General features: G+C 63.6%; 41 protein-coding genes, 1 tRNA gene and 2 pseudogenes (2 of these 44 only partly in view). 27 read left to right on the forward strand and 17 right to left on the reverse strand.

Annotated features, from left to right (window positions below; genetic code table 11):
* Both HMPREF2743_RS09150 and HMPREF2743_RS09155 read left to right on the forward strand, forming a co-directional pair.
* Nucleotides 1-1581: the 3' portion of an ABC transporter ATP-binding protein gene (locus HMPREF2743_RS09150; protein ID WP_070744246.1), read on the forward strand. 198 nt of this gene lie to the left of the window's left edge; 1581 of the gene's 1779 nt are visible here — the last part of the coding sequence; the start codon falls outside the window, past its left edge; its stop codon occupies nucleotides 1579-1581.
* Nucleotides 1578-3311 (forward strand): ABC transporter ATP-binding protein, encoded by a 1734-nt coding sequence (locus tag HMPREF2743_RS09155; RefSeq protein ID WP_005329286.1) that lies wholly within the window; start codon nucleotides 1578-1580, stop codon nucleotides 3309-3311. The genes HMPREF2743_RS09150 and HMPREF2743_RS09155 overlap by 4 nt, the downstream gene beginning before the upstream one ends.
* 17 nt (nucleotides 3312-3328) lie before the next feature.
* Here HMPREF2743_RS09155 and HMPREF2743_RS12785 read toward each other — a convergent pair whose 3' ends face one another.
* Complete coding sequence (locus tag HMPREF2743_RS12785; protein WP_168167320.1) at nucleotides 3329-3496, reverse strand: hypothetical protein; 168 nt, start codon at nucleotides 3494-3496, stop codon at nucleotides 3329-3331.
* Nucleotides 3497-3505: 9 nt separating this feature from the next.
* Complete coding sequence (locus HMPREF2743_RS12790) at nucleotides 3506-3676, reverse strand: hypothetical protein (protein WP_168167321.1); 171 nt, start codon at nucleotides 3674-3676, stop codon at nucleotides 3506-3508.
* A 331-nt stretch (nucleotides 3677-4007) separates the two neighbouring features.
* Here HMPREF2743_RS12790 and HMPREF2743_RS09160 point away from each other — a divergent pair, with 331 nt between their 5' ends.
* The 13 genes and pseudogenes from HMPREF2743_RS09160 to HMPREF2743_RS09220 all read left to right on the forward strand — a co-directional run bounded on the left by HMPREF2743_RS09160 (nucleotide 4008) and on the right by HMPREF2743_RS09220 (nucleotide 23762).
* The gene (locus HMPREF2743_RS09160; protein WP_141761409.1) at nucleotides 4008-4316 is read left to right on the forward strand and encodes a hypothetical protein; all 309 of its coding nucleotides are present in this window, start codon (nucleotides 4008-4010) and stop codon (nucleotides 4314-4316) included.
* A gap of 521 nt (nucleotides 4317-4837) precedes the next feature.
* A pseudogene (locus tag HMPREF2743_RS09165) lies at nucleotides 4838-4993 on the forward strand (protein tyrosine phosphatase); the annotation flags it as partial.
* A gap of 94 nt (nucleotides 4994-5087) precedes the next feature.
* On the forward strand, nucleotides 5088-7049 hold the full coding sequence (locus HMPREF2743_RS09170) for a glycosyltransferase (RefSeq protein ID WP_070744242.1): 1962 nt from the start codon (nucleotides 5088-5090) through the stop codon (nucleotides 7047-7049).
* Nucleotides 7039-7566: a phosphatase PAP2 family protein gene (locus HMPREF2743_RS09175; RefSeq protein ID WP_070525908.1), complete on the forward strand. Its 528-nt coding sequence runs from the start codon at nucleotides 7039-7041 to the stop codon at nucleotides 7564-7566. The genes HMPREF2743_RS09170 and HMPREF2743_RS09175 overlap by 11 nt, the downstream gene beginning before the upstream one ends.
* Nucleotides 7563-8570 (forward strand): decaprenyl-phosphate phosphoribosyltransferase, encoded by a 1008-nt coding sequence (locus HMPREF2743_RS09180; protein ID WP_070525906.1) that lies wholly within the window; start codon nucleotides 7563-7565, stop codon nucleotides 8568-8570. Before HMPREF2743_RS09175 ends, HMPREF2743_RS09180 begins: the two co-directional genes overlap by 4 nt.
* 11 nt (nucleotides 8571-8581) lie before the next feature.
* Nucleotides 8582-10327 (forward strand): arabinofuranosyltransferase AftB family protein, encoded by a 1746-nt coding sequence (locus HMPREF2743_RS09185; RefSeq protein WP_070818636.1) that lies wholly within the window; start codon nucleotides 8582-8584, stop codon nucleotides 10325-10327.
* Nucleotides 10328-10471: 144 nt separating this feature from the next.
* Complete coding sequence (locus HMPREF2743_RS09190) at nucleotides 10472-11503, forward strand: alpha/beta hydrolase (RefSeq protein ID WP_070517730.1); 1032 nt, start codon at nucleotides 10472-10474, stop codon at nucleotides 11501-11503.
* Nucleotides 11504-11805: 302 nt separating this feature from the next.
* The gene (locus tag HMPREF2743_RS09195) at nucleotides 11806-13719 is read left to right on the forward strand and encodes an alpha/beta hydrolase-fold protein (protein WP_371326359.1); all 1914 of its coding nucleotides are present in this window, start codon (nucleotides 11806-11808) and stop codon (nucleotides 13717-13719) included.
* Between the two features lie 9 nt (nucleotides 13720-13728).
* Complete coding sequence (locus tag HMPREF2743_RS09200; RefSeq protein ID WP_070744236.1) at nucleotides 13729-14235, forward strand: hypothetical protein; 507 nt, start codon at nucleotides 13729-13731, stop codon at nucleotides 14233-14235.
* Between the two features lie 54 nt (nucleotides 14236-14289).
* Nucleotides 14290-15222 carry a cutinase family protein gene (locus tag HMPREF2743_RS09205; RefSeq protein WP_046647591.1) on the forward strand — a complete coding sequence of 311 codons (933 nt, stop codon included), beginning with the start codon at nucleotides 14290-14292 and terminating at the stop codon, nucleotides 15220-15222.
* A 137-nt stretch (nucleotides 15223-15359) separates the two neighbouring features.
* The gene (locus HMPREF2743_RS09210) at nucleotides 15360-17219 is read left to right on the forward strand and encodes a FadD32-like long-chain-fatty-acid--AMP ligase (protein ID WP_070818637.1); all 1860 of its coding nucleotides are present in this window, start codon (nucleotides 15360-15362) and stop codon (nucleotides 17217-17219) included.
* A 217-nt stretch (nucleotides 17220-17436) separates the two neighbouring features.
* The gene (locus HMPREF2743_RS09215; protein ID WP_070818638.1) at nucleotides 17437-22218 is read left to right on the forward strand and encodes a type I polyketide synthase; all 4782 of its coding nucleotides are present in this window, start codon (nucleotides 17437-17439) and stop codon (nucleotides 22216-22218) included.
* Nucleotides 22215-23762, forward strand: a complete 1548-nt coding sequence (locus HMPREF2743_RS09220) for an acyl-CoA carboxylase subunit beta (protein WP_070818639.1) — start codon at nucleotides 22215-22217, stop codon at nucleotides 23760-23762. The genes HMPREF2743_RS09215 and HMPREF2743_RS09220 overlap by 4 nt, the downstream gene beginning before the upstream one ends.
* Nucleotides 23763-24031: 269 nt before the next feature.
* On the opposite strand, the gene HMPREF2743_RS09225 is transcribed toward HMPREF2743_RS09220, so the two are convergent.
* The 6 genes and pseudogenes from HMPREF2743_RS09225 to trmB form a co-directional block, all read right to left on the reverse strand.
* Nucleotides 24032-25045: an HNH endonuclease signature motif containing protein gene (locus tag HMPREF2743_RS09225; protein ID WP_070818640.1), complete on the reverse strand. Its 1014-nt coding sequence runs from the start codon at nucleotides 25043-25045 to the stop codon at nucleotides 24032-24034.
* A gap of 127 nt (nucleotides 25046-25172) precedes the next feature.
* Nucleotides 25173-25520: pseudogene (locus tag HMPREF2743_RS09230) on the reverse strand (DUF3054 domain-containing protein).
* Nucleotides 25521-26531: a lysylphosphatidylglycerol synthase transmembrane domain-containing protein gene (locus tag HMPREF2743_RS09235; RefSeq protein WP_070744228.1), complete on the reverse strand. Its 1011-nt coding sequence runs from the start codon at nucleotides 26529-26531 to the stop codon at nucleotides 25521-25523.
* Nucleotides 26528-28924: an MMPL family transporter gene (locus HMPREF2743_RS09240; protein WP_070818641.1), complete on the reverse strand. Its 2397-nt coding sequence runs from the start codon at nucleotides 28922-28924 to the stop codon at nucleotides 26528-26530. The genes HMPREF2743_RS09235 and HMPREF2743_RS09240 overlap by 4 nt, the downstream gene beginning before the upstream one ends.
* Before the next feature lie 7 nt (nucleotides 28925-28931).
* Nucleotides 28932-29543, reverse strand: coding sequence for an NYN domain-containing protein (locus tag HMPREF2743_RS09245; RefSeq protein WP_046647582.1), 612 nt, complete (start codon nucleotides 29541-29543; stop codon nucleotides 28932-28934).
* Nucleotides 29543-30316, reverse strand: coding sequence for a tRNA (guanosine(46)-N7)-methyltransferase TrmB (gene trmB, locus HMPREF2743_RS09250; protein WP_070525890.1), 774 nt, complete (start codon nucleotides 30314-30316; stop codon nucleotides 29543-29545). Before trmB ends, HMPREF2743_RS09245 begins: the two co-directional genes overlap by 1 nt.
* Nucleotides 30317-30676: 360 nt before the next feature.
* Here trmB and HMPREF2743_RS09255 point away from each other — a divergent pair, with 360 nt between their 5' ends.
* Nucleotides 30677-32497, forward strand: a complete 1821-nt coding sequence (locus HMPREF2743_RS09255; protein WP_070744224.1) for a phosphoenolpyruvate carboxykinase (GTP) — start codon at nucleotides 30677-30679, stop codon at nucleotides 32495-32497.
* A gap of 54 nt (nucleotides 32498-32551) precedes the next feature.
* Here the strand turns inward: HMPREF2743_RS09255 and HMPREF2743_RS09260 are convergent, their stop codons facing one another.
* Nucleotides 32552-33307 carry a class I SAM-dependent methyltransferase gene (locus tag HMPREF2743_RS09260; protein ID WP_070818642.1) on the reverse strand — a complete coding sequence of 252 codons (756 nt, stop codon included), beginning with the start codon at nucleotides 33305-33307 and terminating at the stop codon, nucleotides 32552-32554.
* Between the two features lie 24 nt (nucleotides 33308-33331).
* Between HMPREF2743_RS09260 and HMPREF2743_RS09265 the strand changes: the two genes are divergently transcribed.
* Nucleotides 33332-34423, forward strand: a complete 1092-nt coding sequence (locus HMPREF2743_RS09265; protein ID WP_070818643.1) for a glycosyltransferase family 4 protein — start codon at nucleotides 33332-33334, stop codon at nucleotides 34421-34423.
* Here the strand turns inward: HMPREF2743_RS09265 and HMPREF2743_RS09270 are convergent.
* On the reverse strand, nucleotides 34347-35825 hold the full coding sequence (locus tag HMPREF2743_RS09270) for an MmpA family trehalose lipid delivery protein (RefSeq protein ID WP_083321624.1): 1479 nt from the start codon (nucleotides 35823-35825) through the stop codon (nucleotides 34347-34349). The genes HMPREF2743_RS09265 and HMPREF2743_RS09270 overlap by 77 nt on opposite strands.
* 12 nt (nucleotides 35826-35837) lie before the next feature.
* Nucleotides 35838-36812, reverse strand: a complete 975-nt coding sequence (locus HMPREF2743_RS09275; protein ID WP_070818645.1) for a PorA family protein — start codon at nucleotides 36810-36812, stop codon at nucleotides 35838-35840.
* A gap of 53 nt (nucleotides 36813-36865) precedes the next feature.
* Between HMPREF2743_RS09275 and HMPREF2743_RS09280 the strand changes: the two genes are divergently transcribed.
* Nucleotides 36866-38053 carry an acyltransferase family protein gene (locus tag HMPREF2743_RS09280; RefSeq protein WP_070818646.1) on the forward strand — a complete coding sequence of 396 codons (1188 nt, stop codon included), beginning with the start codon at nucleotides 36866-36868 and terminating at the stop codon, nucleotides 38051-38053.
* 159 nt (nucleotides 38054-38212) lie between these two features.
* Here HMPREF2743_RS09280 and HMPREF2743_RS09285 read toward each other — a convergent pair whose 3' ends face one another.
* Genes HMPREF2743_RS09285 through HMPREF2743_RS09295 form a run of 3 tightly spaced genes read right to left on the reverse strand, consistent with a single transcriptional unit; the run spans nucleotide 38213 to nucleotide 42274 of the window.
* Nucleotides 38213-41539, reverse strand: a complete 3327-nt coding sequence (locus HMPREF2743_RS09285; protein WP_070818647.1) for an alpha-(1->3)-arabinofuranosyltransferase domain-containing protein — start codon at nucleotides 41537-41539, stop codon at nucleotides 38213-38215.
* Nucleotides 41540-41541: 2 nt separating this feature from the next.
* A complete protein-coding gene (locus HMPREF2743_RS09290; protein ID WP_010188604.1) occupies nucleotides 41542-41739 on the reverse strand; it encodes a DUF2613 domain-containing protein in 198 nt (65 codons plus the stop codon).
* Between the two features lie 31 nt (nucleotides 41740-41770).
* Nucleotides 41771-42274, reverse strand: a complete 504-nt coding sequence (locus tag HMPREF2743_RS09295; protein ID WP_070517712.1) for a universal stress protein — start codon at nucleotides 42272-42274, stop codon at nucleotides 41771-41773.
* A gap of 58 nt (nucleotides 42275-42332) precedes the next feature.
* Here HMPREF2743_RS09295 and HMPREF2743_RS09300 point away from each other — a divergent pair, with 58 nt between their 5' ends.
* The 7 genes from HMPREF2743_RS09300 (at nucleotide 42333) to HMPREF2743_RS09325 (ending at nucleotide 54478) form a co-directional block, all read left to right on the forward strand.
* Nucleotides 42333-43394 (forward strand): glycoside hydrolase family 3 N-terminal domain-containing protein, encoded by a 1062-nt coding sequence (locus HMPREF2743_RS09300; protein WP_070818648.1) that lies wholly within the window; start codon nucleotides 42333-42335, stop codon nucleotides 43392-43394.
* Nucleotides 43395-43428: 34 nt separating this feature from the next.
* Nucleotides 43429-45120 (forward strand): VanW family protein, encoded by a 1692-nt coding sequence (locus HMPREF2743_RS09305; protein WP_210400258.1) that lies wholly within the window; start codon nucleotides 43429-43431, stop codon nucleotides 45118-45120.
* Nucleotides 45121-45123: 3 nt separating this feature from the next.
* Entirely contained in the window at nucleotides 45124-46905 is a 1782-nt protein-coding gene (locus HMPREF2743_RS09310) for an ABC transporter ATP-binding protein (RefSeq protein WP_070818650.1), read from the forward strand.
* A gap of 639 nt (nucleotides 46906-47544) precedes the next feature.
* Nucleotides 47545-49020 carry a SpaH/EbpB family LPXTG-anchored major pilin gene (locus tag HMPREF2743_RS09315; protein WP_070818651.1) on the forward strand — a complete coding sequence of 492 codons (1476 nt, stop codon included), beginning with the start codon at nucleotides 47545-47547 and terminating at the stop codon, nucleotides 49018-49020.
* A gap of 193 nt (nucleotides 49021-49213) precedes the next feature.
* On the forward strand, nucleotides 49214-50122 hold the full coding sequence (locus HMPREF2743_RS09320) for a class C sortase (protein ID WP_049378962.1): 909 nt from the start codon (nucleotides 49214-49216) through the stop codon (nucleotides 50120-50122).
* A gap of 4 nt (nucleotides 50123-50126) precedes the next feature.
* The gene (locus tag HMPREF2743_RS12495; RefSeq protein WP_083321625.1) at nucleotides 50127-50978 is read left to right on the forward strand and encodes a SpaA isopeptide-forming pilin-related protein; all 852 of its coding nucleotides are present in this window, start codon (nucleotides 50127-50129) and stop codon (nucleotides 50976-50978) included.
* Nucleotides 50978-54478 carry a prealbumin-like fold domain-containing protein gene (locus tag HMPREF2743_RS09325; RefSeq protein WP_070818652.1) on the forward strand — a complete coding sequence of 1167 codons (3501 nt, stop codon included), beginning with the start codon at nucleotides 50978-50980 and terminating at the stop codon, nucleotides 54476-54478. Before HMPREF2743_RS12495 ends, HMPREF2743_RS09325 begins: the two co-directional genes overlap by 1 nt.
* A gap of 78 nt (nucleotides 54479-54556) precedes the next feature.
* Here the strand turns inward: HMPREF2743_RS09325 and HMPREF2743_RS09330 are convergent, their stop codons facing one another.
* The 3 genes from HMPREF2743_RS09330 to HMPREF2743_RS09340 all read right to left on the reverse strand — a co-directional run bounded on the left by HMPREF2743_RS09330 (nucleotide 54557) and on the right by HMPREF2743_RS09340 (nucleotide 55904).
* Nucleotides 54557-55486 carry a class C sortase gene (locus tag HMPREF2743_RS09330; RefSeq protein WP_070818653.1) on the reverse strand — a complete coding sequence of 310 codons (930 nt, stop codon included), beginning with the start codon at nucleotides 55484-55486 and terminating at the stop codon, nucleotides 54557-54559.
* Nucleotides 55487-55594: 108 nt separating this feature from the next.
* Nucleotides 55595-55783 (reverse strand): hypothetical protein, encoded by a 189-nt coding sequence (locus HMPREF2743_RS09335; RefSeq protein WP_070818654.1) that lies wholly within the window; start codon nucleotides 55781-55783, stop codon nucleotides 55595-55597.
* Nucleotides 55784-55830: 47 nt separating this feature from the next.
* Nucleotides 55831-55904 (reverse strand) — tRNA-Gly (locus HMPREF2743_RS09340).
* A gap of 87 nt (nucleotides 55905-55991) precedes the next feature.
* On the opposite strand from HMPREF2743_RS09340, the gene dcd reads away from it, so the two are divergent.
* Both dcd and HMPREF2743_RS09350 read left to right on the forward strand, forming a co-directional pair.
* Nucleotides 55992-56564 carry a dCTP deaminase gene (dcd, locus tag HMPREF2743_RS09345; protein ID WP_070596991.1) on the forward strand — a complete coding sequence of 191 codons (573 nt, stop codon included), beginning with the start codon at nucleotides 55992-55994 and terminating at the stop codon, nucleotides 56562-56564.
* A gap of 59 nt (nucleotides 56565-56623) precedes the next feature.
* Nucleotides 56624-57671: the 5' portion of a UDP-glucose dehydrogenase family protein gene (locus HMPREF2743_RS09350; protein ID WP_210400260.1), read on the forward strand. The gene runs 275 nt beyond the window's last position; only the first 1048 of its 1323 coding nucleotides appear in the window; its start codon is at nucleotides 56624-56626; its stop codon lies beyond the right edge, outside the window.

Here is a 57671-nt window from a genome sequence, read left to right on the forward strand (position 1 = left end):
GCCGCGACGGTGCGAATGGCTGCGGACGGCGCCGCCGGCATGCTCTCGCACCGGGCGGATAACGACCTGCAGCTCTACCTCCGGCGCCGGTTGGTTGCCCATATCCGGAAGCTGCCGCTGGGTTGGCTGGACGCCCGGCGCTCGTCGGGGATCATCGGGTCGGTTGAGAAGGACGTCGCGGCCGTCCACCAGCTCATGGGCCACACCGTTGGCGAGACCGTGGTGGCGGTGCTGGTTCCCCTGCTTTCCCTCATCGCGCTCGTCGCGGTCGATTGGCGGATCGCGGCGGTGGCGGTCGTCCCGGTGCTGGTCACCTTCGCCCTGATGGGCGTGATGATTTCGCGCGGAGCCGGTCTTCAGCGCGACTACGAACGAGCCTCTGAAAAAGTGACGGCTGCGGTCATCGAGTTGGTGCGCGGCATCCCGGTGATGAAGTCCTTCGGACGCGCCAGCCAGGGCGCGGGCCGCTACGATGCCGCGGCGTCGTCGTTCGTCCGCGCGTGGTCCGCCTGGTCCCGGCAGTCGAACATCTATCTCGGGCTCATCGACGTGGTGACGTCCCCGATCACGGTCCTCGCAGTGGTGTGCGGCGCCGGCCTCGCTTTGAGGGACACCGCGGGCGGCAAACCGGAGGGGCTCGTCGCCGGGCTGGTTCTCGGCCTTGGACTCTCCGCGGCGATCGTGAGGGTGGCTATGAACTCCGAACCCATCATCGCGGGGATCGCCGCCCTGAAGTCCATCGCGGAGGTGCTGGGCACGCCGCCGATCACCGAGTCCGCCGAGCCGGTGCCCGTGCACGGAGGCGCGCTCGAGGTTCGGAACCTGGTCTTCTCCTACGGGGATGGGCCGCGGGTCCTCGACGGGATGTCCGCGACGTTCGAACCGGGGACCCTCACGGCGCTGGTGGGGTCCTCCGGTTCCGGAAAGTCCACCGTCGCCAGGCTGTTGGCGCGTTTCCACGACCCTGTCGAAGGCTCGGTGCTGCTGGGCGGCGACGATCTTCGCGACATCGCCGTGCGCGACGTGCACCGTACGGTGTCGGTGGTGTTCCAGGATCCGCAGTTGCTCACGCTGCCCTTGCGGGAGAACATCCGGCTGGCCAGGAGAGACGCCACCGACGGCGAAATCATGGCGGCCGCGAAGCTCGCGAACCTCGATACGGTCATCGCGGCGCTGCCGAAGGGCCTGGATTCGGTGGTCAACGTCGACGTGACCTTTTCCGGTGGTGAGGCGCAGCGCGTGGCCATCGCGAGGTCGATTGTCACGGACGCGCCGGTGCTCATCTTCGACGAGGCAACCGCTTACGCGGATCCGGCTTCCGAGGCCCTCATTCAGTCCGCAATCGAGCGTTTGGCTCGTTCGCGGACGGTGATCGTGATTGCGCACAGATTGAGCACGATCCGCAACGCCGACCGCATCCTCGTTCTCGATGGGGGAGCGGTCGCGGAGGCGGGCACCCACGACGAGTTGCTTGCGCGCGGTGGCCGCTACCGGGATCTGTGGCGCGCGTTCGCGCTCGACGACGAACCATCCGCCCCGCGGGGCACTGAAGCAGACGATGAAAAGGCAGGGAACCGATGATCCGGGACTTGTGGTCGATGACGGATCGGCGCTCGAAGATGACGCTGGCGTGGCTCATTGCGTTGGCCGCGCTTGCCGCGCTGGCACAGGGAGCGGCGTTCGTCGCGCTGCTGCCGCTGCTGTCGGCTCTGGCCGTGGGAGATGATGCGACGGCGTGGCGTTTCACCGGTGTCATCGCCGGCCTCGCGGCCGCCCATGCGGTGCTGTCCCTCGCCGCGGGGACGGTCGGCAGGGCGAATTCCGCAGCGGTGCTGTCGTCCCTGCTGCGTTCCCTGGGCGAACGCGTGCTGACGTTGCCACTCGGGTACGTCACCAAGTCCACGGCCGGCCGCTTTTCGGAGATGGCGTCTTCGGGCATGGCGTTCGCGGCGTCCGTGCCGCACGTGATCCTGCGGCCCGTCATCGCTGCTGTGGTTGCGCCGACCGTCATCGCTCTCGGAATTCTGGCGGTGGATTGGCGCGTCGGGTTGGTTCTCGTCGCGTCGGCGCCGGTGCTCTTCTTCGCCTACCGGGCCATTGGCCGAGTCGGCGGGGAGTCGGACGAAGCGCATGCTGATGCCGTCGCTGCCGTCTCCGGCAGGCTGATCGAGTTCACCCGCGGCCAGCAGGTGATTCGCGCCGCGGGCGACGGTTCGGCGGCGGACGCGATGGTGGATGAGGCGATCCAGGCCCAACACGATGCGTTCGCGAAGGCGACGTCGACGCAAGGCGCGGCCATCGGACGGTTGGGCTCGGTCGTCCATGCGGTGTTCACGGCGGCGGTGGTCGTCGCCGTGGCGGTCGCCGCGACGGGCGGGATGTCACCGGCGCATTTGGCGTCGATGCTCATTGTGGTCGTCCAGTTTACCGGACCGATCACCACGGCGGGAGCGTTGTCCGGCGGTTTCGGCGCGGGCCGCAACACGTTGGCTGCGCTGCGTGACCTGCGGGCGATCCCCGCCCTTCCCGAACCGGCCGCACCGGAGCTGCCCGACGGGCATGACGTGGAGTTCCGCGGCGTGAGCTTCGGGTACGGGGAGAAGAAGGTCCTCGACGGCGTCAGCTTCCGTGCGCCTCAGGGAGTGCTGGTCGCCATAGTGGGACCTTCGGGGGCGGGCAAGACGACGGTCATGCGGCTGCTGTCGCGGTTTCATGATCCGGACTCGGGGGAGATCCTCATTGGCGGGGTGCCCTTGCCTCGGATCGGCACCGACGGCGTAAACTCGCTGGTGACCCCGGTGTTCCAGGAGACGTTCCTCTTCGACGCGTCCGTGCGGGACAACGTGGTCTTCGCCGACCCCGGATTCGGTTCCAGGCCCGGCGACGGAGACCGCTTGCGCGAGGCCGCCCGGCGATCCGGGGTGGACCGCATCGTGGAGCTGCTGCCTTCCGGGTGGGATAACCCGGTGGGGGAGGAGGGGACGCTGCTGTCGGGAGGCGAGCGGCAGCGCGTCGCCATCGCCCGGGCGCTTCTGAAGGATTCCCCGGTGGTGCTTTTCGACGAGCCAACGTCCTCGCTGGATGCGGCCACTGAGCGGGCGATTGTCGGCACGATGGAAGCGTTGCGCGGCGATCACACCGTGATCGTCGTCGCCCATCGCCTGCACACCGTCCGCGATGCCGACCTCATCGTCGTGCTTTCGGAGGACGGGACGGTCGCAGAACGGGGCACGCACGATGAATTGCTGGCGAAGGGCGGCCGCTACGCCGAGTCGTGGACGTGCCGGACGGGAGGCTCCCCGGGCGCCTGATCCTCGTCCGTCGAGGACTATCGCTCCGGTCCGGTACCGGTGCAGTGGTCCCGCCACGCCGTCCCGGTCAGCGGGTCCTCGACGATGCCCTGGGCGACAGGGGCGTAATTGAAGCCGTAGTGCTCGGTGTGGTGGGCGGGGCACACGTCTTGGACGGTGATGTTGGTGACGCCGGGTTCCCGCACGAAGGAGTTTTAGTGGGGGAGCACGGCATTGTCGTGCCGCGTGCCCAGGAAGGTGTACCGCACGCTCGGTCGAGTGATGTCGCCGATGGTCAGCTCATTCAGCAGCATGGAACCGGAGATCTGCTGTTCCCAGGTAAGCGCGTTCGTTTTGCCGGCGTTTCGGGAGTATCCGTGGCGCATCTCGGGGTGGACGTCAAAGCGATCGGCTGCGCTGTGCTCCCGGGGCCCGTGGTTCGAGGCACCGGTACCGATGAGCTGTTCGACGACCCGGTCCCGGGAATGAGGATGACGGGCAATTCACCGTCCCGGGGTGGCACCGGAAGTCGTTGGCGCCGGGGGGCACCAGACCGGGCTTGTCCATGGACAGGGCCCGGGCGGCCGCGGGTGAGGTTTGCCGGAGGCCGGGCCACCGGTCGAGAAACCGCCGTCCGACAGCGACGAGGGGATTCTCGTCACCTCGTCGGGGGTGTTCCTATATAGGTTGTCAACTCCGCGGGTGGGCAGTCGAACAGTGCTTTTTGTAGTTGTCTCTCTTGAAAGGTTATTGGCGTCTTTTTCGAAGATTGCTGCGGGTGTTTCAATAGTTGGTGCTCTTTCGGCCGAGCTTCATTCAGCGACAAAGGCGATAGTTCTCCCGTTGTGCTACGTGCTTGGCATTCCCGCTATTGTGTTGTCGGTTTCCCAGACAGAGGTGCTGGCATTAGAGCAGTTTGGCCAGGGCATTCAAGACTGGGATTTTCTTATCATCTTTGGTCTTCCCTTGCTATTCGTTGGATTGCTATCTGTTTTTTCTTTTTTCGCGGGGGGTGGACCAGATTAAAGTCACCACTGAGCGGCTCGCGCGAATTGGTGTTGCAACTCCGATGATCAATGTCGCACGGTTCATCGGCTTGCCTTTTTGCTACTTGACTTTGTCAATGGCCTTGTCGGTAGTTTTCGCTGTGCTGAGTTCTACATTGCATCTGGCTATCCTTGGTTCCTCATTGGGGCATGTGATGGCGGGGATTTCTCTGAAGGTTTCGTTTTCCCTTGCTGGCGTTCTTTTTGCAGCATTTCTTGTTTGTACCGGCGTTTATCTCACTTGGGGAGCAGTTGGGAAGAGGTTCGCTAAAGTCGACTCTTTGAGCTGACTGAAATAGGAAGAAAGACACTCTGATCAGGTGTTGCTATGAGGAGTATCCTTCTTATTGTACAGAGTTAATAGTTGTCAGTTAGCGAAAAATTAGTCAGTATTGTTCTCTACTTTCTCAATCTCCCTCCGATTCGACACTCTCTTGAGCCTCTGACAATTGCGGCCACGAGTTCGTGACCATCGAGGTCGATTTCCTTTTGGCGCCGCACGAAGTCGGCAAGGACATCAAGATTTGGGATATCGCTACGGTAGAAACCGTAGAGGAGACCCGCGAGCTGGCCGATGACCTCGGCGCCCGCGTGCTCTACATGCTTAACCGCCTGGGTATCGAGCCCATCTCGGAGGATGCGGCCGTCACGGCTTAGCTCTCAGCCGCGTGGGAACTCAGCGCAGCAGTACTTAACCACTAATCTTGGTTTCTGAATACTGTCGAAATCTGTGTGGAGAACCGAAGATATCGTGACTGCCAACAATTCTGCTGTGCGCGAAACGCTAGAACCCGTACAGCGCATCCTGCTGCCCAAGCGTGGCGAGCCGGTCGACGTCCGCATGCTCTACCTCATCGAGTCCGAGCAAAACCGCGAGCGCCTCAGCTGGAGCGGCCGCACCTCCGTGACCATCCCGGCCGGCGAAGAGGCCTCCTTCGAGACCTACTTCAACGCCTTCCCGGCCGCCTACTGGCGCCGCTGGTCCCAGCTGAAGTCCATCGTGTTGGTCATGGACGTCGAGGGCGAAGCCAACATTTCCCTCTACCGTTCCAAGCAAGACGGCCAGCGCATCGCCGTGGCCAACCACGTGGTGACCACCGGCCACCACGAGTTTGAGTTGCCCCTGAAGAACTTCGAGGACGGCGGCCTGCTGTGGTTCGATGCCTCTGCCGTTGAGGACACCGTGCTTGCCGACGTCGCCTGGTGCGCCCCCCACGCCCCGAACCCGCAGCTCCTGCCGGACGGTAGCGAGTACCCGGCGCAGGAGAAGCGCGTGGCCGTGGGCATTCCGACCTTCAACCGACCCACCGACGCCGTCGCGGCGCTGCAGGCGCTGGCGGAGGATCCGGTGGTGGACGGCATCATCGACTATGTCCTCATGCCGGACCAGGGCAACCAGCACCCGGCGGACGAGCCGGGCTATGACGAGGCCGTAGCGCACTTCGGTGAGCGCTTCCGCGAATTCCGCCAGGGCAACCTGGGCGGCTCGGGCGGCTACTCCCGCATCATGTTCGAGGCGCTGGAGAATACCGACTCGCCGTACATCCTTTACATGGATGATGACATCGCCATCGAGCCGGATTCCATCCTCCGTGCGGTTCAGGCAGCGCGCTACGCCGCCAAGCCCTTCATCGTGGGTGGCCAGATGCTCAACCTGCAGGAGCGTTCCCAGCTGCGCACCACCGGCGAGCGCGTGAACCGCGCCGACTTCATGTGGGGTGCGGCCGAGCACGCCGTCTATGACCACGACTTTGCCAAGTACCCGCTGCGCGCTATCGGTGACGCGCAGTCCCACCTCGACCCGAAGAAGTATGACTCCCGCGCGCTGCACCGCCGCGTTGACGTGGAATACAACGGCTGGTGGATGTGCCTCTTCCCGCGCGTCGTGGCGGAAAACATTGGGCAGCCGCTGCCGCTGTTCATCAAGTGGGATGACACCGAATACTCCCTGCGCGCTGCTGCTCATGGTTTCCCCACGGTGACCTGGCCAGGTGCTGCCATCTGGCACATGGCCTGGGCGGATAAGGACGATGCCATCGACTGGCAGGCCTACTTCCACCTGCGCAACCGCCTCATCGTGGCGGCCCTCTACCACGAGGGCGATGCACGCGGGATTACCAAATCCATCTTCAAGTCCACCCTCAAGCACACCATGTGCATGGAGTACTCCACCATGGCCATCCAGCTGGAGGCCATGAAGGACTTCCTGGCCGGCCCGGATCAGCTCTTCGACATCCTGGAGTCCTCGCTGCCGCGCATCGCCGCAATCCGCAAGGAATTCCCGGACGCCGTCATCATCGATTCGGCGGATCAGCTGCCCGCGCCCACCGGCGCGCCGGGCGTGCCCACCCGCAATATCGGCGGCCGCCTGGGCAAGATCAAGAAGATTCCGTGGCTCATCAAGTCCGCCAAGCACCTGGTCACTAAGGAAGACCCGGCGCACCACGAAGCACCGCAGCTCAATCTCACCCCGGAGGAGGCCCGCTGGTTCACGCTTTCCCGCGTGGATTCCGCCACCGTCTCCACCGCGGGCGGCACCGGCGTGGCCTTCCGCAAGCGCGACCGCGAACTGGCCCTCGAGCTGGTGAAGTCCACCCGCGAGCTGCTTAAGGAAATCGAGGAGAACTTCGATGACTTGCGCGCGGAGTACCGCGCGGCCCTGCCGGAGCTGACCTCCCGTGAGTCCTGGCGAAAGGTCTTCGATGCCCAATAAGCTTTCTGTCGCCGAATCCCGTGTCCTCGAGAAGATCCAGGATGCGGCCTTCGATGCGCCCGGCGTTCTGCCCACCGCGCGGGGTTTAAGTCACTTCGGCGAGCACGCCCTGGGTTGGCTGGCTCTATCTGGTCTGGGCGCCGCCGTGAATTACCAGAAGCCGGCGCGCCGCCGCCAGTGGGTAGCCGTCGGCGTGGGCGCTTTTACGGCGCATGCGGCCAGCGTTGTGATCAAGCGCATTGTGCGGCGCAAGCGCCCGGACTATGACTACGTCAAAGTCGGCGTGAAAACCCCTTCTAAGCTGTCCTTTCCTTCTTCCCACGCGACGTCGACAAGCGCGTTCCTCGTGGGCGCCGCGCACGTTCTGGGAACCCCGGCACCGCTCGTTGGTGTGCCGGTCATGATGGCCTCGCGTATGGTGCTCGGGGTACATTACCCATCCGATACGGCGATCGGCGCCCTGCTGGGAGCCGCCACCGCGGAAGCATGCCATCGCTATGAAAGGAAGACCGCATGAGCGAACGTCCTAACCGCGTCGACGACGGTGAGCAGAGAGTCTTCCACTCTGAGCCGCACACCTCCGGTATCGATACCGGCCGCAAGCGCAAGCCGCCGAAAAACCTCGCCGATGGCATGGTGAAGGCCCTGCGCCCCAAGCAGTGGGTCAAGAACGTGCTGGTCTTGGCAGCCCCTGCGGCTGCGGGCGCGGAGTCGCTGTTCCACACGCGCGTGCTTCTCGACGTCCTCCTCGCCTTCATCGTCTTCTGCATGGGCGCGTCCTCCATCTACCTCATCAACGATGCCCGCGACGTGGAGGCGGACCGCGCGCACCCGACGAAGCGCTTCCGCCCGATCGCAGCGGGCGTTCTTCCGGTGAACCTGGCCTATATCATGGCGGCGGTGCTCATCATCGGGTCGATTGGCCTGTCTTTCTTGGCCACGGCCGGCCTAGAGCTCGCCATCGTTATGGCCATCTACATCGGTCTGCAGCTGGGCTATTGCTTCGGGTGGAAGCACATGCCGGTGATCGATATCGCCCTGGTGTCCTCCGGTTTCATGCTGCGCACCATGGCTGGCGGTGTGGCCGCGGGCATCGTGCTCTCCCAGTGGTTCCTGTTGGTGGCCGCGTTTGGATCGCTGTTCATGGCCTCGGGCAAGCGCTACTCGGAGATCCTTCTGGCGGAGCGCACGGGCGCCAAGATCCGTAAATCTCTGGAGGGCTATACGCCTACCTACCTGCGCTTCGTGTGGACCCTGGCCGCTACCGCCGTGGTCATGTCCTACTCGCTGTGGGGTTTCCAGCTCTCCAACGAGTCTGATGGCCCGGCCAGCGTGTGGTACCAGGTGTCCATGGTGCCGTTTACCATCGCGATCCTGCGCTATGCCGCCGACGTGGACCGCGGCAACGGCGGCGCTCCGGATGAGATTGCCCTGGAGGATCGCGTCCTCCAGATCCTAGCTCTGCTGTGGCTGGCCTGCATCGCCATGGCGGTCTACATCATGCCGGCAGTGATGGGCTAGACTCTCTCCTCATGCGAAAATCCGATACACGTACCGCAGCCGCGCTCAGCGCGCTGGCCTCGGTTATCGTGATCGGAGTTTTCTCGTTTTGGGGTGGCTTCGCCCGCCGCTGGATTTCTGACGACGGCCTGATCGTCCTGCGCACGGTGCGCAACCTTGAGGAAGGCAATGGACCTGTCTTCAACGCGGGCGAGCGCGTGGAGGCCAATACCTCCACGCTGTGGCAATACCTCATCCTCCTCGTGCGGTGGCTAACGAATGCCCCGCTGGAATCCATCGCCGTCAACCTGGGCCTCCTGCTGGCGGTCGCGGCGATGGTGCTGGGGGCGTGGGCCACGGCCCGGGCCTTCTACCGATCGGGGCAGTTTGCTGCACCGCTCGTGGTTCCCGCAGGCGCGCTGGTCTACCTCGCACTGCCCCCGGCCCGTGATTTCTTCACCTCCGGGCTGGAATGGGGACTGTCCATCTTCTACCTCGCCGGCCTCTGGGCGCTGCTGCAGCACTGGGCGCAATCCCGCACGAATAATAGTGCTTATTGGCTCGCGCTGTGGGCTGGTCTGTCCTGGCTCGTGCGCCCGGAGTTCGCACTTTACGGCGGGCTTGCCGGACTCCTGCTTTTGGCGGCGCACCGCAACTGGAAAGTCTGGCTCGGGATCCTCGGTGCGGCCCTGCCCATCCCGGCGGGCTACCAATTCTTCCGCATGGGCTATTACGGCCTGTTGACTCCGCACACGGCGGTGGCCAAGTCGGCGTCGTCAAGCGCGTGGGACAGCGGCCTGAACTACCTGCAGGATTTCGTGGGGCCATATGCCCTGTACCTGCCCGTTCTTGTGCTGGCGGGTGCGGCGCTGTGGACCTTCCGTGCCCAGCTGCGCCCGGCAGCCCTGCGCAGCTCCACCACCGTGACCTACTTGATGGTGGGGGCCGCGGCGGTGCACGTGCTGTACGTGCTGCGTGTGGGCGGTGACTTCATGCACGGCCGCATGCTGCTGCTGCCGCTCTTTGCCGCGCTTCTCCCCGTTTTCGTGCTGCCGCTCAAGGGCCTTGTGTCTTCGCTCGCGGTGGCCTTCTGTGCGGTGTGGGCATTCATCATCGTGCTGCGCGGGCATCCGACGGATTGGGATGCCTATGAAAAGCCGCTGTCCATCGTGGACGAGCGTGATTTCTGGACCTATGCCACCAACCGCGAGGCGGGCCACCCGCCGCGCTCGGCGCGGGATTACCTGGGGATGAAGTTCATGCGCGGCTATGAAGAAGCCGGCGAGAAACTCGTCGGCGGAGATGCCCTGGCCACCATCTATGTGGAGGATAAAGAAAAGGACCTGCTCAACTGGCTCACCGTTCCGCGCGAGCCGGGAATGAACGAGCCGCCGACGGTCTACCTGGTGAACTTGGGCATGACGTCGATGAACGCGCCGCTCAATGTCCGGGTTCTCGACACGATTGGTCTGGCCACGCCGATGGCCGCACGCATGCCCCGCGAGGAAGGCGGGCGCGTGGGCCACGACAAATCCCTCGAGCTGGAATGGCAAGCAGCACTCACGGGCGCGGACATCGAGTATCTCCCGCCGTGGTATGACAAGGACAAGACCCGCCAGGCGCGCGCCGCGCTGGACAGCCCAGAAGTGCAGGAGCTCATCGCTTCCTATAGTGCGCCCCTGACGTGGGAGCGCTTCCGCGCGAATCTAGCTTTCTCGCTGACCTCGGGGCGCACGCTCATGTTGCCGTCTGACCCGAGCGATTATCCTGTCCATTAGCTTGGTGTGAGCTGGAAAGCACCCCCATGGGTAGGCGAAAATTGCCAGGGTGCGTTACGCTACGAAAGATTCCTGTTATTGATCTGTAACTATCGCTGGCGTGTTGGCGATGTACTAGTGGCAGTAGAAACGTTAAGGAGAAACATGAGTTCACTAAGCTCTGGCCTGCGGACTCGGGTCCTCTCAGTGGTGGCAGCTATCGCTGTGGCTCTGGGCCTGGTCGTGACCGCGGGTACGCAAGAAGCATCCGCCGCGCACCGTGACTGGCTGCGTGGAGACGCCACCGGCGCCTGCGAATGGGATCGCGTCGGATACTGGGTACAGCGCTGCGACGTGTGGTCCCAGGCCATGGGTCGCAACATCCCAGTACAGATCCAGCCCGCTAAGAACGGCGGTAACGCGGGTCTGTACCTGCTCGATGGCTTGCGCGCCACCGATTCCACCAACGCCTGGGTCAATGACGTCAACGCCGCGCGCACCTATGTGGATCACAACATCACCCTGGTGATGCCGGTGGGCGGCGCTGGCTCCTTCTACGCGGACTGGAACGGTCCGGCTACCTACGACTTGGTCAAGCCGGTCAACTACCAGTGGGAGACCTTCCTGACGCAGGAGCTGCCGGCCTACCTTGAGGGCAACTTCGGCGTGGCTCGCAACAATAACTCCATTGCTGGCCTGTCCATGGGTGCCACCGCGGCTATTACCCTCGCGGGCAAGCACCCGGAGCAGTTCCGTCAGGCACTGTCTTACTCCGGCTACCTCACCACGACCTTGCCGGGTGCCCAGACCTTTATGCGCCTCGCGCTTCTCGACGCCGGCGGCTTCAACATCAACGCCATGTACGGTTCCATCATCAGCCCGAAGCGTTTCAGCAATGACCCCTTCAACCTGATCCCGGATCTGGCTGCGAACGGAACGGACGTGTATGTTTCCGCCGCCTCCGGCATCCCGGGGCCGCTGGATCAGCAGCGCTACCGTCCGGAGCACATCGCGGCCGGCGTGGCGCTGGAGGGCTTTGCTAACGGCACGACCCGCCTGTGGGAGCTGAGGGCCCGCGCTTCGGGTGTTCGCCTGCAGACGAACTACCCGGCCCAGGGCCTGCACAACTGGGAGCAGTTCGGATACCAACTCGAGCGCTCCAAGCCGCAGGTGCTTAACGTAATGAACGCCTGGTAAGTATCTACTGCCTAGCCGCCGTGCCACTGTGTACGGCGGCTTTTTCATTGGATTGCTGGGCGTGTCCCCCTACCGAAAGTCTCAAGTTAAACTTAAACTTGAGAACACATTAGACCGCTCACCACGCGTGCGGCGGCGAGTTCCGCAGGAGGGGAACCTGCGGAGCCCCGCTTGCGGCACCGCGTGCCCGCATCTCGATTTACCCCTACAAGGACTCTTCAATGCCGAACACTGCGTCAACTCAGCCCCGCCGGTCCGCCAAAGTTTCCGGCCTGCGTTCCCCGTCCGCAGCCCGCAAGGGCCTGACCATCGCCGCACTGCCTACTGCTGTGGCAGTGGGCTTTGCGCTGCTGCCTATCGCCAACGCGCAGTCTTCAAGCTCCTCTACCGAGGGCATTACTGATCTCCTGGGCAGCTCCAACCTCTCCGATTCTTTCGCTCCCTCTAATCCGCCGCAGCGTACCCCGGTAGATACCGAATACCCGGAGATTGAGGGCCTGCCGGAGGGCGTATCCGTCTCCCGCGTTGAGTACCTGACCAACCGCCACCTCAAGGTCTACATCAAGTCCGCTGCCATGCCGGGCAAGGAGCAGGTCGTGCAGATCCAGCTCGCGCGCGATTGGTACTCCAGCCCGGATAAGACCTTCCCGGAGGTCTGGGCGCTCGATGGCCTGCGTGCCCGCGATGACGAGTCCGGCTGGACCATCGAGACCAACATCCTCTCCCAGTATGCTGACCGCAACGTCAACCTCATCATGCCGGTGGGCGGCGAGTCCTCCTTCTACTCAGATTGGCAGAAGGAAGACAACGGCAGGCACTACATGTGGGAGACCTTCCTGATGCGGGAGCTCATTCCGGTTCTGGAGAAGGGCTACCGTTCCAACGGCAATCGCGCCGTCACCGGTATCTCCATGGGCGGTACCGCCGCCATGAACCTGGCTGAGCGCAATCCCTGGGCCTTCAAGTACGTCGGCTCCTTCTCGGGCTACCTCGATACCACCACCACCGGTATGCCGGAGGCAATTACCGCCGCCCAGGCCGATGCCGGCGGATTCACCTCCACCAACATGTGGGGTGACCTCTACTCCCAGGATTGGATCGACCACGATCCGAAGCTGGGTATCGAGAATCTCAAGGACATGAAGGTCTACGTCTCCGCCGGCAACGGCAAGGATGACTATGGCCAGATCGGCTCGGTGGCCAAGGGTCAGGCCAACCTGGCCGGCGTGGGCCTAGAGGCCATCTCCCGCATGTCCACCCAGACCTTCGTTGATTACGCCAAGCGCGCTGGCGTGGAGCCGGTGGTCAAGTTCCGCCCGACCGGCGTACACAGCTGGGAATACTGGCAGTTTGAGATGACCGAGGCCTGGCCCTACATCGCTGACTCCCTCGGCCTGGACAAGAGCGACCGCGGCGCTGACTGCACCCCGATCGGTGCTATCGCTGAAGCCACCAAGTCCGGCATCATCGGTAACTGCGTGAACAACGAGTATGACGTTGCCGATCGCGGCAAGGCCCAGGACTTCCAGGCCGGTACCGCTTACTGGTCCCCGGAGACCGGTGCCCACGCCGTCATTGGCCGCATCGGTGCCCGCTACTCCGAGCTCGGTGGCCCGACCTCCTGGCTGGGCTTCCCGAAGACCGGTGAGGAGAAGACCCCGGACGGCCGCGGCCGCTACGTCCACTTCGAGCACGGTTCCATCTACTGGACCCCGGAGACCGGTGCTTGGCCGATCTCTAAGGAGCTCTTCGACGCCTGGGGCAAGAACGGCTTCGAGGGTGGCGACCTCAAGTACCCGGTATCCGAGCCGCGCAAGGTTGGCGAGGGCGAGGTCCAGGACTTCGAGAACGGCGTGCTGACCCGCAACCCGGATGGCTCCACCCACATCGTGCACGGTGCTATCGGCGCGAAGTACAAGGAGCTGAAGGCTGCCGAGTCCGAGCTGGGCTACCCGGTGGGCGAGGAGAAGGCCGTTAACGGCGGCTTCTTCCAGGAATTCGAGCACGGCAACATCTACTGGTCCATGGATTCCGGCGCGCACTACATCCTCAAGGGCAAGATCTTCGACGAGTGGGGCAAGCACGGCTGGGAGCAGGGCGAGTTTGGCTGGCCCACCAAGGACTACGCCTCCATTCCGGCAGGCGGGCTGACCCAGTCCTTCCAGCACGGCGTCATCCGTGAGGTCATGGGCCAGGTCCAGGCGGATAAGAAGTAGGGAACTGCCATGCGTCTTTTCTCTGCCCGTCCCACCGCAGCAGCTGGTGCGGCGGTGCTGCTTGCGGCCGGTACCTTGCTGAGCGCTTGCGGTTCCGCCACCGTCGACGAGGGCGATGCCACCGAAACCTCCGTGGCGCCGCTGGAGCGCTCCTCGGCGGCGAGTGGTGAGTCGTCGGCAAGCAAGGCGTCCGAAAGCTCTGCATCCGCACCCGCCGAGCGAACGTCAGGCGAGGAACCGGAAGACCGCGGTGCGCGCGAGATCTCCGAAATCCCCTCTCCCGCGCCCCCGCAAGGCCCGGACCAAGACTTCCTGTCTGCAGTGGCTGAGAAAGGCGTGAACGTCGACGGCGTAGAAGACCAACTGGTGGGTGCTGCGCAGGCTTCCTGCCAGGGCGATGCCGTCACCGTGCCGGCTGTGGCCGGGCAGCTCATTGAGCAGGGCCGCACGGAACTCAGCCACGAGGACGTAGTCCAGCTCATCACCGAGCAGGGCGACAAGCTCTGCGCTCAGTAATGTGGCAGGGATTTTCCAGCCAATCCCGCGCCTTGTCAAGGTAGAAATTTCTTCATGCGTAAAACACTCACCGTCCTTGCTGTCGTTGTTCTCCTGGCCGTGATTGGCGGGGGAGCGGTCCACTTCCTCAATACCCGCGAGGAAGGAGAGCAAGGGAACCTGGCGGAGCCCGCCCCCTCCCAGGAGGAGGGGGACACGAGTCCCGAGCAACCGGACTGGTGCCCGCGCGTGGAATTCATCTCCGCGCCGGGAACGTGGGAATCCGCCGCGGACGACGATCCCATTAACCCAGGCGCGAACCCGAATTCCTTCATGCTGTCGATCACGAATCCCTTGAAGGAGGCCTACGTCCCCGAGGACGTCAAGGTGTGGACGCTGCCCTATACCGCGCAGTTTAAGAACATCAATGCGCAGCACGAGATGAGCTACGACGATTCCCGCAACGAGGGAACCTCTCGCCTAGAGGGCGAGCTGTCCTATATGCACGAGACCTGCCCGGACACGAAGTTCATCCTGAGTGGCTTTTCGCAGGGCGCGGTCATCGCGGGTGATGTGGCGGACCGAATCGGCGGCGGCAATGGGCCCGTGCCCGCAGAGAGCGTGGCGGGTGTCGCACTCATCGCGGACGGGCGGCGCCAGGACGGCGTGGGCATTAACCCGGGCGCGCACGTCGGCGGCGTGGGCGCGGAGATTGCCCTGCAGCCGGTCTCGACGTTGATTCAGGGCATCGTCCCGGGCGCCACGATGCGCGGTGAGCGCGCCAACGGCTTCGGAGAGCTGGCGGACCGCACCTTCCAAATCTGCGCGCCGAATGACTCGATTTGTGATGCACCGCTGGACGTCAGCAACGGACTGGAGCGCGCCCGGGATCTCATCGACGCCAACGGCGTTCATGCACTGTATGCCTACAATCCGGACGTCATCGAAGGGACCACGACCAACCAGTGGGTCACGCAGTGGGCTAAGGACACCATCGACGCGCACTAGCGCTTGGCGACGGCCCCGCACGCCACCTCACCGCGCGCCATGTAACGCTCGGCACATCTCTTCTGATATTTTCAATGTCAAAAGTACGTGAAGTAGGGGTGCGTGCCCCTCTCTACCCTACAAAGGAGCTTTCCCACATGGACCTGAAAGCCTTGATCGGCCAGTTCTTCGACGAGAAGGGCAACATTGCCCTGCCGCCTCACCTCACGTTGGCGGGGCTCGCCGAACACGTCTATGCCTCGGAGCAGCAGGCGGGAATCCCGGATCGCCCGGTCATGCGCCAGTGGGTCTTTAGCGATAATCCGGAGGGCACCCCGCGCGATATCACCCGCTCCCAGGTCAATACCCGCATCAAGGCGGTAGCAGCACGCCTGCAGCAGGTGGGCAAGATGGGGGACCGCGTGGCCATCCTGGCGGGCAACTCTCCCGAGTACATCTTTGGTTTCTTGGGCGCGATGTACGCGGGCATGACGCCGCTTCCGCTCTACGATCCGAACGAGCCCGGCCACACCGACCACCTGCGGGCAGTCTTTGGTGACGCAAACCCGTCGATCGTGCTGACCAACAACATTTCTGCTGCGGCCAACCGGGCTTATTTCGCGGACCGCCCAGCGTCTGCGCGCCCGCGCATCATTTCGATTGACTCTCTGCCGGATTCCCTGGCGCAGAGCTGGGTGAACCCGTTGGAGACGGAAGAGGGGAAGGCCGCTCTTGCTGCGCTGCAGACCGCGCCGATCGATCACCCGGCCTTCTTGCAGTACACCTCCGGTTCCACCCGCACCCCGGCGGGCGTGCTGCTGACCAACCGCAACATCATGACCAACGTGCTGCAGATCTTCACCGCGGTGCAGATCAAGATGCCGGCGCGCGTGGTGTCCTGGCTGCCGATGCACCACGACATGGGCATCATCCTGGCAACCTTCGTGACGATTCTGGGCCTCAACCTGGAAATCATGACGCCGCGTGACTTCGTGCAGCAGCCCAAGCGGTGGATTGACCAGCTCAAGCGCCAGCCCATCGATGAACAGCTGCAGGGAACCTATGCCGTGGTGCCCAACTTCGCCCTCGAGCTCGCCGCGCGCTACGGCGCACCGGCAGAAGGTGAAACGCTGGACTTCAGCAACGTCGATGGCATCGTGATCGGCTCGGAGCCGGTCACGGAGTCTGCAGTGAATTCCTTCTGGGAGACCTTCGGCAAGGAAGAATACGGCCTGCGCCGTGAGACCCTGCGCCCCTCCTATGGCATGGCGGAGGCCTCGCTGATTGTGACTACCCCGCAGACCCCGGAGCGCCCGATTATTTCCCACTTTGACCGCGAGCGTCTGGCCGAGGGCGAAGCGGTCATCGTCGAGAAGTCCGCGGACTCCGTGGCCTATGCCTCCTGTGGCCAGGGCGTGGTGGCGCAGCACCTGACCATCGTGGATCCGGAGACCAAGGTAGAGCTGCCGGATGGCCGCGTGGGCGAGATTTGGCTGCACGGCGAGAACCGTGCCGCCGGCTACCTGGATCGCGCGGAGGAAACCGCCTCGACCTTCCACAACACGCTGGGGGAGCGTCTGGCGGAGGGCTCTCGCGTGCCGAACGCGCCGGAGGATAACAACTGGTTGGCCACGGGTGACCTGGCGGCAATCGTGGATAACCAGCTTTACATCACCGGTCGCCTCAAGGACCTCATCGTGGTGGCTGGCCGTAACCACTACCCGCAGGACATCGAGGGCACCGTGCAGGAGGCCTCGGGCCACGTGCGCGCGGATTCCATCGCGGCCTTCTCTGTGGAGGGTGGCAGCACCGAGGAGCTCGTGCTGCTCATTGAGCGCGCCGATGGTGCCAACCCAGCCGATGATGCAGCCGCCTCTGAGGCCATCCGCTCCGCAGTCTCCGCGCACCACGGCGTGACCCCGGCCGTCATCCAGTGGTTCAACGCCAACGAAATCAAGCGCACCTCCTCGGGCAAGATTGCCCGCCGCGTGGCTAAGAAGAGCTACCTCGCTTCCTAGGCCTTCCTAAACCACACCATTTCGCCCCCCGTTTCCGCGCAACCGCGGAGCGGGGGTTGCCGCTGCTTGTGGGTATGTCGGTTATGAAACCCAAGTTAACAAAGTGAGATAGTTGGTCGATAACCCCTATGTACGCTTCGACGTGCGCGCTTTTGTGCTGCGCAAAATCGAATGCAGAGTTAGATATTTTTAGTCCGCGTAAGAAAGCTAGAGATTTATGACCGTTGAAGAGCTTCGTGGCTGGCTGCGCACCTGGGTTGCGCAGACCACCGGCCTGTCGGCAGAGGAAATCACGGACACCAAACCGCTGGAGAATTTCGGGCTGTCCTCGCGTGACGCAGTAGTCCTCTCCGGCGAATTAGAAAACCTCCTCGGCATTAAACTTGAGCCCACGGTGGCCTATGAGTACCCCACCATTGCGCAGCTGGCTGAGCGCCTAGTCAACGGCGCAGCCGGCGCCCCGGCAGAAAGCGCGCCGGGAGCGGCGGCACCGCGCTCGACTGCCATCGTGGGCGGCGATATCGCCGTCATCGGCTATGCCGGCCGTTTCCCGGGAGCCAAGAACGTCGACGAGTTCTGGAACATGCTCGTCGAGGGCCGTGCGGGCACCGGTCCACTGCCCGTCGGGCGCTGGTCGGAGTACTCCTCCGACCCTATTACCAACGAGAAGATGGAGCAGCAAAACACCGACGGCGGCTACATCGAGGACATCGCCTCCTTCGATGCCGAGTTCTTCGGCCTCTCCCCGCTGGAGGCGGCCAACATGGACCCGCAGCAGCGCATTCTGTTGGAGGTGGCGTGGGAGGCCCTCGAGGATGCCGGGGTGCCCGCCAACCAGCTGCGCGGTACCGCCACCGGTGTCTACATGGGCTCCACCAACAATGACTACGGCATGCTGATTACCGCCGACCCGGCGGAGATGCACCCCTATGCCATGACGGGTACGTCCTCGGCGATCATTGCCAACCGCTTGTCCTACGCTTTTGATCTGCGCGGCCCTTCCATCAACGTGGATACCGCGTGCTCCGCCTCCCTCGTGGCGGTCAATCAGGCGGTTAAGGACCTGCGCGTGGGTGCGGCTGATACGGCACTCGCCGGCGGCGTGAACATCCTGGCCTCGCCGCACGCCTCCATCGGCTTTAGCGAACTGGGAGTTACCTCGCCCACCAGCGCCATCCACGCCTTCTCCGATGATGCCGATGGCATCGTCCGCGCGGATGCCGCGGGCGTGCTCGTGCTCAAGCGCCTCGAGGACGCCGAGCGCGACGGCGACACCATCCACGCCGTCATCAAGGGCTCCGCGGTCAACTCCGACGGCCACTCCAACGGCCTGACCGCCCCCAACCCGGAGGCGCAGGTCGACGTCCTCGAGCGCGCCTATGCCGACGCCGGCATCCGCCCGCAGGACGTGGACTACGTCGAGGCCCACGGCACCGGCACTATCCTCGGTGACCCCATCGAGGCCACCGCACTCGGCCGAGTGCTGGGCCCGGGCCGCCAGGCCGCGAACCCGACCCTGCTGGGTTCTGCCAAGACTAATATCGGCCACTCCGAGTCCGCCGCCGGCGTGGTGGGCCTCATCAAGGTCATCGAAGGAATGCGCCACGGCGTCATCCCGCCGAATATCAACTACGCGGGCCCCAACCGCTATATCGACTTCGACGCCGAGCACCTCGAAGTAGTCGAGGACCCACGCGAATGGCCCGAGTACTCCGGCCAGAAAGTCGCGGGTGTCTCCGGCTTCGGCTTCGGCGGCACCAATGCGCACGTTGTTCTAACCGACTACCGCGGGCTGACCCACCAGGACACCCCGCAGGTCGCCATCGGCGAAGACCAGCCAGTGGCCCTGCCGGTCTCCGGCCTGCTGCCCTCCCGCCGCGCCGCAGCGGCCTCCGACTTGGCGGACTATATCGAGGCAGAGAACCCGAACCTGCTTTCCCTGGCCCGCACCCTTGCGCGCCGCAACCATGGGCGTTCGCGTGCGGTAGTGGTGGCGTCGTCAAGCGAGGAAGCTGTCAAGCGCCTGCGCCAGGTTGCCGAGGGAACCGTCTCCGTCGGCATCGCCGCCGCGGATTCTCCCTCCGTCCACGGCCCCGTCTTCATGTACTCCGGTTTCGGCTCCCAGCACCGCAAGATGGCCAAGGACATGATTGAGATCTCGCCGCTGTTCAAGGAGCGTCTGGAGGAGCTCGACGCCATCGTGCAGCGCGAATCCGGCTGGTCCATCCTGGAGCTGGTGCACGACGACGCCCAGACCTACAACACCGAAACCGCGCAGGTGGCCATCACCGCCATCCAGATCGCGCTGACGGATCTGCTCGCCACCTTCGGCGTGCGCCCGGCCGGCGTTATCGGCATGTCCATGGGTGAGATCGGCGCGGCCTATGCTGCGGGCGGCATCACGGCGGCCGACGCCATGCTCATCGCCTGCCACCGCGCACGCCTGATGGGGGAGGGCGAGGCCTTGCTTCCCGACGATCAGCAGGGCGCCATGGCCGTCGTCGAGCTCTCCGCCGAGGAGATTGACGCCCTTCCGGGTTCCATCGAACCTGCCGTGTACACCGGCCCCGGCATGACCACCGTCGGCGGCCCGCGCGAGGAGGTCCTCACGCTGGTGGAGCGCCTCGAGGGCGAGGGCAAGTTCGCCCGTGCGCTCAACGTCAAGGGCGCGGGCCACACCTCCGCCGTCGACCCGCTCCTGGGTGAGCTCTACGCGGAAATCGCTGGTATCGAGACCCGTCCGCTACACACGACGCTCTTCTCCTCCGTGGACCGCGGCAAGGTCTACCGCCCCGGTACGGTGCTGCACGATGAGGATTACTGGATCCGCATGACCCGCAAGCCCGTCTACCTGCAGGACGCGGCGGAGGCAGCCTTTGCGGCGGGCCACATGCAGATCGTTGAGATTTCCCCGAACCCGATTGCACTCATGGGCCTGATGTCCACCGCTTTTGCTGCGGGCAAGGCGGATGCGCAGCTGCTCTACAGCCTGAAGCGCAAGGTGGACCCCACCGAGTCGCTGCTGGACCTGCTGGGCAAGCTCTACGTCGCGGGAACTCCGGTGACCTACACCAAGGTCTTTGGTTCCGGCGCGCTTGTCGCCGCCCCGGACACCCGCTTCCGTCGCCAGCGTTTATGGACAAACGCTCGGCCATCCTCTGGTGTGTCTGGTCTGCCGGGCGCGCGCGTGAGCCTGCCGGAAGGCGCGGTGGCGTTCTCCACGAACGCCGACCAAGCGCCGAGTGCACTGGCCATCCTGGAGGCCGCCGCCGAGGCAGTCACCCCGGGCGCCCACATCGCGGCGAGCGAGGAGCACCTGGATCTGCCCGCGAAGGGCGAGGTCACCACGATTGTTCGCCGCACGCTGGGCGGGCTGTCGGTGGCGGTGCACTACGTGGATGGAGCAAGCACCAAGCTTGTCGCGGAGGGCTTTGCCTCGACTCTCAACCTTGCCGAACCCGCTGCGGCCCCGGAGCCGAGCCTGCCGCAGGCTGTGACCGCGCCGCAGTTCGCGGACCCCGACGTGGGCGCCGATGCCGTGCGCTGGGACCCGGCGACGGAGAGCGTGGAGGAGCGCTTGGCACTCATCGTGTCGGAGTCCATGGGCTACGACGTCTCCGATCTCCCGCGCGAGCTGCCGCTCATTGACCTGGGCCTGGATTCGCTCATGGGCATGCGCATCAAGAACCGCGTGGAGAATGACTTCCAGATTCCGCCGCTGCAGGTGCAGGCGCTTCGCGACGCCTCCCTCGCCGACGTCATCACCATGGTTGAAGAGGCCGTGTCCGAGCAGCCCGGTTCTGCCGCACAGGCACCGGCCGATGCAGCCGCCGACGCACCTTCCGCGCCCGCCGACTCGTCCGCGGTGAGCGCGAAGGACGCTGCGGAATCAGCCGAGGAAGCGACCGTGGGCGTCGGCGTCGCCCCGCGCGATGCCTCGGAGCGCATGGTCTTCGGCACCTGGGCCACCTTCACCGGCAAGGCCGCGGCCGGCGTGACGTCCGCGCTGCCACAGGTCAGTGATGAGGTAGCTGAGAAGATCGCCGAGCGCCTCACCGAGCGCGCCGGCATCGAGGTCACCGCGCAGCAGGTTCACGAAGCCGAAGCGCTGGAGAACCTCGCGGATCTGGTCCGCGAGGGCCTGGAGACTGAGGTCGAGGGCAATATCCGTGTGCTGCGCGAGGCCGATGGCCCCGCCGTCTTCATGTTCCACCCGGCCGGCGGCACCACCGTGGTCTACCAGCCGCTGACCCGTCGTTTGCCGGCGGATGTCGCGGTCTATGGCGTGGAGCGCCTCGAGGGCAGCCTGGAGGATCGCGCCGCCGCCTACATCGAGGACATCCTGCACTACGCGCGCGGCCGCAAGGTCGTGCTCGGCGGCTGGTCCTTCGGCGGCGCGCTGGCCTATGAGGTGGCCTACCAGCTCCAGGAGCGCGCAGCCCGCGGCGAGGATACTGCTGAGGTTGCCTTCATCGCTCTGCTGGATACCACCCAGCCGGCCCATCCGGCCCCGAAGACGCTGGAGGAAACCAAGGCCCGCTGGGGCCGCTACGCCGCCTTTGCTAAGAAGACCTACGGCCTGGACTTCGAGCCGCCCTACGAGATGCTGGAGACCGTGGGCGAAGATGCTCTCATGGCCATGCTCGCGGAATTCCTCAGCTCCACCGACGCTTCCGAACACGGCCTGTCCGCCGGTGTGCTGGAGCACCAGCGCGCATCCTTCGTGGACAACCAGATTCTGGGCTCGCTGGATATGGGACGGTGGGCGTCGGTAAGCGTGCCCGTCATCCTGTTCCGCTCCGAGCGCATGCATGACGGCGCCATCGAACTCGAGCCGGCCTACGCCGAAGTTAACCCGGACGGCGGTTGGGGCGTTATCGTGAAGGATCTGGAGATTGTGCAGCTGCCGGGCGACCACCTGGCGGTTCCTGACGAGCCGGCAATCGGTATCGTGGGCAAGCACATGGAGGATTGGATCGAGGAGAAGATTCGGAAGTGACTAGTACCGCTGACAAGCTAGCGGACCTACGCGAGCGCCTCGAGCGTGCCCAGGATCCCGGCAGTGAACGCTCCCGGGCCCGCCGCGATGAGGCAGGGCGCTCGACTCCGCGCCAACGCATCGCCGCGCTTCTCGACGAAGGCTCCTTCGTCGAGACCGGCGCCCTGGGGAAGACCCCTGGTGATCCGGACGCGATTTACTCCGACGGCGTGGTCACCGGCCACGGTCGCATCAACGGCCGCCCGGTGTGCATTTATGCGCACGATAAGACGGTCTACGGCGGTTCCGTGGGGGTGACCTTTGGTAAGAAGGTCACGGATATCATGGATTTGGCCATCAAGATTGGTTGCCCGGTTATCGGCATCCAGGATTCCGGTGGTGCCCGCATCCAGGACGCGGTGACGTCGCTGGCCATGTACTCGGAGATTGCCCGCCGCCAGCTGCCGCTTAGCGGTCGCAGCCCGCAGATTTCCATCATGATGGGCAAGTCCGCCGGTGGTGCCGTGTATGCGCCGGTTACTACGGATTTCATCATCGCCGTCGATGGTGAGGCGGAGATGTACGTGACGGGTCCGAACGTGATCAAGGAAGTCACAGGCGAGGAGATCTCTTCCCATGACCTCGGCTCTGCGCGCCAGCAGGAGCTCAACGGCAACGTGTCCGTCGTGGTGCCTTCCGAGGATGAGGCCTTTGACTTGGTGCGCGATTTGCTGGACCACCTGCCGCTGACCTGCTTCGACGAGTCCCCGGTCTTCGACGCACCTACTGATGAGGAGGTGGCTGAGGACACCGAGCTGGATTCCTTCATGCCGGATGACACGAACGCCGGCTACGACATGATGGACCTGCTGACGCAGCTTGGCGACGACGACGAGCTCATCGAAATCCAGGAAAACTACGCCCCCAATGTCATCACCGCCTTTGGGCGTATTGACGGCAAGGCCGTGGGCTTTGTGGCGAATAACCCGATGCATTCGGCGGGCTGTATCGATGCGGATGCCGCCGATAAGGGCGCGCGCTTTATCCGTATCTGCGATGCCTACAACATCCCGCTGGTCTTCGTGGTGGATACGCCGGGCTACCTGCCGGGCGTGGACCAGGAGAAGGCCGGTCTGATTCACCGCGGTGCGAAGTTCGCTTTTGCTGTGGTGGAGGCTACCGTGCCGAAGGTCTCGCTGATTGTGCGCAAGGCTTATGGCGGCGCCTATGCCGTGATGGGTTCGAAGAACCTGACCGGTGATATCAACTTGGCGTGGCCGACGGCCCAGATTGCCGTGATGGGCTCGGCCGCCGCCGTGGTCATGATTGCGGGCAAGCAGCTCGAGGCCGCCGAAACCCCGGAGCAGCGCGCCATGACGAAGAAGATGTTCATGGACTTCTACGACGAGACCATGACCGCACCCTATGTCGCCGCGGAGCGTGGCTACCTCGACGGCATGATTAAGCCTTCTGAGTCGCGCTTGGCTCTGCGCCGCGCGCTGCGCCAGCTTGCCGATAAGCAGGAGAAGGACCTGCCCAAGAAGCACACCATCTCCCCGCTCTAGCGTCGTTTAAGCCTGGCGGCGGGCGAAGAAGGCCTGCGGATCGCGCTGAATTTTGTGTCTCGGCGTAACATGTGAGCCTGTTTTATCCGATAAGCCTAAAGACTAGGAATTCAATCAAAGGAGAAACCCAATGCTCTCTAGCGTTCTTGACCTCAGCGGTGACATCATCAACCTCGTCATCATGCTTCTCAACCAGGCCGGCGTGAACGTTGGCGCACTGAGCTCGAAGTAAGCCAGCGCTTCTAGCCCCTCCTTGCGGAGGGGCTTTTTTAATCCCAGACCGGGCTGGGGAGGGGGACTGGCGGTCTACCGTCGGGAGGCAGCCACGCCATGCGTCCCTCGATGCGATCGATGCGTCCGCGATACGTGGGGCGGGCGGGGTCATCGTCATTGATGGCGTTGTGGTACTTACATAACGGCACGAGATTGTCGAGGTTCGTCGGCCCGCCATCCTGCCACCTTCTGATGTGGTGCATCTGGCATTCCGCGGCCGGTCTTGTGCAGCCGAGCCAGGCGCACGTCGGATGCTCTGCGCAGAGCAGGAGCCGCTGTTTATCGTTGGCGAAGCGGCTGCCGTAATACACATTGACCGGCCCTTCCACCGGGTGAAAGAGGGAGACGAAGCCGCGCTCGGCAAACGTCGTGCGGAGGAACTCCGCGCCCGTCATCGTGCCGCCGTCGGTTGCCTGCAGAAGGATGTCATCGCCCTCGCCCCGCACAATCTTGTCCAGCTGCTCAAGACGCACAATGACGTGCGCATGCAATGCCGGCTTCGGCGCGCCACTGCCGGAAAAGACCTCGTGGACTGCCTTGAGCAGGTCCTCTGATGTGGCTTTGAGCGTACCCACTAAATTGGCAATCGCGCGCGGGCGATCCGTGATGATGAGCTTGTGCATGCCGCCCGTGCTGCGTCGCACGCGGACGCCAGGAGTGGGCTCGGGAGTGAGCTCCGCGAGCCTGCGCTTCGCCACGTCCGCAATCTCACTCTCCGGAGTAGCGCACAATTCCACTCGTAGGTCCCAAGCCTGGCGCGAATTCTTGACGCGCGCGACGTGTCGTTCAATCTGCAGCAGCGTATCCAGCGCATGGTTGGTCTCCCGGGCGCGGCGCTGCTTGGCGCTGAAAGCAGTCTGGCCAAAATACACGCGGTGGAGTCCCTCGAGCTGCCGCGCCACGCGCGGCGTCGCACCCAGCGCCATCATCTCCTCACGGGTGTGGCCAGCGCACAAGGACACGACGTGCATGCCGCGAGCGAGTACCCCGAGTAAGTCCCCCAACTTCATGCCACACACACTAAACCGGCCCGAACCGACCCGCAACCGGAACGCTAAACTCCCAGCTCAAACGCTCATTTGCAAGGGCGTAAAGGGGTGAAAGTAGGTCGACGGGTAGCCGACTATGGCAAAGATTCTAGGCGCGGGAGCGGGAAGCAAAGGCCGCGATGGCCCGCCAGCCAAAGAAGAACAGCGCGGACATCACGGTGGCCACGATGAGGAAGGACCAGTGCGGTAGGCGGCCGTTGACCAGCATCCACAGGGCCATGCCGCCAATGATGGCGCTCAGCCACACGACGACGCCCTCCTTCTACAGGCCGCTCAGCTTCGCCGCCATGATGATGACCCAGCCAACCAACGCGCCCACGGTCCACGGCCAGAAGGCATCAACCCAGGAGCTAAAACTCAGACCCCCGTGCGCCAGGCGGGCGAAGATGGCGAAGAGGGCGAGAGCGAGGACGTCGATAAGCGGGGCAACGCGCATTTAGGATTCCTTCCGGTTCAACGCCGCGTAAGAGAAGCCATCGCGGGCGTAATGGGCGAAGTAGATGACCCATCCAATGATAGTGATGAGCGCAAAGGAAATAAGCCGGTAGATGATGGCGGCGGAGGTGGCGTGCACCACGGTCAGGCCCGTGGCCACCAGCGGGGTGATGAGCGCGGCCTCCACCGTGCCGACACCACCCGGGGTGACCTGTGCGGAGCCAGCCAGCTTCGCGGCGAGGAAGGCCAGGGCCACACCGGCCAGGGTGGTGTCATCGGCACCGGCGCGCAGCCACGGAATCTCCCCGGTCACCGCCCACACGGAGGCCCACAGCGCTGCCATATCGGCCAGGCGGTGAACCAGCGACGTCCCAGCAACCACAGCAAAGGGGCCACGCGAAAGGTGGACCTCGCCCAAGTTGCGCACCTCTTGAATCGCACGGTCCCGCTTCGGGCCGGGCCGCAGCTTGCGCAGCCAGCGCTCAAGGGTCACCGGGTGCGAGGTCAGCCAGAAGATGCCCCCGAGCGCCGCGAGCATGAGGACAACCGTGGTGATCAGCGATCCCAGAGCCATATCCGCGTTGAGGAAAAATACCCCGCCCAAGCCAATGAGCGCGAGGAACATCGAGCTAATGATCGAGGATAAAAACAGGAAGTAGCTGCACAGCGCCACGGACGCACCCCAGCGGCGCTGCACCTGGAAGGTGAGCAAAGCCGAAAAGGCGGGGCCCGCCGGCAGAGTCGTGGACCACGCATTGGAGGCCAGCGTGATGGCGTAGGTCTCGCGCAGCGGCACCTTGACGCCGCCCGCGCCGATGAGCCGCTTCATCACCTCCGCCATGCCCGCGATGGACAGCAGCGCGAAGAACACCACCAGCACCACGGGGAAAGGTTCGGCGTGGCGCAAGCGACGCAATCCCTCGGAGATGAAGTCCAGTTGGTCGCGGAAGAACCACGCCAGCGCGGCCAGAATCAGCAGGGAGATTATCCAGGTCAGCCAGTTCTTCTTCATCGACCATCCGTGGAATTGAGGCGCTTGACCAGCTCGGAGAAGGGGATGAGCTCCTCGTCAGTATCGGCGCTGCGGTCCCCGCGTACGGCGGCTTCGTTCGCCGTGCTTGGCGACGCCTCCTCAACCTGTTCTGCCGGAGTCACGGGAGAATGGGGCGCGTCGGCCTGCTCGGTGGACCCAGTCGAAGAACGCGGCTCGTCCCGCTCGGTAGTAACGGCGGGGGACGGCGCAGCCTGTTCAGTCGGTGCGGCCTCTTCGTTGTTCAGTACTGGGGCGGTGGGCACCGGCTCGGCAGCTGGGGAGTTCTCGCCGCCGAGGCGGTGGGTCAGGCGTGTGAGGAAGCGCGGGGCCCACCAGTTGTCCTCGCGCAGCAGGTGCATGACGGCGGGGACGAGGAGCATGCGGACGATGGTGGCGTCGATAAGCAGTGCAAAAATCATGCCGAAGGCGATGTACTTCATCATCACGATGTCGGAGAAACCGAAGGCCCCCGCCACCACAATCATGATGAGCGCGGCTGCCGTGATGATGCCGCCCGTGTGCGCGGTACCCGCGGCGATGGCCTCGTCCGTGGAAGCGCCGCGGCGGCGGGCCTCGACCATGCGCGAGACCAGGAAGACCTCGTAGTCCGTGGACAGACCAAAGACGATGGCGATGATGAGCACCAAAATCGGGCTCATGAGCGGGCCGGCGGTGAAGTTGAGCAGGTCGGAACCGAGGCCATCGACGAACATGAGCGTCAAGATACCCAGCGTGGCACCTAGGGAGAGCAGCGTCATGATGATGGCCTTCAGCGGCAGGATGAAGCTGCCGAAGACCAGCGCCATGAGGATGAAGGTGGCTAGCACCACGTAGAGGGCCATCCAGGGCAGCGTGTCGAAGAGCGCGTCGAGGGATTCGACCTCCATGGCCGGGGTGCCGCCGACGTAGAGCTCCACGCCCTCCGGTGCCTCAATGTTCTCCAGCTCGTGGACGATCCGCGCGTAGTCCTCGCGGTCCTGAATACCGGCGCCGAGGACGGTGGTGCCGTCGACGGTCGCGGTCTTCGGGCCCATCGGCTCGGTAAGCCCCTGGATGGAGCGGGCCTGCATGACGACGTCCACAAGCTGCTCATTCGTCGCATTCTTCACCACCAGCTTGACCGGCTCGGTGCGGAAGGACGGGAATTGCTCGTTGAACTGGTCCTGCGCCACGCGCGCGTCCTGGTTGGGTGGCAGGTAGGTCTCGTTGATACCGCCGAATTTCACGCCCAGCACCGGCAGGGTCAGCGCGATGAGCAGCGCACAGATGGCGGTGGTCATTAGCCCCGCGAGGCCCATGGCCCAGCGCGGCATCCGGTACCACCAGGTGTCTTCGATGCGGCGCCCGCGGCGCGAAGTCTTGCGCACGGTCCACTTGTCGATGTTGGGGCCCAGCATGCCAAATAGCGAGGGCAGCACCGTCACCGACAGGAGTGCGGCGAGGCCCACCGCGGAGATGGAGCCATAGGCCACGGATTTGAGGAAGGCCTGCGGGAAGAGGAAAAGTCCAGAGAGGGATACGGCCACCATCGCGGCGGAGAAGACCACGGTCTGGCCGGCGGTGGCGGTGGTGATCGCCACGGCCTCCTTGGTATCGCGGCCCTTGTCCAGCTCCTCGCGGAAGCGGGAGACCATGAACAGGCCGTAGTCGATGGCCAGGCCCAAGCCCAGCAGCGTGACGACGGCCTGCGCGAACACGTTGACCTGCTGGAAGCCAGCCAGGATGGACAGGATACCCAGGGAGCCCAAGATGGACAAAGCGCCCACGACGAGCGGCATGAAGGCCGCAACGACGGAGCCGAAGACGATGAGCAGCAGCAGGCCGACGAGCGGCAGGGCGGCCTTCTCCGCGCGGGAGATGTCCTTGGCCATGCCTTCATCCAGCGCATCGGCCACCGCGGTGGCACCCGCTACCTGCACAGGCAGCCCGCTGGAGTGCAGGGATTCCTCAATGGCGCGGAAATCCTTGAGGGTCTGCTCGCCGTCGCCTTTCAGCCCGATGGCGGCGAAGGCTGTGGAGTGGTCCTGCGTGATGAGGTTCGGGTTGCGCTTATCAAAGTAGCTGGTAACGGAGTCGATCTGCTCCGGATACTGGGTCTGGAGCTCGTCGAGGAAGGCCTTGGCCTCGGCGGCGTGGGTTTCGGGGTCGTCGAAAAGCAGGATGACGTCGCCGGAATTATCGCGGCCGAACGTCTCGAGCTCGATCTGTGCAGCGCTTGTCGACGCCGCCCCCGGGTCCTCCCAGCCTTCCTGACTCATGCGCTCCTCGAGGCGCGTGCCGAAGCCGAAGAAGAGGCCGAGGATGAGACCCACGATGATGAGCGGGATGACCTTGCGGTGGGCATAGGAGAAGCGGCCCCAAGAATAAAACATGCGGCTCCTAACTGTGCTCGGGCGCGCGGTCCGGCAGCAGCGCGGACAGCGGGCGGAAAGGCTGCAGCCAGGCGCCGCCTGGAGGCAGGTTGTCCAGGTTCACGCGCGGCAGCGGTTCGCGGAAGACTCCCTCGATATCTTCGAGGTCGACGAACTCGATATCGGGGTGGGTCAGCGCCCATGAAGCATGCTCGTGGAAGCCGAGCACGCAGGTGGGCAGACCGGAAGCCGTGAGCTGCTCCAGCAGGTGCTGGAAGTTCTGACCGTCGGCAGAAGCCACGATGACACCGGAGAGGTTCTCGCGGTTGGCCTTGATGTATTCGACCATGTCGGGGTCGACATCATCGTCCTCGTGGAGCTTTGGCTTGGCAAACACGGCGAAGCCGACGTTGCGGATGGCCTCCACCCAGGGGCGGATGACGTCGGCGCCGCCGGGGCTGACGTTGGTGAAGACGGCGGCTTCGGGAGTGGCGTCGTTGTCGAAGGCCAGCTCCACCAGCCAGCGGCCGATGGCGTCGAAGCGTGGTCGGTAGGCGGCGGTGGGGCGCCCGCCGAGGATGGCGCCGAGGCCCATGTCCATGTTGGGCGCATCCCACACCAAAAGGTAGGTGCCGGCCATTACTTCTTCTCCCACAGGTACTCGGTGATGACGTGTTCCTTATCCAGACCCTTGCCCTCAAACTTGGTGATGACCTGACGGTCGGTGAGGATGGGGCACTCCGGCCAGGGCCAGCCCTTGTAGTCGAGGGAGGGCTCAACCTCGACGAGCTCGTTAATCCACTCGGCGTAGCCGGCGTGGTCGGTGGCCACGTGGAGCACGCCGCCCGGCTTGAGGCGGGAAGCGAAGAGGTTGAGCGTGCCGGATTGGATGATGCGGCGCTTGTGGTGGCGGGCCTTGGGCCACGGGTCCGGGAAGAAGATGCGGATGCCGTCGAGGGACTCGGGCGCGAACATGCGCATGAGAACTTCGATGCCATCGCCGCGGACCATGCGGATGTTCTCAATATCGTTGCGGACGATGCAGCCCAGCAGCTTGGCCAGGCCCGGCTTGTAGAGCTCGACGGCAACTATGTTGGTGTCCTTTTCCAACGGGGCCATTGCAGCCGTGGAGGTACCGGTGCCGGAGCCGATCTCGACGATGGTCTTCGCCCCCTCGCGGCCGAACCAGGCGGGGATGTCGAGGGGTTCGTCGGCAAGCAGGCGTCCCAACTGAGGCCAGTGCTCCTCGAAGAGGGCGTTCTGGTTGTCAGTGAGGGTGCCGCGACGGAAGGTCACGTTGCCGAGGCGTGGGTAGTCCAAATCATTATTGAACTCGGCGTTGAAATCCGTCTGGAGGCCGCGGCCGTGAGGCATCTGCGCGGCGGGATTCTGGGAAGAGTCTGCGCTATTCATCAGTTGACATTGTTCCCTTAAGCAGGGGTGAGGGGCAACGTGCCGCGCCGTGGACGGGTAAGTGGCTGTGTGACGGAGGTTTAAGCGGTGTGGGGGTAATGGGACGGGCGTACGGGATGGCTAAGCCAAAGGTTATTTACCCCTGTGCGGGGGTGTAATTGATGGTGGCGTGCCCTATTTCACACTTCGTTGTCCTTGGATTAGTCGGGGTGACCAGGGTGGATATAACCAGGGTGGGCTGTATTACACATTCTGTGATCACCAGTGCCCGTACTCTGGTTGGTGAAACGTCGATGGGGGCAACCGTCTGCATCGATGATTAAGAGCACCCTGGCCACACCGACCACAGGAGAATGTGAGATGACCGCAACCATTAAGGGCCTTGTAGGTGAACTGCCCACGAAGAACGAGAAGCTTATTTCGTGGATCAGTGAGAGCGTCGAGCTCTTCCAGCCGGAAGAGGTCGTCTTCGTAGATGGCTCCCAGGAGGAGGCTGACCGCCTCGCCGCCGAGCTAGTGGAAAAGGGCACCCTGATTAAGCTCAACGAGGAGAAGCGCCCGAACTCTTACCTGGCTCGCTCGAACCCGTCGGATGTCGCCCGCGTGGAGTCCCGCACCTTCATCTGCACCGAGACTGAGGAGGACGCAGGCCCCACCAACAACTGGGCCCCGCCGGCAGCCATGAAGGAAGAGATGACCGAGGCCTTCCGCAGTTCCATGAAGGGCCGCACCATGTACGTGGTGCCTTTCTGCATGGGCCCCATCAGCGACCCGGACCCCAAACTCGGCGTGCAGCTCACCGACTCCGCTTATGTTGTGCTCTCCATGCGCATCATGACCCGCATGGGCCAGCAGGCTCTGGACAAGATTGGTGAGAACGGCGATTTTGTCCACGCCCTGCACTCCGTTGGTGCTCCGCTGGAGCCGGGTCAGGAGGACGTCGCGTGGCCGTGCAACGAGAAGAAATACATCACGCAGTTCCCGGCGACCAAGGAGATTTGGTCCTACGGTTCCGGTTACGGAGGCAACGCCATCCTGGCCAAGAAGTGCTACGCGCTGCGTATCGCTTCCGTGATGGCGAAGGAAGAGGGCTGGATGGCAGAGCACATGCTCATCCTGAAGCTCACCAACCCGGAGGGCAAGAAGTACCACATCGCGGCCGCCTTCCCGTCCGCCTGCGGTAAGACCAACCTGGCCATGATCACCCCGACTATCCCGGGCTGGAAGGCCGAGGTCGTGGGTGATGACATCGCGTGGCTGAAGCTGCGCGAAGACGGCCTGTACGCCGTCAACCCGGAGAACGGTTTCTTCGGCGTGGCACCGGGCACCAACTACGACTCCAACCCGATCGCCATGAAGACGATGGAGCCGGGAAACACCCTGTTCACCAACGTCGCGCTGACCGACGACGGCGATGTCTGGTGGGAGGAAATGGGCGAGGCCCCGGAGCACCTCATCGACTGGCATGGCAACGACTGGACCCCGGCTTCGACCACCAAGGCTGCGCACCCGAACTCCCGCTACTGCGTGCCGATTACCCAGTGCCCGTCCGCTGCGCCGGAGTTTGATGACTGGAAGGGCGTCAAGATTGACGCCATCCTCTTCGGCGGCCGCCGCGCGGATACCGTCCCGCTGGTGACCCAGGCCTTCGACTGGAACCACGGCACCATGATTGGCGCCCTGCTCTCCTCCGGCCAGACCGCTGCCGCTGAGGGCAAAGTCGGCGCCCTGCGTCACGACCCGATGGCCATGCTGCCGTTCATGGGCTACAACGCCGGTGACTACCTGCAGCACTGGATCGATATGGGCGAAAAGGGCGGCGACCGCATGCCGGCCATCTTCCTGGTGAACTGGTTCCGCCGCGGTGAGGACCGCCGCTTCCTGTGGCCGGGCTTCGGCGAGAACTCCCGCGTTCTTAAGTGGATCGTGGACCGCATCGAGGGCAACGTCGACGCCGTTGAGACCGTCGTGGGCCACACCGCCCGCCCAGAGGATATCGACCTCACCGGCTTGGACTTCGACATCGAGGACGTCCGCGAGGCGCTTGCCGTGAACCCGGCCGATTGGGCTGGCGACATGGAAGACAACAAGGAGTACCTGACCTTCCTGGGCTCCCGCGTTCCGTCTGAGGTGTGGGACCAGTTCTCCGCCCTCAAGGAGCGCGTTGAGTCTGCCTCCTAGTCTTCGCATCTAAAGAATGCTCCCCTGCGGGGGAGCATTCGGCGTTTTCGGGGATTAAGCGCGCAGGACGAGGACCAGGTTAGAGGTGAGGAACTCGCGCAGCACCGGCACCTTGAGCACCCACCAGGCCCACCACGGGTGGTAGCGCGGGAAAGCTGCGACGAGCTCCGAACCACGCGACGATTCACGTCGCGCCCAGTCCAAGCCCTCGCGGGCGGAGAGCGCAAAGAGCGAGGTGCCGAAGACGTTCTTCGGTGGGTGGCCGTGGCGGCGGGTGTAGCGGTCGCGGGCGAACTCGCCGCCCACGTAGTGCTCCCACAGGCCGGTTTCGTGCCCGCCGAAGGGTCCCAGCCACACCGTGTAGCTCACGATCACCAGCCCGCCGGGCTTGGTTACGCGCAGCATCTCCTCGCCCATGTCCCACGGGTTCGGGATGTGCTCGGCCACGTTGGAGGAATACGTGATGTCGAAGGTGTCATCCGCGAAAGGCAAGCTAGTGCCGTCGCCGCGCACAGCCTGCGCCACCTCGATGCCGGCGGCGGCCATCTCGCCCACGTCCGGCTCCAGCCCCACATAGCTGGCCCCGCGCTGGGCAAAGGCGGAAGCGAAATAGCCGGGCCCGCCCCCGACGTCGAGCACGCGCGCGCCGGTGAGGGAGAGGGAATGGTCGTGGGAGAGGGCGTCGACAAGCGCGGCGGTGTCTTGGGCTAAGCCGCCATAAAAGACCGCGGGAGCCGACTGCTCGAAGCGGAAGGAGCGCAGCAGCCGCCAGGAGCGGCGCAGTGTGGCCAAGCTACGGGTGCGTTTCATAACCCACTAGGCTAGTTCCTCGACATGAAAATCCTTCTTTTGTGCTGGCGCGATTCCCCCCACCCGCAGGGTGGCGGCTCCGAGCGCTACCTCGAGCGCGTCGGGCACTACCTCGCTGCCCAGGGCCACGAGGTGGTCTTCCGCACCGCGCGCCACATGAACGCCGCCAAGCGCGAGCGCCGCAACGGCGTGCTCTACTCGCGCGCCGGGGCCAAGTTCAGCGTGTATCCGCGCGCACTGTTGTCGATTTTATTGGGGCGCCGCGCTTTGCGCGGCGCTGATGTCGTGGTGGATACCCACAACGGCATTCCCTTCTTCGCGCGCCTGGCCACTCGCGCGCCCGTGGTCATCCTGACGCATCACTGTCACCGCGAGCAGTGGCCGGTGGCCGGGCCCGTGCTGGCGCGGCTGGGGTGGGTCCTGGAATCCTGCGTGGTGCCAAGGATCTACCGTGAGAACACGTGGGTGACGGTCTCGGAGGCTTCGAAGCGCGACCTGGAGAAGCTGGGGATTCACGGCGCGCACATCATTGAGAACGGCGTGGACCCCCTGCCGTCACACGTGCCCACCTTGGAGCGCGAGGCCGATATCCACCTGGTGACGCTGTCGCGCCTCGTGCCGCACAAGCAAATTGAGCATGCCATGGACACCGTGGCGCGGATTCCGGGCGCGCTTCTCGACGTCATCGGTTCCGGCTGGTGGGAATCCCACCTGCGCGAGTATGCGCGCGCCCACGGGGTGGAGGAGCGCGTGCGCTTCCGTGGTCAGGTGACGGAGGATTATAAGCATGCGCTGCTCGCGCGCGCTGATGTCCACCTCATGCCGTCTCGAAAAGAAGGCTGGGGTTTGGCAGTCATGGAGGCGGCCCAACATGGGGTGCCCACGGTAGGTTATGCATTTGGCCTGCAAGACAGTGTTATCGACGGCAAGACCGGTGTGCTGGTGCGGCGCGAGGAGGAGTTCGCGCCGGCGGTGCGCATGCTTGTCGACGACCCCTCCCTCCGCCACCGTTTAGGCAACGCGGCACGCGAGTTGGCGGCTACTTTTTCGTGGGAGAAAACCGGTGCGCGCTTCGAAGAGTTGCTAGAAGCGGAAGTGCGCACCAGGCGGCGCTAAGCCCCCACGGGGCGGGTGCCGGTTGTGCGTTGGTGGTGGCGACGATGCGGCCGTCCTCGACGACCGCGCCCACACCGAGCTCCTCCATCCGGTCGAGGTCGCGGTTGTTCCAGGCATCGGCGGCCGCTAGGTAGCGAGGCGATGGCTCATCCACTGTCACACCGTCGACGGTGAGCTCGCCGGAGTCGAGCTTGTTGGCGGCCTTGGAGTAGGGGTCGAGGGCAATGCCGCCGTCAAGCGGCACCATGGCTGGGCGGTCGGCGAAGAAGGTCAGGCGGCCGTCGAGCTCTTCGACGAGCTGGCGGTCGATGCCCGTTTCGCGTGGGCGTAACACGGCGAGCTCCCGCGGTGCATCGGGGGCCTGCAGCAGGCAGGCGCACAGCGCGAGTGCGGCAGGAAGCTGGCGCAGGGACGCGATACCCGCCACGGCCAGCGGCAGGGCGAGCAAGGTGAGCTTGGAGGAATCACGCACCAGGCCCGCGCCGGGGATGTGCTCCACGGCGAAGGCGATGAGACCGGGGGCGAGTGCGCCGAGGATGGCCAACCCCATGCCGAGAACCGCCAGGGCCGCGAGCGGACGCAGCTCGCGCCGGGGAAGGCGGGCAGCACCTAGGACGGCGAGGGCGGCGACGGCCAGGCCTGCCAGGGCGAAGCCCTGCTCGCGGGAGGCCGGTACCGCCGCGGCATTCCAGATGCCGCCGAAGCCGAGCAGCGAGCCGACCGCACCCACGTAGGCCTCCGCGCGCGGGGCGAAGGCCGCGGCCTGGGCGGCGGGGTCGCCGTGGGTTCCCGGATTTCCGGCCATGAGGCTTGGAACTAGCCACGGCAACCACAGCAAGACTGAGCCGCCCGCGAAGAGCCATCTTCTTCGCCCTTCGCGCTCACAGACAACCGCGATGAGTCCCCCGAAGAGCCCGCCGGTGGGCGTCAAGGACGCGGCCCACAGCGTCAACCACGCCACGCGCGGGCGCGCATGGAGGCAACCCCACGCGATCACGGGCGCTAACCAGGCGGCGACCGCCAACGACCACTGGCCCTGCAGGAGGCGCTCGATGATAAAAGGATTGGCCACCGCGCATGCCATCGCTGCGGCTGCCGCCCACGGGCTGGACTCGCGCGCCCACCGGCCCGCCACCCACGCCGAGGCGCTCGCGGCAGCAAGGATGAAGACCCTGGCCAGCCACGCCCCGCCGAATAAGGCAAGCACCCCGTCCTGCGGTGCATTGCGGGCGGGAAGGTCACCGGCGCCGAAGGCGGCAGCGCTCAGGGCTGGGCGGTCAAGCAGCACCATGTCGCGCCACAGGAACTCGCCGGGCAGCACGAAGGGCCAGCACACCGCGAGCACGAGTACCACGCCCCAGGCGCAGAGGGCAGTGCGCACCGCAAGGGATGCTCGGGACACAGCCACGGGCGCCTACGCGCTCTGCGCTGCATGGCGGCGCATGAACATCGCGGCCGCCACGGCCAACAACGCCACGCCGATGGCCTTGCCCAGCCAGCTGACAATGCTCAAGATCTTGACCGTGTCGATCACCCGGCGAACCGAGTCGAGGCGTTCGGTGCGGGTGGAATCGGACCAGGAGAGGGGGACGTCGAGAAGCGCACGCTCGTGCGTGTCATCGGCATCGACCATCGCCTGGGCCTGGCGCGCATCCGTGGCCCAGAAGATGCGCGGGTGCTCCTCCTCGTTGACGATGGTGCCGGTCGTGGGCTCCACCCACACGGTGCGGCTCACGGCGTAGAAAGGCTCGAGGATGACGTGCGATTTCGGCTTGAGGTTGTAGCGCTCCAGGGACTCCGCGGAGTAAAAATCGCCTGCGGGGCCGGAGCGGTGGGCGTCGAAGGCGAAGATCTCCCCGAGTGAAACCGGCGCGACATCCTGGTGAAAGACGTAGGTGGGGATGCTATCGAGCTTTTCATCGCGCAGGAAATCGATGGGCTCCGTGTCTTGGGTCAGCGGATCGAAGAAGGGATAGGAGCGCTGCTCCGCGCCGGAGGGAAAGAAGTAGCTGATGCCGTCGCGCTCCACCCGGTCTTCCACCTGTACGTCGAAGGCGGGCAGCTCGATGTGCTGCGTCGTGTTCGGCCCCGCCACCGGGTAGGTGGATTCGCGGTTGAGCTGGGATTCCTCGGTGATGTGCGCGATGGTTTCGCCGTTGAAGGTGAGGTCCACGGTGGACTGCGCGCGGGCCACGGAATCCTTCATCGCGGGGGCGGTGGTGGTGTGGCGGCTAAACGTGGCTCCGTCATGCTCCGCGTGGATCTCTAGGCTGAGGTCCCTGGGCAGCGGGCGGGACTGGTTGTTATACAGCGGCGGAAGGATGGACCCGAGTATGAGGAACACCGCGGCGGCAATCGTCACCTGCGCTAGGCGGGAGCGAAGGAACACGTCAGCTCCGATCGGTCGAGGGATTCACTGCAGAAATAGTATCGTAGTGGGCCATGCGCTTTCTCCCTGAGCTCGAAGGCGTGCGTGCGCTGGCTGCATTGGCAGTCGTGATCACGCACGTGTCCTTCCAGACGGCAACCGGTTGGGCCTGGGCTGAGCGCTTGGATTATGGGGTGGCGGTCTTCTTCGTGCTCAGCGGTTTCTTGCTGTGGCGCCGGCGGCATGCGCACACGGCGGGGCAGTATCTTCTTTCTCGTGTGGCGCGTTTGGCACCGCTGTATGTGGTGTGCGTGGTGGCGGTACTCGCCTTGCTTCCCGACGCTTCCCCCTTAACCTTCCCGCAAGTCATCACCAACCTGACCGGCACGCAGCTCTATATTGCTGACGGCTTGGTTCCCGGGTTAACGCAATTGTGGTCGCTGTGCGTGGAGTTCGCCTTCTATGCGGTGTTGCCGCTGTTGGCGTGGTTGTTGGATAGGCTTTCGGCGCGCCCGCGGGTTGCACTTATTGCTGGAGCTGGCGTGCTGAGTTTGTTCTGGGGTTTTCTGTCGTTTGTGGCCGGATATGAATCCGGCGATGTCAATACGCAGATTTGGCCGCCCGCGTATTTCTCGTGGTTTGCGGTGGGAATGTTGGCCGCGGAGGCGGAGGCAGCTGGCGTGCGTGTGCGCGCCGGGCGCATTGTGCGGCCCGCTTGTTGGGCGGTGGCGGCGGGCTGCGTGTGGCTGGCCAGCCGCGAGTGGTTCGGCCCGCAGGGCTTGGTGCATCCAGAACCGGGTGAGTTTGCGCGGCGCATTGCGGCGGGGGCCGTGTGCGGGGCGTGCATCGTGGTGCCGGTGGCGCTGGCCCCGCGGGAAAGCTGGCTTTCTTCCGAGGTGATGCGAGCGCTGGGCCGCTGGTCATATGGGGTTTTCATGTGGCATGTGGCGGTGCTGGCCATCGCCTTCCCGCTGTTGGGTGTGTCTGCCTTCTCGGGTGCTGCCTGGGATTTCGCGGTGGTGCTGGCTTTTACGGTGGTGGTCAGCTGCGTGCTGTCTGCTGCGACCTACGTGCTTGTCGAGGTCCCCGGCCGCGACCTCATCCGCTCCCTCGCCTTTACGCGCGGTCGCATCGCCGTTCCGCGTTCGTTGCCGCGCCAGGCAGATAACCCTGCCGGCTCCGCTTCTGCGAGCAATGCCAGTTCCGGATCCCTCGCCAGCCCTGCTGGCTCTGATGATTCCGCCGGTTCGGTGGGGTCGTAGACGGCACTTCACACATGGCATTTTCCAGAAGGCATTAGTCAAACGGTTTCCTTGCCCCCAAACAAACCTTTTATATCGCCGCAGATGGTTTCCTTGACCCCAAAGACACCTTCTGACTAATGCCTTTTGAGGGGAACCATATGCGGTGAGGCAGGGTACCTAGGGCGTGCTGCGGGGCGGGAGGCAGGCACAGGTAATGGCCGCGACGCAGAGCAGTTGCACGAGCAGCGAGTCGCCGGCGTAGCCCTCCGCGGGCCAAGGTGCGCGGGCGAGCATCGCGCCCGCGGCAAGGGTGAGCATACCCGCCAGATAGTCGGAGCGCAGCGTGGTCCAGCGGGTGATGGCCCACGCCGCGGCAGCGGCGGCCACACCGGGCAGACCTGCGACGAGAGCCATCGTTGCCGCAATGAGCAGGGCTAGCAGGACACGCGCCGAGGTAGACGAGTGAGCAACACGGGCGGGCGAGAGCATTTGGGAAGCTGCGGAGGATACCGGCAGGGCGGCATCGGCGACTGGGCTGGTCGAGGTTGTGTCGTGTGCTGCGTACGCCTCGGACGAAGCAGCGGAAGCAGTAGGCGAGGCGGGGGCAGCGGCTTGGGAGCGGGGGCCGCGGGCCATGACGAGCAGACACAGCGCGGTGGTCAGCGCGGCGAGCGCGCCGCCGAGGCCCAGACCGACGCGATAGGCGCGGTCGGCAGCGAAAGACATGTGGAAGGTGCCGCCGGCACCGGCGGGGATGAGGAAGGCCTGCGTGTCGGCATCGATGGAGCGCGGTTCGAGGGGCAACGGTTCCGAGCTGGAGGCCGGCGTCGAGTCCGGCGCTGAATCTTGTGCTGAGTCTTGTGCTGAACCTGGCGTCGAGACCGCGGCTGTGCTGGGGGAGCGTAGCTCGCCGCGCAGGCCCTCGTTGAAGGCACGGCCGGTGATGAGGAGGCGGTCGTGGTCGGCGGGCTCGATGGTCTCACCGGCAGCGAGCGGGGTATAGCCGTGGTCAGTGCCCGATGCGGCCGATGGGGCAGCGCCGGCTGCAGCTGAAGGACGGTCAGAGGAAGCGGGAAGGGGCGCGGGCAGGGAGGACGCGGTATCGGTCAGGGCCGCCCAATCGCCGGTGGTGCGCACGAGGTGCTGACCGGCGGGCAGGTTGAGGGTGGAGTTGGGGGCGTGGGGGGAGCCGTCGATAAGCACTGTCTTCTCACCCGTGACCCGCACTGTCATGTCGCGCGGGGTAGTAAAGGAGCGGATGAGGATGTGCTCGTTGTCCTGCTGGAAGAGGAACTGCTCGGCATCGGGCGAGGTATCGGGCACGGTGACGATGCGCCGCGGGGTGGGCTGATCCACGATGGAGGCTTCCGCAATTCCGGTGCGGCGCTGCGGCTCGATGCGGATGGTGGAGGCTTTCGCGCCGGGCACGCGGATATCGCGGGCGCGGTAGGCCTCCATGGTGACCGTCACCTTGGAGTCGCCGTTGTGGATGGTGACCTCAGTCGTGCCGGTGGTCATCAGCCGCAGCGTGGGCGAGGTCCACGTGGAATCGGAGTGCAGCTCTAACCAGCCGGAATCGCCAGGCGCTGGCCACCATGCGGTGGAGTACTCGTCGTCGACGGCCGCGGTAAGAGAACGCGCCGGGTTCGCCCCGCCGAAGGCCGAGGCATCCGCGGCAGACGAGGACGCGGTGACCCGGCCATCGTGCTCCACCACCTGGGTCAGCGGGCCGGCGGAGGGGTAATCGCGCAGCCGGTTGCGCACGGTAGAGGGGTCATCAGGGGCCAGCGGCGCGGAGACCGGGCCGCTGAGCGTGCCGTAGTTGCGGTCACGCAGCACAGGCGTATCGGTGACGATGTCCGCGTCGGAGGCGACCAGTTCGTGAGGACCGGAGAGGAGCGCGAGCGATTCCCCACCGCCCGCCACGCGCGGCGGATCCGCAGGCGCTAGGTTCATGGAGAGGTCGCGGTCGAAAACTACGACGTCGACCTCCCCGAAGGTGTGGACCTCGCCCGGGATGTGGTCCGAAGAACCAGAGATGAGGTCGTGGCGCACCGCGACTGCCCCGATGCCGAGGCGTTGCAACACTACGGGTGCCGTGGTTGGGTCGCGGGAAATCTGCGCCATCGCACCGTCCAGGCCACGGATGGTCTCGGGCGGGATGAGGGGAACGGCATCGCGGACGGCCCAGGGGACGTCGAGAAGCGGCTGCGCCGGCTCATCGCGCGTCCATCCCCAGTCTTGCCGCGCAAAGGAGGCCGGCGGGGAGAGGAGCACGCGCGTATCCAAGCTGTTCATGAAATCGGCGGCCTCGTGCCAATAGGCAGGCACCTCCTCGTACGCCCCCTTCGGCAGCAGACGGCCCGCCCAGGCGGGGGCGGTCGCGCCTACCACCACGAGGCACACCAGAAGGCCCGCTGCTTCACGACGCCCCGGGGCCAACGTCCGCGGCAACCTCACCCGGGCAGCAATCGCGGCCACGCCGAGTACCAGTGGGATGCGCACCAGCGGGTCGAATTTATGCACGTTGCGCAGCGCGGCCAGCGGGCCATCGAGCGCGTCGAGGTACCACGCGGCATGCGTGCCGAGCACGGCCACACCCACCAACAGCATGAAGGCCCACTCGCGCGGCAGCCGGGCCAGGCCTATGAGGCCCAAGGCGGCAACGGCCACGGTGACAAGCACGAAGACCGGCTCGGTGGCCAGCTCGTTGCCGGCGACGCGCTCGGTATCCACGAAGGGAGCCCAGCTGGTGGTGCCGCGCAGGATTTCCGCCAGGTTGAGCCAGCGCGTGGTCACCCCGGCGGACTCGATGAATTCCGTAAAAGGCGGGGCATAGCGGCCCAGGATGAGCAGTGGGGTAATCCACCACGTGGACACCGCAGCGCATCCGGCCAACCACACCAGGCCGGTCTTGCCCGCGCGCCGCCACAGCAGAATCAAGCCCGCTGGCAGGCAGGCAGCCAGCGTGGCTGTGGCGTTGACCGCGCCCATGCACGCCACCGCCACTACTGAGGGCGCGGCATCCCGCCAGTCCACCCGGCCCGGCCGTAGGAAAGGCAGCAGCACCCAGGGGGCGAGCATGACCGGCCAGGTCTCCGAGGAAATCGCGCCCAGCGTGGTCAGCGTGCGCGGAGAGAGCGCGTAGAGCACTCCGCCTGCCAGCGCGGCAAAGCTAGGGGCAGCGGGAAGCACCGTGCGGACCAAGCGGAAGAAGCCCAGAAAGCCCACCGCCAGGACCAGGAACCACCAGGCACGTTGCGCTATCCAATCCGGAAGTGGGTCCGCCAGCAGGAAAAACAAGCCCTGGGGGAAGAGGTAGCCATAGGCCTGGTTTTGCAGCTGGCCCAGCGTGAAAGTATCGGTATAAGCATGCAGCGCGCAGCGCAAGAAATGCGCGGGGTTGGCCACCAGATCGTGCTTGGTATCAGCAGCAGTCAACCCCCACGGCTGCACCAGAACCACGAGGGCTAAAAAGAAAAGCCCCCCGATGCGTGCGCGCACGCTTACTCGCGGGAGCCGTACTCCGGCCCGCCCATCACGGCGTCGGAGGCCTTGACGGAATTATCGTTCGGCACGGCATCGGCCTGCGAGAATTGGGCAATGCCCAGGATGGTCACGACTCCCAACGCCACGCCGACGACCGCGCTGCCCAGGGCCGGACCCAGGGTGCGCTTGTTGAGGGAATCGCTGTCGAATGCCATGGCGCCAGATTCTAGCAGCTAAAAGCTGCCTTTAGGAGTCGCTTTCTTCCGCGTCGTCCTCATCGTCGTTCTCCGGTGGCACGATGAAGACCGGCAGGCCCGCATTGCGCACGATGTACTCCGCCGTGGAATTCGTCCACAAGGAGCGGAAGCCGGTGAGCGCGCGGGTGCCGGTGACGATAACGTCGATGTCGAGTTCTTGGGCGGCGTCGACAATCGCGCTCTGAATCGTCGTCACGGATTCCACCAGGTGGGCATGGCCCCGCAGCCCCAAGGTCTCCGCCTTGGCGATGCCCTGGCGGCAGATGGCGAGGGCCTCCTCGTAGGCCGGATCATCTTCCACGCTCTCCGGCGAGACCGTGGACTGGTGCAGCCCGGTGCGGCTGACGGCGCGGGCGGCCTGGCGTGCGGACGGCTCCCACGCGGTGAGGATTTCGACGTCGGTGGGGCGCAGCAGCCTCGCGGCGTACTCGAGGGCGCGGTCGGCGCGGTCGGAGCCGTCATAGGCAATGAGCATGGTCTCTCCGTTATTCATGTGGCCATCCTAACAACCAGGTGTTGCCCGCGCGGGTGCTTCAGGCACACTGGTGGGCATGAGAAAAGCAATGCCCGCCCTCCTGTTGAGTGCTAGCTGTGCGCTGAGCGCGTGTAGCGAGGAATCCGTGCTTTCCGACGCCCCGCCGAGCGAAACCCGCGCCGCGCCCACTAGTGCCGCGTCGGGAGACGCGGCACCACCGGATGTCGCGCCGGAAGACGTCCGCGCCCGCGCCGCCGCCACACTCATGCCGCCGGCGCTGAACTACGAGGATGCCCGGGCGAAGCTCGAAGCCGGCGTGGGCGGGCTCTTTATCCCGAGCTGGGCAGATCCTGAGCTACTCAGCGATGGCCCGCGAGGAGTAAACGCTTTGCGCGAGGAGATGGGCCGTGACTTTGAAGTTTCCATCGATTTCGAGGGTGGGCGCGTGCAGCGTTTCTCCGAAATCTTGGGCGACTACCCCTCCCCGCAGGCCATGGCGGAGGGGCATAGCCCAGAAGAGGTCGAGGCCTTGGCCACAGAAATCGGGCACAGCCTGCGCGCACACGGCGTGACGGTGGACTTTGCACCAGTGCTCGACGTGGATGGGGGAGACCTCGAGGTCGTCGGTGATCGCGCCTTCTCCACCGATCCGGAGGCCGCCGGCGAGTATGGCGCGGCCTTTGCCCGCGGGCTGCAGGCTGCCGGTGTGAAGGCCGTGTTCAAGCATTTCCCCGGCCACGGGCGCGCCTCCGGGGACACGCACTTGGGTGAGGCCGTTACCCCGCTGCTGGAGGAGCTCTCTGGTCACGAGTTCGTGCCTTTCCACACGGCAATCCCGCAAGCGCCGGATGCGGCCCTCATGATGGGGCACCTCGTGGTACCAGGCCTCGGCGATGAGCCCGCCTCCCTCAACCCGCGGGCCTACCAGTTAGCCCGCGAGGAGCTGGGCTTCGAGGGCACGATTTACACCGATGACCTGGGAGGTATGGCTTCCATCTCGGAGAATTTCAGCGTGCCGGAGGCCGTGGCCGCAGCCCTTGCCGCAGGTGCCGATATGCCGCTGTGGTCCACCGACGATGACATCAACGCGGTCATCGACGCGGCCGCCGAAGTCGTGGCCCAGCACGAGGGCGACTAGTAAAAACCAGCTGGCAGCCGTTAATCTCGTACACGTGAAAAAGGCAATCGGACATAGGCAGCAGCGACGCAAGGGGCTCCATGTGACCCTTGGTGTGCTCGTCGGCCTCCTACTCATCGCCGGCATCGCCTACGCGTGGGACGTCATGGCCAACCAGCACAAGGTTCCGCGCGCGACGTCGGTCGGCGGCGTGGACATCTCCCGCATGGAGCGCACCGCTGCGGTGGAGAAGCTGGAGCAGGAACTCGGGGATGTCGCGGCCCAGCCCGTGGATATCCGCGCCGGGGAGAAAAGCTCGCAGCTTATCCCTCAAGATGCTGGCCTGAGCCTGAATTATCAGAAGGCCGTCGACGGCATTCCTGACGCCTCCCTGAACCCCTTCTCGCGCCTGTACAGCTTCATCAAGCCCACCCAGGAAATCCCTGTCGCCGTGGACATCGATGAAGGCCAGCTCTCCGGCCAGCTCGAGCGCGTCGGCAACGAGCTGAAGATCGAACCGGAGGACGGAAACCTGGAGCTTATCGACGGCTCCCTCAAGGAGACCAAACCCAAGCTCGGCCAGGCAGTCGAAGAGGGGGAGCTGCACGAGGGTGTGGTCAAGCACTGGCTCGACCCCGAGGGCGTCGAGGTTGAGCCAATGGTGGTGGAGCCGCAGATTAATGATGAAGCGATTGAAGCCATGCGCACCGGGGATGCCGCCCGCGCGCTGGATAACCCGCTGACCCTGAAGGGCGAGAACAACACCGCCGGCACCCTGCGCAAGCCGGAGATTTCCCAATTTGTCTCCATCGCTGCCGAAGACGGCGAGCTGCGTCTCAAGGTGGATAAAGACCGCGCACGCGAGCTCTTCCAAGAGCGCATGCAAGGCTCCGAGGTGCCCGGCACCAACGCCAAGATTTCCTTCAGCGGAAATGACAAGCAGATCACGCCCTCGGTGGATGGCTCCATCATCGACTGGGAGAAGACCTTCGAGGGCTTCGAAGACCGCGTAAGCAGCGAGGACGACCGCGAATGGGACGCCGACTACAAGCCGGACCCCGCGGACTTCACCACGGAGATGGCAGAGAAGGCCACCTTCGATGACACCATGTCTGAGTTCTCCACTGGCGGCTTCTCCGGGGCCTCCGGCACAAACATCCGGCTGGTAGCCCAGCAAGTCAACGGTGCCGTGGTTAACCCGGGTGAGACCTTCTCCCTCAACGGCTACACCGGCCCGCGCGGTACCGCGCAGGGCTATGTGGAATCCGGCATCATCATCGACGGCCACGCGGGCAAGGCCGTGGGCGGCGGCATCTCTCAGTTCGCCACCACCTTGTACAACGCGGCCTACTTCGCCGGCATGGAGGACGTGGCACACACCCCGCACTCCTATTACATTTCGCGCTACCCGGCTGGCCGCGAGGCCACCGTGTACGAAGGCGCAATTGACCTGCAGTTTAAGAACACCTCCAACCACCCGGTGCGCATCGAAACCAGCTTTGGTGACGAGATCACCGTGCGCTTCAAGGGCGTGAAGACGGTTGAGGTCGAGTCCATCAACAACGGCCGCTGGGCCAAGACCGAGCCGCAGCGCAAGTCGGTGAGCGAGGACTGCTCGCCGTCGTCTGGCACGCCGGGCTTCACCACCTCGGATACCCGCGTGATCAAGGACCTCTCCGGCAAGGAAATCTCCCGGGAGACCACCACCACGGTCTATGACCCGCAGCCCATCGTTACCTGCGGTTAAGCCATGACCCGGCCGATGCACACCGCGGTGAAGGACCCGGCGGACGTCGATCAGCTGGCTCAGCATCCGGTTGCCTTCCGCCGGGTGGCCGGCCTGTTTGCCCCGCACCGCGGCACGCTGCTACTGGTGGTGGCACTCATCATCGCAACCTCCGGGCTGACGGTGGTGCAGCCTTTCCTCGTACGCCGCACCGTGGATGAGGCTATTCCTGAACACGACACCGCGCTGCTGCTGTGGCTCGTCGGCGGCATGCTGGCCATCACCGTGGTCTCCCAGGCCATCGGCGTTATCCAGTCCTTTTTGTCCGCGCGGGTGGGGCACACCATCATGCACGAGCTGCGCACGCAGGTCTTTGCCAACCTGCAGCGCCAATCCCTGCAGTTCTTTACCAATAACCGCGGCGGCGAGATTCAATCGCGCCTGACCAATGACATCGCGGCGATGCGCGGCATGGTCACCACCACGGCGACGTCCGTGGCCAGTAACCTCACCATGACGGTGGCCACGCTGGTGGCGATGGTCGCGCTCTCGCCAACCCTCTCGCTGTTGTCCCTGGTGGTGCTGCCGCCTGCCGTGTGGCTCACCCGCCGCGCCGCTGTTCTGCGCCGCAGTCTCATGGAGAAAAACAGCCGCGCGCAGGCGACGTTGCAGCAGACCATTTCAGAGAATCTCTCCGTTTCCGGCATGCGTTTGGCGGCCACGCTGGGCGCGCAGGAGCGGGTCTATGACGGGTTTGAGAAGACTTCCCGCTCCCTCATCCGCCTGGAGTTGGAATCGCAGCTGGCCGGGCGCTGGCGTATGGCGCTGACCCAAATCATTTTCGGCGTGATGCCGGCGCTAATTTACCTGGTGGCTGGTCTGCGCCCGGGGATTACGATTGGCACGCTCATCGCCTTTTCTACTCTGCAGACCCAGATTTTCCGCCCGATTACTGGGCTGCTCAACGTGGGCGCGCAGTGGGTGGCGTCCATGGCGCTGTTCAGCCGCATCTTTGAGTACTTGGACCTGGAGCCCGAGCTCGCAGAAGCCACCGAGCCCGCCCAGCTTGCCGACGCCACCCTCACCCTCCAGAACGTTTCCTACCGCTACCCCGGCACCGACACCGACGCGCTTTCCGACGTCTCCCTTTCCATCCCCGCCCACACCACCACCGCGCTAGTGGGGCATACCGGGTCCGGCAAGTCCACGGTGGCCGCACTTTTTGCGCGCCTTGCCGATCCGACCGAAGGCACCGTGCACCTGGGCGGGGTCGACCTGCGCGATATTCCACCTGAGCAGCGCGCGGAGGTCATTGGCGTGGTCTCCCAGGAGACCTACCTGATTCACGGCACGGTGCGGGAGAACCTCCTCTTCGCGCAGCCGAATGCGAGTGAGGAACAGATGTGGGCGGCGCTTAACGCCGCGCGCGTGGACGAGGTCATCGCCGCGCTGCCGGAAGGTCTGGACACAGTGGTGGGCTCGCGCGGCTACCGCTTCTCCGGCGGTGAGCAGCAGCGCCTTTCGCTTGCCCGCACGTTGCTGCGCCAACCACGGGTGCTCATCTTGGATGAGGCCACCTCCGCCCTCGACAACGAGACGGAGCGCGCCATCCAGGAGGCAGTGCTTGGCGCGGATGCTACCCGCTTGGTCATCGCCCACCGCCTGTCCACTATCCGCGATGCCGACCAGATCATCGTCCTCGACGCTGGCCGCGTGGTCGAGCGCGGCACCCACGCCGAGCTGCTTGCGTGCGGCGGTGCCTATGCGGCGCTTCTTCGTGCTGTCGACGAGGCTCAGAGTACGTAGAGAGCTCTTGTCAGGAATCTTAACGCTATTAACTCTTTGGTACGTGGGCTGTTGAAGGCTGAGAATCTAAATGAGTTCAGGGTACCTTGAGCGCTCTTGGTGACGCTTCCTTTTATGGGTCATCAAAGGGGATGCTCTACCTGGTGGTATTGGCAGCATATATGGTTCGTTTCGTCGTCGTTGGAAGGTGCTCTCTGGGAAGCTACTCTCCTGCGTGAAGCTTGCATTCTATGTAAAGGGTGTAAAATCGAGCAGGCTTACCCCCTTAAAGGGGTAATGTGTTCAGTTTCACACAAAACTAGATGACGTCTCGAAAACATTAGTTGAACTGCAGAAGGAGTCTTCACGTTTGGGTGGACCGTGCGGATTCTTGAGAAGTTTAGCCGGTTTTGCGGGGGAGGAGCTTTAGTCGGGGACTTTGCCCAACACGCTGGGGTAGAATATAGTTATGTAATCCACAGGCTATCGTTAGTTAAGGTTGGGGCCTGCGTAGACGTTTCAACCTGAAAACTACTCTCGGCAGGCGAAAGATACTTAGCAACGAGTCAGGTCATGGTGCGTGAACCGTGGGGAATGGATTGCACACAGCCAATGGGGCGCGGTGCCTCATTTCAGAACTCGTGTAAAGGACCAATTTCCGTGAACAAGATCTCTCGTACCGCTCGTTCGGTTACCTTCGCTGCCGTCGTTGGCCTCTCTATGGGTATCTCCGCTCCGGGGGCCCTGGCGCAAGACGGTGCTGTCGATGCACAGCCTGCTGCTGAGCAGGGCGCCGTGAACAAGGCAAACATCAATTTCAACCAAAAGGGCTCTATCACCCTCTTCAAGAAGAAGGGTGCTGAGTCTGGTACTGCGGCTACCGGTAAGGAAATGGCAGGCGTTCCGGGTGAGGCTCTGTCTGGCGTGACCTACAAGATCACCAAGCTCGATTACGACCTGCAGAAGGATGATTGGGCGGCGTTCCCGAAGTCGGCTGCTGACGTCAAGGACGACAAGAAGACTGCGGAAACCAAGGAAGAAACCACCGGCACTGATGGCAAGGCAGCTTTCACTGATCTGCCTTTGGGCATCTACTTGGTAGAGGAAACTAACGCTCCGGACGGCATCGTTGCCGGCGCTCCGTTCATCGTGTCGGTGCCGATGGTTAACAAGGCATCGGATGCCTGGAACTACGACGTCATCGCGTACCCGAAGAACACGGAAACCACGACCAAGAAGACTGTCAAGGATGCAGATCAGAACATCCAGGACGCGTACACCTACACCATCAACGCGGATGCTCCGACCTGGGGTGCGGGTAAGAGCCTGACCGCCTTCCGCTTCGAGGATCAGCTGGACCAGCGTTTGGACTTCCAGAAGGTCACCGAGGTCAAGGCTGGAGAGACCGATCTGGGTGCCGGTGACTACGAGGTCAACAATCCGGCTGAGAACGGAAACAAGCTCGTCGTTAAGCTGACCGACCAGGGCCTGCAGAAGGTTAAGTCCGGCGACAAGCTCTCGCTGACCTTCGAGGTCAAGCGCAAGGAGGTTGGCAAAACCACTGAGCTGAAGAACCAGGCTGACGTCATCTTCAACAACCCGAATACCGGTAACGAGGTCAAGAACAAGACCAACGAGGTCGTGACCTACCATGGCAAGCTGAAGGTTATGAAGAAGGACGGCGAGGAGGCCGGTAAGGTCCTGGAAGGCGCTGAGTTCGAGCTCTACCAGTGCACCTCGAAAGATGACTTGGGCGCGAAGCTGACTGTCAAGGAACAGGACAAATGGACTACCGGCGCTGACGGTACTTTCACCATCGATGGCTTGCATGTCACCGACTTCGCGGACAACGAACAGGTCACTGACGCGAAGAAGTTCTGCCTGAAGGAGACCAAGGCTCCGGCTGGCTACGCCAAGCTGGACAAGCCGGTGGAGATCAACTTCACCCGCAACGACATCGCAGCTACCGGAGAAGGTGACGACGCGGTGACTCTGGTTGCTAACGTTGACAACGTCAAGCAGGATACCCCGAACCTGCCGAATACTGGTGGTGCCGGTGTGGGCATCCTGGCTGCTATTGGCGCAGCGATTGTTGCTGCTGGTGCTTGGTTCGCTCGTCGTACCGCGCGCAACTAATAGCCGGGCATAGTTCCGGTGGCGCAGACTGTCCATGATGGTCTGCGCTGCGGGTCGGGTAATCAAAATATGGTGCTCGACCCAGTGAGGGGACTGGGCTAGGTATAGACTTCAGTCCCCTTCATTCTCTTTCGTTGTAATCCCGGTCGCGCTGCGCTAGCGCGTGGGACATTCTTTTGGGTGGTGCGGGTCGTTGACTACGGTGGTAGGCCAAAATGCAGGCCGACGGCACAGGCGCCGTGGAGGCCTAGTCCTTCCGGCGGTAATCGTTGTCGTTGGGTTGTTGGTGATGCTGTACCCAGTGGTCTCGACCGCATGGAACAATTGGAACGCCTCAAGAGTGGCGCAGGAATATGCGCGACTGGATAAAGAGACACCGGCGCAGGTGCAGGATTCGGTGTGGGATGCTGCACATGCATACAACGAAGAACATACGTCGGGTCCGATCTTGGATCCGTGGCTGAACCGTATCGGGGTAGACAATCCCGACTATGAGGCTTATTTGAAGCAGTTGGGTGAGACCGAAGCGATGGCCCGCCTCGTGTTCCCAGCAGTAGACGTTGATCTTCCGGTGTTTCATGGCACCGCAGATAAGACACTGCAGCGTGGTTTGGGGCATTTGTATGGTTCTGACCTGCCGGTCGGTGGATCAGGAACCCATTCCGTCATTACGGGGCATACGGGTCTGGCAAATTCGACGATGTTTGATCACCTCGACTCTGCCACCGAGGGAGATGTGTTCTATATCCAGGTTGCTGGCCACAAATTGAAGTACGTCGTAGACGACATTCAAGTTGTGCTGCCGAGCGAGGTAGATGGCCTACGGCCAGTCGCTGATCAGGATTACGTCACACTGATTACGTGCACCCCGTACGGGATCAACACGCATCGCTTGCTGGTGCGTGGCCATCAGGTTCCTATGGAGCCTGGGGAGGAGTCGGTGTTTGAAAACTCCCATGGTCCGGGCTGGCAATGGTGGATGTACGCGCTGTTGGCTGCGGTGATTGTCATTGGGTGTTGGCTGGTGTGGTGGCTGCGTCGCCAGAAGGCGGCTACCGGGGTGCAAGAAGTTATTAATAAGGAAAGTAGCGTGCGGGAGTAAGGCGATGAAGAGGTTGACAAATGCATGGTCGGCCCGAGTGGTTGCCGTCGGAGTAGCGTGTGCGGTTGCGTTCGCAGGGCCGGGCGTCGTTGCTGCAGAAGCGGTGCAGGTTGCCGGGCAGCAGTCCACTGGTGCGGAACGCACTTCGGCTACGGATACAGTGACAATCCGGCTGACACAAGGCAATCCCAACGACGATGGCCAGCCGCCCTCGGGAAAAATCCAAGGTGTCACAATTCATCTGGACCGGCTTGCCGGCTTGGACCCGACCAACGCTGACGACGCAGCCCGCGTACGGAACGCGAATCTCGACGAGGTTCGTGATTGGCGCACCGATGTGCACGTGGATCTGGTCACCAATGCCAATGGCGAGGTGACGTTTGATGGTCTAGCTCATGGCTTCTATGTGGTGACGTCTACAGCGCCGGATGATTCCTACCGAGAGATAAACCCGTTTGTGGTGGCGGTTCCATTCCACACGGTGGTAGATAACCCGAAACCAGCACCAGGAGTAATCGTGGCTAAGACCCACAAACCGGGTGAAACGCCGACGCCACCCACGTCGTCATCTGCTCCGAGCGCTCCGCCGTCACGCCCGGATACCCCGCAAACACCTCCGAACTATCCACCGACTAAACCAGGGAAGCCACCTCACCAACCCGAGACAACGCCGCCGGGTACTCCAAGTGCCGGTAAGACCTCAACCCCAGTAACGCCGTCGGGCAATGGTGGCTCATTGGCGATGACCGGTGCACAGGTAATCGGTGTAGTAGCCGCAGCGTTGGCATTGATTGCCACTGGTTTCGTGATGATTGCCTTTAGCCGTAGGAAGAATTCAGAAAGCGAGGGACGGTAATGTCCTGGACAGATTCTCATCTGGTCGAGCCGGTAGCGTATCGCTGGCGCGTCGTAGGGGCGTTCGCTGCAGTGCTGGCCCTAGTTTTTAGCGTCGCTGCGCCGGCTGCTCTTCCAGGTTTCATTGGCGCTGTCGCCGAGGCACAAACCACAGCGTTGCGTGTCGAGCTTGATTCCGCAGACCAGCTGAGCATTCCCGCTGGCGACAGCGCTACATTTGAAGGCCGTTTCGTCAATGGCGGAACGGTGGAGGAGCTGGAGTTCAGTGCCAAGGTTTCGCAGCTTGAATTCGAAGGCGCGGCATTCACGCTGACAATCGACGGTGAGGAGATCCCCGTTCGCGAAGGCGACAATCTCGTTGTACATACGACGAGCAATGCAGTGACTTTCCGCGTCACCGGACTCAAAGCCGATGTACCCGCAGGAGCAGCTTTCTCATTGAACACCCCGGCGGTCGCAGAGGAATCCGAGCTGAGCGGGATATCCGTCGATGCGTCTGGTTTAGGCGAGGAAAACGCTAGTACTCCTGTAAATGAAGACAGCGAAGCTTCGGAAGCGCCCGCGGAGGACGGCGAGTCGTTGGAGGTTTCTGACGTCGACGCGGCCCCAGCACGCCTGATGGCAGCACCGAACATTACTCCGTACGCTGCCGGTGACCACACCATCACAATCCAGAACGATGGATATGTGCCCAAGGGAAGCCGCTATATTCCGAACTTCAAGATTCCTTCCGATGAGCTTACTGCAGGTACTCTCACTATTCCGGCGGGTACGGTCGTCACCCTCAAGTCCAATATCACTAGCTACTTGTCGTCCAACGCGGCGGACATGACAATCTATTACACAGGTTTCAAGGGCGGTTGGTACGAGGCTGAGGCCAAGTACGAAAGAATCAGTGGTACGGAATACCGGGTCACCCTGCCGCAGATCACCATCGGCGGTAATGCTCAGATCCAGTTCAAAGGAGTTCACCGCGGAGGACCCAACACCGTTTTTACCCTTACAATTCCACGTCCAGAGTGCAGGGCCGACGCGAAGGTTGTTAGTAAGCAGCCCGCCCGTCAGTTGACCTCGGAGGAGTTCACTGACGGCAGCCCAGTCTATGTAGTTACAAGTGAGCCAAAGGATCGTCGCCGAAATACTTCTATCCTGAGCCGGCAAGTAAATCAAGGCCGAGACTTTCGCCAGGTGGGAGAGTCCACTCCCTGGGTGTACAACGCTCTCGCCTTTGACTCGAGTGACAATTGGCTCTATGCAGTCAGCCAGTACCGTGGCGAGCCCGTTGATCCTTGTTATCCAGCCGGAAATCTCCTGCAGATTAATCCGGCGACCGGTGTGGTACATAACCTTGGGCCTATCCTTACGTCCGGAAGTACCGGTACCCCTTTCGAAACGAGCAACGATCGGGATGTGCTTAACGCGGGCGTGTATACCAGCGAGGGTTTCTTCGTGGGCAATACGTCTACCTCTGGTACTCGGCACCTTTATAAGGTTGACGTCGACAAAGTCACTGCTGAACGTGTGTTCGGAAACCAGCGGTCTTTTTCGGAGGACTGGGCGGTGCTCCCGCAAGCCCAGAAGTATATGTGGGGTTTCCAGAGTAGGGACAGGGCAGGTGATAAGCTTATTCTCGAACGCATTGACACACAGACCGGCGCAATCACGACCTGGGATCTCACCGGCATCAAGACTTTGGATGGGCGCACGATCTCGAACCCCTCTGCTTCTTGGGGCAAGGCGTGGACCTACTCCAATGGAAACCTGGGTTTTGGCTCGGGTAGTGCGCGTGCGAGTCAGCTGGGCTTTGAGTTGAAGATCAGTAATCCGGATTCCGGTAGTCCGACGTTCAAGTTGGTCAACATCATGGATAACCTGCCGGCTTCTTTCAACACGGACGCCGCCTCCGACCTAGTGCCGCCACCGCCAGGGCTGCAATCAAATATTGCGGTGAAGAAGCAACGCTCGGAGACCAAGGTGGTAAACGGAGAGGTGCGTACTTTCTGGACCATCTCCGTGGAAAACACCACGGATAACACCAGTTCGGGCGGCACATTCTGGGAATACCTACCAACGGATACTCACTATGGAGTGAACGCTTCCGGTCCCACTGCGAAATTCGAGGGATTTGGAGCAGGATCTACCGAGGTCAACGGTCAAAAGCCCGGGCCTGATCAGATTGCGCCGGGAACTGGTATTTATGCAGGCATGATTGTCCCATCCGGAGCGGACGGTGAGTCCCGATACATGATGGGCTATGTTGGTACTCTTCCAGGGCACGCGAAGGTAGAGTATGTCGTCTCTGCGCCGGTGCGAACAGATGAATACGGGAACCTCAAGACGGTATGTAGTCCGAACAAGGTTGCTTTCCAGGCTACGGACGGGGAGTCTAGCCCGCCTGAAGATGACAACGTCGCTACTGAAGCCTGTTTCAATAAGGTTGCCGTCGACAGCACACCGCAACCTGTTCCTGGTGCAGCGAATGAATATACCGCGAAGTACAACGTCGTAGTTGAGGCACCGGACGCACCTGGCTTCGACACCAACGACGTGATCTACGGCAAGCTCACGGACACCCCGAAGTTTGTTGGTGCTGCCACGGTTACTGGGGCCACTGTGATCTTCAAGGACGAGTTCAACAAGACCAGCCAGCCGCGTGCGTACCAAGGTGCCGGCCCCTTTGAGCTCAACAAGAATGACACTCCGAAGATCATTAAACCCAAGGGCGTCAATGGAAGCACCGGGCAGCACGTCTACGAGGTAACGGTGCGCTTCAAGCTGGATCGCTCAAAACTGGACAGCACCTCCGTCCCAGCCGGCTACCCGAGCCAACCTGCAGGAAACACCCGCTGCTACACCAAGGATGGCCTGCACGAGCCCAACTTTGGCCTCATGAACGAGGCAGAAATGGGTGGCTGGAAGGATACTGACTGTATCCCGCTGGAGACCAAGGAAACGATGGACGTTCTGCTCGAAAAGGCGAGCTATAACCCGGACAACCCGGACGAGATTCAAACCGACGGGTTGCTCGGCGGCGCGCAGTTCACCGTCCACCGTGGTGACGCTGACGGCAACTTGAAGCTCAACGCGGATGGCACCGTCAATACTGATGCTAACCCCGTAGTGAAGCAGTCCACGACCACCACCACAGGCCGCGTCAAGCTCGAAGGCTTGGATGCCCCTGGCGTGTACTACCTCATCGAGACCAAGGCGCCGGACGGCTATAACCTGCTGCCCGCGCCGATCAAGTTCTCGACGGAGTGGGATCAGAACGGCAATGCAGTCATCAAGGTTCTCTCCGGAGGCACAGCGATCACCAGTAATAGGTGCGCTGAGTCCGACACCGCTGCCAATTGCGTAAAGAAGGTCGGCATCCTTCAGGTCGCCGACATCACCAAGGGTGCACTGCCCAAGACCGGTGGTGAGGGCGTAGGCCTGTGGGCTCTCGCTGGCGCCGCGATTGTCGCGGCAGGGTGCCTCGCTTTGCGACGCCGCTGGGTATAGAACCAGCGCTTGCGGCGACTTTTAGAAAAGGCCCGCTCTTCCAGGGAAGGGCGGGCCTTATTGCATGTTCATTGGCGGTTAGGAGTCTTGCGGGTCGTCGTTAAGCGCGGTGTCCTTGGCGTTGCTGACATATTTGCGCCACCAGTAGATGAGCAGAAGCACGATGATGGCAGCGGCAGCCAGGATGGCCCACATCCACCACTGCCAGTGAACACCCGAGCTGTTGAATGCGGCCTCGTCTTCCGGATCCATCGGCACTCGGTGGCCTGTGACGAGCAAGCGGTGGGTATTTACGCCGTAGGGAGTGCACGTAATGAGCGTAACGAGGTCCTGGCCAGGCTCACGGTGAAGCGAGCTGGTGTCCGCAGGCTCGACGACCCGAATATCGTGCACCTCGTACTTGAGCTTCTCGCCGCCGGCGGCAATGTAGAAAGCATCACCCTTCTTGACCTTGGTTAGATTGTCCCACAGCGTGGCGTTTTGTAGGCCAGTGTGAGCAGAGAGCGCTGCGTGCCTGCCCTCGCCGTTCCCCACGCCACCGACAGGTAGGTCCGTGCCGTAGAGGTGGCCAGCGCCGCGGGAGAGTGCTCTTTCTGAGGTGCCGTGATAAATGGGCAGATCGGAATCAATAGAGGGGATGACGATGCGACCCATGGCATCGGTCTCCGACAGCACAGACAGGTATTGGCGGTAGCGCTGGTACTCGGGAGAATTCTCGTCATCGGTGGTGGTCCAAGCGTCTTCCACACTGATGTGGCCCAGCTGCGCGTTGTAGGACTGCGCCTCGTCCCACGCGGTGTGCAGTACCTCAGGCGGGGCTTGCTTCTCCAGCTTGGCGTATTCCTCCGCGGCCCGGGATTGGGTGTGGTTGTTCCACTGCGTGGCCACCACGGGGTAGAGCAAGACACCGAGGCCGACGAGGATCAGAATTAACGCAATGATGGCGTTGGGGTTGACGCCCTTTTTCTTGGGTGCGTCGGTGTTTTCCGCTGGTTCGTGCTTGCCCATTGTGTCCTGCCTGTGTGGGGGTCTGTTGCCGCACGCCCTGGTATTGACGTGGGGGTAGTTTTCGAATCTCAGGCTAGGGAAAGTAGCTCTGAGAGAAAACGTGTCTGTCTAGTCGCCGATAACGAAGCACAGGGCTTCATACCGATTCAGAGTGTTCTCGTCGATGGCTAAAACTTGATCAACCGCGCGCTGTTCGCGGAGCTCATCGATTGTGCGGGGCGCAAGATCTTGAAGTACATGCTCACGCTCAGCGCGAAGCTCCGCTGTGGTGTTGGGCGTGAAGATAGGGGCTGTCATGGTCCATCCTGTAGGTATGAAATTAGTCCATGAACTGGGAAAACAAGTGGAGCCGACGACGGGAATCGAACCCGCGCCAGCAGCTTGGGAAGCTGCAGTTCTACCATTAAACTACGTCGGCGCAATGCAGATTGTGCATCGCAGTAAAGCTTAGCACCGCCGCCGCCCGAGGCCATAAAAGGCCCAGTGGGGAGGTAGACTGTGTGCCGTGCTTCTTTCTGATCGTGATATCCGTGCCGCCATCGCCGCTGATGCTCCCGAGCGTTTGAGCATCGAGCCTTTCGACGCCGAGATGGTCCAGCCTTCCTCCATCGATGTGCGCTTGGACAAGTTCTTCCGCGTGTTTAATAACTCGCGCTACACACACATCGACCCTAAGCAGGAAATGCCGGACCTCACCAGCGAGGTGGAGGTGGCCGAGGGCGATGCCTTCGTCCTGCATCCCGGCGAGTTCGTGTTGGGCGCAACGCTGGAGAAGTTCACTTTGCCAGCCAACCTCGCGGGTCGTTTGGAAGGCAAGTCCTCCCTGGGGCGCTTGGGCCTGCTGACGCACTCCACGGCCGGATTCATTGATCCGGGTTTCTCCGGACACATCACGCTCGAGCTGTCTAACACCGCGAACTTGCCCATTACCTTGTGGCCGGGGATGAAGGTGGGCCAGCTGGCTATCTTCCAGATGTCCTCGCCGGCGCAGGCCCCGTATGGCTCCGGCGCACTGGGGTCGAAGTACCAGGGCCAGCGCGGGCCTACACCGTCGAAGTCCTATCTGAACTTCCGTTAAACTTTTCGTTCTCGCCGCGCGCTTCAGGTCAACCGCGCCTAAAATTCCCGGTTATGCGTATGACTGTGATTGGTACCGGCTACCTGGGTGCGACGCACGCCGCCTGCATGGCGGAGCTCGGCCACGAGGTACTCGGTGTAGATGTTGATGAAAGCAAGATTGCAGCTCTCAAGAACGGCCGCGTGCCGTTCTATGAGCCCGGCCTCCCGGAGGTGCTCGAGCGCAACATCGAGTCCGGCCGCCTGGGCTTTTCCACCAGCTATGACGACGCAGCGGAATTCGCCAACCTGCACTTCCTCGGCGTCGGCACCCCGCAGGCACACGGCTCCTATGCGGCGGACCTAACCTACGTGAAGGCCGTCATCACGGAGCTCGTGCCGCGCCTCAAGGGCGAGCACATCATCTTCGGTAAGTCCACCGTCCCCGTGGGCACCGCAGCGGAGCTGCAGCAGATGGCCAATGAGCTTGCCCCGGAAGGCGCCAGCGTGGAGATTGCGTGGAACCCGGAGTTCCTCCGTGAGGGCTACGCCGTCAAGGACACCATCACCCCGGACCGCATCGTCCTTGGCGTTGGCGAGACCGGGCGTGCCGAAGAGCTCGCCCGCGAGGTCTATGCCCAGCCGCTGGCGCAGAACACCCCGTTCATCGTGACCGACCTGCAGACCGCCGAGCTGGTCAAGGTCTCCGCCAACGCTTTCCTGGCCACCAAGATTTCCTTCATCAACGCCGTGTCTGAGATCTGCGAGATTGCAGGGGCGGATGTGGTCAAGCTTGCCGACGCTATCGGCTACGACGAGCGCATCGGCCGCAAATTCCTCGGTGCGGGCCTGGGCTTCGGCGGCGGCTGCCTGCCCAAGGACATCCGCGCCTTCATGGCGCGCGCCGGCGAGCTGGGCGCGGACCAGGCTCTGACCTTCCTCCGCGAGGTCGACGCCATCAACATGCGCCGCCGCGACCGCGTCGTGGACCTAGCCAAGCAGGCTTTCGACGGCTCCCTTTTGGGTCACCGCGTCACCGTGCTGGGCTGCGCTTTCAAGCCCAACTCCGATGACGTCCGCGATTCGCCGGCGCTCTCCGTGGCCGGTTCGCTCTCGCTGGCCGGTGCCG

Source organism: Corynebacterium sp. HMSC036D02 (genome assembly GCF_001836165.1).
Taxonomy (GTDB): Bacteria; Actinomycetota; Actinomycetes; order Mycobacteriales; family Mycobacteriaceae; genus Corynebacterium.

Coding starts and splice junctions, on each gene's coding strand:
- HMPREF2743_RS09335 (WP_070818654.1), bottom strand. CDS start 55,783: ATGACAGCCCCTATCTTCACGCCCAACACCACAGCGGAGCTTCGCGCT.
- HMPREF2743_RS09155 (WP_005329286.1), top strand. CDS start 1,578: ATGATCCGGGACTTGTGGTCGATGACGGATCGGCGCTCGAAGATGACG.
- HMPREF2743_RS09300 (WP_070818648.1), top strand. CDS start 42,333: ATGAGAAAAGCAATGCCCGCCCTCCTGTTGAGTGCTAGCTGTGCGCTG.
- HMPREF2743_RS09225 (WP_070818640.1), bottom strand. CDS start 25,045: ATGAAGTTGGGGGACTTACTCGGGGTACTCGCTCGCGGCATGCACGTC.
- trmB (WP_070525890.1), bottom strand. CDS start 30,316: ATGAATAGCGCAGACTCTTCCCAGAATCCCGCCGCGCAGATGCCTCAC.
- HMPREF2743_RS09310 (WP_070818650.1), top strand. CDS start 45,124: ATGACCCGGCCGATGCACACCGCGGTGAAGGACCCGGCGGACGTCGAT.
- HMPREF2743_RS09330 (WP_070818653.1), bottom strand. CDS start 55,486: ATGGGCAAGCACGAACCAGCGGAAAACACCGACGCACCCAAGAAAAAG.
- HMPREF2743_RS09185 (WP_070818636.1), top strand. CDS start 8,582: ATGCGAAAATCCGATACACGTACCGCAGCCGCGCTCAGCGCGCTGGCC.
- HMPREF2743_RS12790 (WP_168167321.1), bottom strand. CDS start 3,676: ATGCGCCACGGATACTCCCGAAACGCCGGCAAAACGAACGCGCTTACC.
- HMPREF2743_RS09175 (WP_070525908.1), top strand. CDS start 7,039: ATGCCCAATAAGCTTTCTGTCGCCGAATCCCGTGTCCTCGAGAAGATC.
- HMPREF2743_RS09205 (WP_046647591.1), top strand. CDS start 14,290: ATGCGTAAAACACTCACCGTCCTTGCTGTCGTTGTTCTCCTGGCCGTG.
- HMPREF2743_RS09245 (WP_046647582.1), bottom strand. CDS start 29,543: ATGGCCGGCACCTACCTTTTGGTGTGGGATGCGCCCAACATGGACATG.
- HMPREF2743_RS09265 (WP_070818643.1), top strand. CDS start 33,332: ATGAAAATCCTTCTTTTGTGCTGGCGCGATTCCCCCCACCCGCAGGGT.
- HMPREF2743_RS09280 (WP_070818646.1), top strand. CDS start 36,866: ATGCGCTTTCTCCCTGAGCTCGAAGGCGTGCGTGCGCTGGCTGCATTG.
- HMPREF2743_RS09215 (WP_070818638.1), top strand. CDS start 17,437: ATGACCGTTGAAGAGCTTCGTGGCTGGCTGCGCACCTGGGTTGCGCAG.
- HMPREF2743_RS09235 (WP_070744228.1), bottom strand. CDS start 26,531: ATGAAGAAGAACTGGCTGACCTGGATAATCTCCCTGCTGATTCTGGCC.
- HMPREF2743_RS09290 (WP_010188604.1), bottom strand. CDS start 41,739: ATGGCATTCGACAGCGATTCCCTCAACAAGCGCACCCTGGGTCCGGCC.
- HMPREF2743_RS09295 (WP_070517712.1), bottom strand. CDS start 42,274: ATGAATAACGGAGAGACCATGCTCATTGCCTATGACGGCTCCGACCGC.
- HMPREF2743_RS09260 (WP_070818642.1), bottom strand. CDS start 33,307: ATGAAACGCACCCGTAGCTTGGCCACACTGCGCCGCTCCTGGCGGCTG.
- HMPREF2743_RS12495 (WP_083321625.1), top strand. CDS start 50,127: ATGAAGAGGTTGACAAATGCATGGTCGGCCCGAGTGGTTGCCGTCGGA.
- HMPREF2743_RS09180 (WP_070525906.1), top strand. CDS start 7,563: ATGAGCGAACGTCCTAACCGCGTCGACGACGGTGAGCAGAGAGTCTTC.
- HMPREF2743_RS09255 (WP_070744224.1), top strand. CDS start 30,677: ATGACCGCAACCATTAAGGGCCTTGTAGGTGAACTGCCCACGAAGAAC.
- HMPREF2743_RS09190 (WP_070517730.1), top strand. CDS start 10,472: ATGAGTTCACTAAGCTCTGGCCTGCGGACTCGGGTCCTCTCAGTGGTG.
- HMPREF2743_RS09210 (WP_070818637.1), top strand. CDS start 15,360: ATGGACCTGAAAGCCTTGATCGGCCAGTTCTTCGACGAGAAGGGCAAC.
- HMPREF2743_RS09325 (WP_070818652.1), top strand. CDS start 50,978: ATGTCCTGGACAGATTCTCATCTGGTCGAGCCGGTAGCGTATCGCTGG.
- HMPREF2743_RS09200 (WP_070744236.1), top strand. CDS start 13,729: ATGCGTCTTTTCTCTGCCCGTCCCACCGCAGCAGCTGGTGCGGCGGTG.
- HMPREF2743_RS09240 (WP_070818641.1), bottom strand. CDS start 28,924: ATGTTTTATTCTTGGGGCCGCTTCTCCTATGCCCACCGCAAGGTCATC.